This window comes from Pseudomonas sp. S3_A03 (assembly GCF_054668275.1).
In genome coordinates this window covers 3,784,195-3,839,020 of record NZ_CP162753.1, presented here as the reverse complement: position 1 = coordinate 3,839,020, position 54,826 = coordinate 3,784,195, and the positions used below count along the sequence as shown (strand labels likewise).

Annotated in this window: 56 protein-coding genes and 1 other RNA gene (2 of these 57 running past the window's edge); 31 read left to right on the top strand and 26 right to left on the bottom strand. The window is 61.1% G+C overall.

Going from position 1 to position 54,826, the window contains the following annotated elements; translation table 11 throughout:
- From AB4O25_RS17600 to AB4O25_RS17570, 7 genes are all read left to right on the top strand, one after another.
- On the top strand, positions 1–694 hold the 3' portion of the coding sequence (locus AB4O25_RS17600) for a LytR/AlgR family response regulator transcription factor (RefSeq protein ID WP_460149824.1). 53 nt of this gene lie to the left of the window's left edge; 694 of the gene's 747 nt are visible here — the last part of the coding sequence; its start codon lies off the left edge, out of view; the stop codon is at positions 692–694.
- A gap of 138 nt (positions 695–832) precedes the next feature.
- Positions 833–1,774 carry a hydroxymethylbilane synthase gene (hemC, locus tag AB4O25_RS17595; RefSeq protein WP_017526858.1) on the top strand — a complete coding sequence of 314 codons (942 nt, stop codon included), beginning with the start codon at positions 833–835 and terminating at the stop codon, positions 1,772–1,774.
- Positions 1,771–2,544 (top strand): uroporphyrinogen-III synthase, encoded by a 774-nt coding sequence (locus AB4O25_RS17590; RefSeq protein ID WP_460149823.1) that lies wholly within the window; start codon positions 1,771–1,773, stop codon positions 2,542–2,544. The genes hemC and AB4O25_RS17590 overlap by 4 nt, the downstream gene beginning before the upstream one ends.
- Positions 2,545–2,562: 18 nt before the next feature.
- Positions 2,563–3,690 carry a uroporphyrinogen-III C-methyltransferase gene (locus AB4O25_RS17585; RefSeq protein ID WP_065879271.1) on the top strand — a complete coding sequence of 376 codons (1,128 nt, stop codon included), beginning with the start codon at positions 2,563–2,565 and terminating at the stop codon, positions 3,688–3,690.
- A 5-nt stretch (positions 3,691–3,695) separates the two neighbouring features.
- The gene (locus AB4O25_RS17580; RefSeq protein ID WP_017526861.1) at positions 3,696–4,937 is read left to right on the top strand and encodes a heme biosynthesis protein HemY; all 1,242 of its coding nucleotides are present in this window, start codon (positions 3,696–3,698) and stop codon (positions 4,935–4,937) included.
- 234 nt (positions 4,938–5,171) lie between these two features.
- The gene (locus AB4O25_RS17575; protein WP_017526862.1) at positions 5,172–5,693 is read left to right on the top strand and encodes a disulfide bond formation protein B; all 522 of its coding nucleotides are present in this window, start codon (positions 5,172–5,174) and stop codon (positions 5,691–5,693) included.
- Positions 5,694–5,902: 209 nt separating this feature from the next.
- Positions 5,903–6,361: an Rsd/AlgQ family anti-sigma factor gene (locus tag AB4O25_RS17570; protein WP_068935498.1), complete on the top strand. Its 459-nt coding sequence runs from the start codon at positions 5,903–5,905 to the stop codon at positions 6,359–6,361.
- A 53-nt stretch (positions 6,362–6,414) separates the two neighbouring features.
- Here AB4O25_RS17570 and AB4O25_RS17565 read toward each other — a convergent pair whose 3' ends face one another.
- Positions 6,415–7,092, bottom strand: coding sequence for an FKBP-type peptidyl-prolyl cis-trans isomerase (locus tag AB4O25_RS17565; protein WP_017526864.1), 678 nt, complete (start codon positions 7,090–7,092; stop codon positions 6,415–6,417).
- Between the two features lie 192 nt (positions 7,093–7,284).
- Between AB4O25_RS17565 and AB4O25_RS17560 the strand changes: the two genes are divergently transcribed.
- Positions 7,285–8,322: an AlgP family protein gene (locus tag AB4O25_RS17560; RefSeq protein WP_460149822.1), complete on the top strand. Its 1,038-nt coding sequence runs from the start codon at positions 7,285–7,287 to the stop codon at positions 8,320–8,322.
- On the opposite strand, the gene AB4O25_RS17555 is transcribed toward AB4O25_RS17560, so the two are convergent.
- Positions 8,319–8,786 carry a TIGR02444 family protein gene (locus AB4O25_RS17555; protein ID WP_460150983.1) on the bottom strand — a complete coding sequence of 156 codons (468 nt, stop codon included), beginning with the start codon at positions 8,784–8,786 and terminating at the stop codon, positions 8,319–8,321. The genes AB4O25_RS17560 and AB4O25_RS17555 overlap by 4 nt on opposite strands.
- 50 nt (positions 8,787–8,836) lie before the next feature.
- Between AB4O25_RS17555 and AB4O25_RS17550 the strand changes: the two genes are divergently transcribed.
- The 3 genes from AB4O25_RS17550 (at position 8,837) to AB4O25_RS17540 (ending at position 12,042) form a co-directional block, all read left to right on the top strand.
- On the top strand, positions 8,837–10,747 hold the full coding sequence (locus tag AB4O25_RS17550) for an ATP-binding cassette domain-containing protein (protein ID WP_017530839.1): 1,911 nt from the start codon (positions 8,837–8,839) through the stop codon (positions 10,745–10,747).
- A complete protein-coding gene (locus tag AB4O25_RS17545; RefSeq protein WP_003176850.1) occupies positions 10,747–11,319 on the top strand; it encodes a mechanosensitive ion channel family protein in 573 nt (190 codons plus the stop codon). Before AB4O25_RS17550 ends, AB4O25_RS17545 begins: the two co-directional genes overlap by 1 nt.
- A gap of 90 nt (positions 11,320–11,409) precedes the next feature.
- Positions 11,410–12,042: a LysE family transporter gene (locus tag AB4O25_RS17540; protein WP_460149821.1), complete on the top strand. Its 633-nt coding sequence runs from the start codon at positions 11,410–11,412 to the stop codon at positions 12,040–12,042.
- A gap of 104 nt (positions 12,043–12,146) precedes the next feature.
- On the opposite strand, the gene AB4O25_RS17535 is transcribed toward AB4O25_RS17540, so the two are convergent.
- Genes AB4O25_RS17535 through AB4O25_RS17515 form a run of 5 tightly spaced genes read right to left on the bottom strand, consistent with a single transcriptional unit; the run spans position 12,147 to position 15,557 of the window.
- On the bottom strand, positions 12,147–12,887 hold the full coding sequence (locus AB4O25_RS17535) for a penicillin-binding protein activator LpoB (RefSeq protein ID WP_460149820.1): 741 nt from the start codon (positions 12,885–12,887) through the stop codon (positions 12,147–12,149).
- A gap of 3 nt (positions 12,888–12,890) precedes the next feature.
- Positions 12,891–13,478 (bottom strand): penicillin-binding protein activator LpoB, encoded by a 588-nt coding sequence (gene lpoB, locus AB4O25_RS17530; RefSeq protein WP_017530842.1) that lies wholly within the window; start codon positions 13,476–13,478, stop codon positions 12,891–12,893.
- A 35-nt stretch (positions 13,479–13,513) separates the two neighbouring features.
- Positions 13,514–13,885, bottom strand: a complete 372-nt coding sequence (locus AB4O25_RS17525) for a YcfL family protein (RefSeq protein WP_017530843.1) — start codon at positions 13,883–13,885, stop codon at positions 13,514–13,516.
- Between the two features lie 10 nt (positions 13,886–13,895).
- Positions 13,896–15,293, bottom strand: coding sequence for a COG3014 family protein (locus AB4O25_RS17520; protein WP_017530844.1), 1,398 nt, complete (start codon positions 15,291–15,293; stop codon positions 13,896–13,898).
- Between the two features lie 42 nt (positions 15,294–15,335).
- Complete coding sequence (locus AB4O25_RS17515; RefSeq protein ID WP_137220028.1) at positions 15,336–15,557, bottom strand: hypothetical protein; 222 nt, start codon at positions 15,555–15,557, stop codon at positions 15,336–15,338.
- A 2-nt stretch (positions 15,558–15,559) separates the two neighbouring features.
- Between AB4O25_RS17515 and AB4O25_RS17510 the strand changes: the two genes are divergently transcribed.
- Positions 15,560–17,455 carry an FTR1 family protein gene (locus tag AB4O25_RS17510; RefSeq protein ID WP_017530845.1) on the top strand — a complete coding sequence of 632 codons (1,896 nt, stop codon included), beginning with the start codon at positions 15,560–15,562 and terminating at the stop codon, positions 17,453–17,455.
- The gene (locus AB4O25_RS17505) at positions 17,456–17,911 is read left to right on the top strand and encodes a YaiI/YqxD family protein (protein ID WP_017530846.1); all 456 of its coding nucleotides are present in this window, start codon (positions 17,456–17,458) and stop codon (positions 17,909–17,911) included. It abuts the gene before it with no gap.
- 35 nt (positions 17,912–17,946) lie between these two features.
- On the opposite strand, the gene elbB is transcribed toward AB4O25_RS17505, so the two are convergent.
- On the bottom strand, positions 17,947–18,612 hold the full coding sequence (gene elbB, locus AB4O25_RS17500) for an isoprenoid biosynthesis glyoxalase ElbB (RefSeq protein WP_017530847.1): 666 nt from the start codon (positions 18,610–18,612) through the stop codon (positions 17,947–17,949).
- 116 nt (positions 18,613–18,728) lie between these two features.
- On the opposite strand from elbB, the gene AB4O25_RS17495 reads away from it, so the two are divergent.
- Positions 18,729–19,964, top strand: a complete 1,236-nt coding sequence (locus AB4O25_RS17495) for a sterol desaturase family protein (RefSeq protein WP_116078115.1) — start codon at positions 18,729–18,731, stop codon at positions 19,962–19,964.
- Here the strand turns inward: AB4O25_RS17495 and AB4O25_RS17490 are convergent.
- Positions 19,945–20,577, bottom strand: a complete 633-nt coding sequence (locus AB4O25_RS17490; RefSeq protein ID WP_017530849.1) for a DedA family protein — start codon at positions 20,575–20,577, stop codon at positions 19,945–19,947. The two genes, AB4O25_RS17495 and AB4O25_RS17490, sit on opposite strands and share 20 nt — an antisense overlap.
- 207 nt (positions 20,578–20,784) lie before the next feature.
- Here AB4O25_RS17490 and hemB point away from each other — a divergent pair, with 207 nt between their 5' ends.
- Entirely contained in the window at positions 20,785–21,798 is a 1,014-nt protein-coding gene (gene hemB, locus AB4O25_RS17485; protein ID WP_017530850.1) for a porphobilinogen synthase, read from the top strand.
- Positions 21,799–21,816: 18 nt separating this feature from the next.
- A complete protein-coding gene (gene ppk1, locus AB4O25_RS17480; RefSeq protein ID WP_017530851.1) occupies positions 21,817–24,039 on the top strand; it encodes a polyphosphate kinase 1 in 2,223 nt (740 codons plus the stop codon).
- Between the two features lie 77 nt (positions 24,040–24,116).
- On the opposite strand, the gene ppx is transcribed toward ppk1, so the two are convergent.
- On the bottom strand, positions 24,117–25,619 hold the full coding sequence (gene ppx / locus AB4O25_RS17475) for an exopolyphosphatase (RefSeq protein ID WP_017530852.1): 1,503 nt from the start codon (positions 25,617–25,619) through the stop codon (positions 24,117–24,119).
- Positions 25,620–26,097: 478 nt separating this feature from the next.
- Between ppx and AB4O25_RS17470 the strand changes: the two genes are divergently transcribed.
- The 4 genes from AB4O25_RS17470 (at position 26,098) to AB4O25_RS17455 (ending at position 30,642) form a co-directional block, all read left to right on the top strand.
- Positions 26,098–26,754, top strand: a complete 657-nt coding sequence (locus AB4O25_RS17470) for a DUF1120 domain-containing protein (protein ID WP_026067497.1) — start codon at positions 26,098–26,100, stop codon at positions 26,752–26,754.
- 172 nt (positions 26,755–26,926) lie between these two features.
- Positions 26,927–27,592 (top strand): fimbria/pilus chaperone family protein, encoded by a 666-nt coding sequence (locus AB4O25_RS17465; RefSeq protein ID WP_460149819.1) that lies wholly within the window; start codon positions 26,927–26,929, stop codon positions 27,590–27,592.
- Positions 27,582–30,074, top strand: a complete 2,493-nt coding sequence (locus AB4O25_RS17460) for a fimbria/pilus outer membrane usher protein (RefSeq protein WP_460149818.1) — start codon at positions 27,582–27,584, stop codon at positions 30,072–30,074. The genes AB4O25_RS17465 and AB4O25_RS17460 overlap by 11 nt, the downstream gene beginning before the upstream one ends.
- Before the next feature lie 136 nt (positions 30,075–30,210).
- Positions 30,211–30,642 (top strand): DUF1120 domain-containing protein, encoded by a 432-nt coding sequence (locus AB4O25_RS17455; RefSeq protein WP_343229182.1) that lies wholly within the window; start codon positions 30,211–30,213, stop codon positions 30,640–30,642.
- Positions 30,643–30,646: 4 nt separating this feature from the next.
- Here AB4O25_RS17455 and AB4O25_RS17450 read toward each other — a convergent pair whose 3' ends face one another.
- The 4 genes from AB4O25_RS17450 to AB4O25_RS17435 are packed head-to-tail and all read right to left on the bottom strand — an operon-like array spanning position 30,647 to position 33,489.
- On the bottom strand, positions 30,647–31,384 hold the full coding sequence (locus AB4O25_RS17450) for an amino acid ABC transporter ATP-binding protein (RefSeq protein WP_017530857.1): 738 nt from the start codon (positions 31,382–31,384) through the stop codon (positions 30,647–30,649).
- On the bottom strand, positions 31,371–32,021 hold the full coding sequence (locus tag AB4O25_RS17445; RefSeq protein WP_017530858.1) for an amino acid ABC transporter permease: 651 nt from the start codon (positions 32,019–32,021) through the stop codon (positions 31,371–31,373). Before AB4O25_RS17445 ends, AB4O25_RS17450 begins: the two co-directional genes overlap by 14 nt.
- On the bottom strand, positions 32,018–32,686 hold the full coding sequence (locus tag AB4O25_RS17440) for an amino acid ABC transporter permease (protein WP_010207407.1): 669 nt from the start codon (positions 32,684–32,686) through the stop codon (positions 32,018–32,020). Before AB4O25_RS17440 ends, AB4O25_RS17445 begins: the two co-directional genes overlap by 4 nt.
- A 17-nt stretch (positions 32,687–32,703) precedes the next feature.
- A complete protein-coding gene (locus AB4O25_RS17435; RefSeq protein ID WP_017530859.1) occupies positions 32,704–33,489 on the bottom strand; it encodes a transporter substrate-binding domain-containing protein in 786 nt (261 codons plus the stop codon).
- Positions 33,490–33,743: 254 nt separating this feature from the next.
- On the opposite strand from AB4O25_RS17435, the gene AB4O25_RS17430 reads away from it, so the two are divergent.
- The 5 genes from AB4O25_RS17430 (at position 33,744) to AB4O25_RS17410 (ending at position 38,974) form a co-directional block, all read left to right on the top strand.
- Positions 33,744–34,439, top strand: coding sequence for a FadR/GntR family transcriptional regulator (locus AB4O25_RS17430; RefSeq protein ID WP_017530860.1), 696 nt, complete (start codon positions 33,744–33,746; stop codon positions 34,437–34,439).
- A 120-nt stretch (positions 34,440–34,559) separates the two neighbouring features.
- Positions 34,560–34,889: a thioredoxin TrxA gene (gene trxA / locus AB4O25_RS17425; RefSeq protein ID WP_017530861.1), complete on the top strand. Its 330-nt coding sequence runs from the start codon at positions 34,560–34,562 to the stop codon at positions 34,887–34,889.
- A gap of 234 nt (positions 34,890–35,123) precedes the next feature.
- The gene (gene rho / locus AB4O25_RS17420; protein WP_003176825.1) at positions 35,124–36,383 is read left to right on the top strand and encodes a transcription termination factor Rho; all 1,260 of its coding nucleotides are present in this window, start codon (positions 35,124–35,126) and stop codon (positions 36,381–36,383) included.
- 156 nt (positions 36,384–36,539) lie between these two features.
- Positions 36,540–38,006: a 4-hydroxy-3-polyprenylbenzoate decarboxylase gene (gene ubiD, locus AB4O25_RS17415; protein WP_017530862.1), complete on the top strand. Its 1,467-nt coding sequence runs from the start codon at positions 36,540–36,542 to the stop codon at positions 38,004–38,006.
- Positions 38,006–38,974, top strand: a complete 969-nt coding sequence (locus AB4O25_RS17410; protein ID WP_460149817.1) for a CDP-6-deoxy-delta-3,4-glucoseen reductase — start codon at positions 38,006–38,008, stop codon at positions 38,972–38,974. The genes ubiD and AB4O25_RS17410 overlap by 1 nt, the downstream gene beginning before the upstream one ends.
- Here the strand turns inward: AB4O25_RS17410 and AB4O25_RS17405 are convergent.
- A complete protein-coding gene (locus tag AB4O25_RS17405; protein WP_460149816.1) occupies positions 38,971–39,450 on the bottom strand; it encodes a sn-glycerol-3-phosphate transporter in 480 nt (159 codons plus the stop codon). The two genes, AB4O25_RS17410 and AB4O25_RS17405, sit on opposite strands and share 4 nt — an antisense overlap.
- A gap of 270 nt (positions 39,451–39,720) precedes the next feature.
- Between AB4O25_RS17405 and AB4O25_RS17400 the strand changes: the two genes are divergently transcribed.
- Entirely contained in the window at positions 39,721–40,374 is a 654-nt protein-coding gene (locus AB4O25_RS17400; protein WP_017530865.1) for a gamma-glutamylcyclotransferase, read from the top strand.
- Here AB4O25_RS17400 and glpT read toward each other — a convergent pair.
- On the bottom strand, positions 40,371–41,708 hold the full coding sequence (glpT, locus tag AB4O25_RS17395; protein WP_017530866.1) for a glycerol-3-phosphate transporter: 1,338 nt from the start codon (positions 41,706–41,708) through the stop codon (positions 40,371–40,373). The two genes, AB4O25_RS17400 and glpT, sit on opposite strands and share 4 nt — an antisense overlap.
- 198 nt (positions 41,709–41,906) lie before the next feature.
- Positions 41,907–42,884: an NADPH:quinone oxidoreductase family protein gene (locus AB4O25_RS17390; RefSeq protein WP_017530867.1), complete on the bottom strand. Its 978-nt coding sequence runs from the start codon at positions 42,882–42,884 to the stop codon at positions 41,907–41,909.
- A 150-nt stretch (positions 42,885–43,034) separates the two neighbouring features.
- On the opposite strand from AB4O25_RS17390, the gene AB4O25_RS17385 reads away from it, so the two are divergent.
- The gene (locus AB4O25_RS17385; RefSeq protein WP_017530868.1) at positions 43,035–43,442 is read left to right on the top strand and encodes a flagellar basal body-associated protein FliL; all 408 of its coding nucleotides are present in this window, start codon (positions 43,035–43,037) and stop codon (positions 43,440–43,442) included.
- Here AB4O25_RS17385 and AB4O25_RS17380 read toward each other — a convergent pair.
- The 5 genes from AB4O25_RS17380 to AB4O25_RS17360 form a co-directional block, all read right to left on the bottom strand.
- Positions 43,432–45,435 carry an acyltransferase family protein gene (locus tag AB4O25_RS17380; RefSeq protein ID WP_460149815.1) on the bottom strand — a complete coding sequence of 668 codons (2,004 nt, stop codon included), beginning with the start codon at positions 45,433–45,435 and terminating at the stop codon, positions 43,432–43,434. The two genes, AB4O25_RS17385 and AB4O25_RS17380, sit on opposite strands and share 11 nt — an antisense overlap.
- Positions 45,436–45,535: 100 nt before the next feature.
- Positions 45,536–46,654, bottom strand: a complete 1,119-nt coding sequence (locus tag AB4O25_RS17375) for an ABC transporter permease (protein ID WP_017530870.1) — start codon at positions 46,652–46,654, stop codon at positions 45,536–45,538.
- Positions 46,654–49,377, bottom strand: a complete 2,724-nt coding sequence (gene rbbA, locus AB4O25_RS17370; RefSeq protein ID WP_065879282.1) for a ribosome-associated ATPase/putative transporter RbbA — start codon at positions 49,375–49,377, stop codon at positions 46,654–46,656. The genes AB4O25_RS17375 and rbbA overlap by 1 nt, the downstream gene beginning before the upstream one ends.
- Positions 49,374–50,339: an HlyD family secretion protein gene (locus tag AB4O25_RS17365; RefSeq protein ID WP_026067501.1), complete on the bottom strand. Its 966-nt coding sequence runs from the start codon at positions 50,337–50,339 to the stop codon at positions 49,374–49,376. The genes rbbA and AB4O25_RS17365 overlap by 4 nt, the downstream gene beginning before the upstream one ends.
- Positions 50,340–50,408: 69 nt before the next feature.
- On the bottom strand, positions 50,409–50,858 hold the full coding sequence (locus AB4O25_RS17360) for an EVE domain-containing protein (protein ID WP_017530873.1): 450 nt from the start codon (positions 50,856–50,858) through the stop codon (positions 50,409–50,411).
- 195 nt (positions 50,859–51,053) lie between these two features.
- Between AB4O25_RS17360 and AB4O25_RS17355 the strand changes: the two genes are divergently transcribed.
- Entirely contained in the window at positions 51,054–51,203 is a 150-nt protein-coding gene (locus AB4O25_RS17355) for a hypothetical protein (RefSeq protein ID WP_017253679.1), read from the top strand.
- Positions 51,204–51,210: 7 nt separating this feature from the next.
- On the opposite strand, the gene AB4O25_RS17350 is transcribed toward AB4O25_RS17355, so the two are convergent.
- The 4 genes from AB4O25_RS17350 to AB4O25_RS17335 all read right to left on the bottom strand — a co-directional run bounded on the left by AB4O25_RS17350 (position 51,211) and on the right by AB4O25_RS17335 (position 52,631).
- Entirely contained in the window at positions 51,211–51,840 is a 630-nt protein-coding gene (locus tag AB4O25_RS17350; protein WP_017530874.1) for a 5-formyltetrahydrofolate cyclo-ligase, read from the bottom strand.
- 58 nt (positions 51,841–51,898) lie between these two features.
- Positions 51,899–52,077, bottom strand: a non-coding RNA gene (gene ssrS, locus AB4O25_RS17345) — 6S RNA.
- Positions 52,078–52,107: 30 nt separating this feature from the next.
- Positions 52,108–52,425, bottom strand: a complete 318-nt coding sequence (locus AB4O25_RS17340; protein ID WP_017530875.1) for a cell division protein ZapA — start codon at positions 52,423–52,425, stop codon at positions 52,108–52,110.
- On the bottom strand, positions 52,422–52,631 hold the full coding sequence (locus tag AB4O25_RS17335) for a TIGR02449 family protein (RefSeq protein ID WP_007982902.1): 210 nt from the start codon (positions 52,629–52,631) through the stop codon (positions 52,422–52,424). Before AB4O25_RS17335 ends, AB4O25_RS17340 begins: the two co-directional genes overlap by 4 nt.
- A 139-nt stretch (positions 52,632–52,770) precedes the next feature.
- On the opposite strand from AB4O25_RS17335, the gene AB4O25_RS17330 reads away from it, so the two are divergent.
- The 3 genes in view from AB4O25_RS17330 to ubiH are tightly spaced (at most 20 nt apart) and all read left to right on the top strand, a layout consistent with a single transcriptional unit that may run on beyond the window.
- Entirely contained in the window at positions 52,771–53,328 is a 558-nt protein-coding gene (locus AB4O25_RS17330) for a YecA/YgfB family protein (RefSeq protein WP_015886444.1), read from the top strand.
- Positions 53,329–53,348: 20 nt separating this feature from the next.
- The gene (pepP, locus tag AB4O25_RS17325) at positions 53,349–54,671 is read left to right on the top strand and encodes a Xaa-Pro aminopeptidase (RefSeq protein WP_017530877.1); all 1,323 of its coding nucleotides are present in this window, start codon (positions 53,349–53,351) and stop codon (positions 54,669–54,671) included.
- On the top strand, positions 54,668–54,826 hold the 5' end (the start) of the coding sequence (gene ubiH, locus AB4O25_RS17320; RefSeq protein ID WP_017530878.1) for a 2-octaprenyl-6-methoxyphenyl hydroxylase. The gene runs 1,029 nt beyond the window's last position; 159 of the gene's 1,188 nt are visible here — the first part of the coding sequence; it begins with the start codon at positions 54,668–54,670; the stop codon falls past the right edge of the window. The genes pepP and ubiH overlap by 4 nt, the downstream gene beginning before the upstream one ends.

The window sequence follows — 54,826 nt, the reverse complement described above, 5'->3', positions numbered from 1 at the left end:
TTTGGTCAGTGAACTCGAGGGTTATACAGTCCTTGAACCGAGCGCCACCACCGGTGAGGAGGCGTTGACGTTGATCGACAGCCTGAAGCCGGATGTGGTGTTACTCGATATCCGCATGCCTGGCCTCGATGGCCTGCAAGTCGCTGCTCGCCTGAGTGAGCGCGAATCGTCCCCGGCGCTGGTGCTGTGCGCCGCTCACGAAGAGTTTGCCGAACAGTCGCTTGAAGCCAGCGGCGTGAGTTTTGTGAGCAAGCCAGTGACAACCGAGGCCTTGCTCAAGGCGTTGAAAAGAGCCGAGCGTCCCAATCGCGCCCAACTCGCTGCCCTGACGCAGCCCGCCGCCCAAAGCGGGAACGGGCCGCGCAGCCATATCAGCGCACGTACACGCAAAGGTATCGAACTGATCCCCCTTAACCAGGTGGTCTACTTCATTGCCGATCACAAATACGTGACCCTGCGCCATGAGGCTGGCGAAGTGCTGCTCGATGAGCCACTCAAGGCGCTTGAGGATGAGTTCGGCGATCGCTTCGTACGTATCCACCGCAACGCGCTGGTGGCTCGTGAGCGCATCGAACGCCTGCAACGCACCCCGCTTGGGCACTTTCAGCTGTTTCTCAAAGGCTTGAATGGTGACGCCTTGATCGTCAGCCGACGGCATGTCGCCGGCGTGCGCAAAATGATGCAGCAGCTTTAGCCTGAGGGCTGTGGCGATGGGTGCATTCCTTATCCCGGTGCGACGTGGCCAGGGAGGCCCCGCACTTGCTGATTCAAATCAAGGCGTATTTGCCTGAGCTGTTATTATCTGCCGTATCTATTCAGTACGGATTGATCCATGTCCTCTCGCGAAATCCGCATCGCCACCCGTAAAAGTGCGCTGGCCTTATGGCAGGCCGAATACGTCAAAGCACGCCTCGAGCAGGCGCACCCGGGCCTCAAAGTGTCTCTGGTGCCCATGGTCAGTCGCGGCGACAAGCTGCTCGACTCGCCGCTCTCGAAAATCGGCGGTAAGGGCCTGTTCGTCAAGGAACTGGAAACCGCGCTGCTGGAAAACGAAGCCGATATCGCCGTGCACTCGATGAAAGACGTGCCCATGGACTTCCCGCAAGGCCTGGGTTTGTTTTGCATCTGCGAGCGCGAAGACCCGCGTGATGCCTTTGTTTCCAACACTTACCAATCCCTGGATGAATTGCCTTTGGGCAGTATCGTCGGCACCTCCAGCCTGCGTCGCCAGGCTCAGTTGCTGACCCGTCGCCCGGACCTGCAGATTCGCTTTCTGCGCGGCAACGTCAACACCCGTCTGGCCAAGCTGGATGCCGGCGAGTACGACGCGATCATCCTCGCCGCCGCCGGCTTGATCCGTCTGGGCTTCGAAGACCGCATCACCTCGGCCATCAGCGTTGAAGACAGTTTGCCGGCGGGTGGGCAGGGTGCCGTGGGCATTGAATGCCGCACCGCCGATACTCAAATACATGCGCTGCTCAAACCGCTTGATCACCCCGACACCGACGTGCGCGTCACGGCCGAGCGCGCCCTGAACAAACACCTGAACGGTGGCTGCCAGGTGCCGATCGCCTGCTACGCCGTGCTCGAAGGTGAAAACCTGTGGTTGCGTGGCCTGGTGGGTGATCCGGACGGCGGCACGCTGTTGACCGCCGAGGTACGTGGTCCACAGTGCGATGCGACGGCCTTGGGTATTCAGGTGGCCGAAGCGCTGCTGGAAAAAGGCGCCGGCACCATTCTGCAAAAAGTCTACGGTGAGGCCGGTCCACAGTGAGCGGTTGGCGAGTGCTGCTGACGCGCCCGGCCGAGGAGTCGAAGGCCCTGGCGTCGTCGTTGTCCGAAGCTGGAATCTTCAGCAGCAGCTTGCCCTTGTTGGAGATCGAGCCGTTACCCGTTACCGCTCAACAGCAGGCAGTCTTCCATGACCTGGGTCGCTACTGCGCGGTGATTGTTGTCAGCAAGCCCGCCGCGCGCCTGGCCGTGCAACGGTTGGATCAAGCATGGCCGTCACTGCAATGGTTCAGCGTCGGCGCTGCCACCGCGCAAGTACTGGCCGACAAAGGCCTGGATGTTAAGTATCCCCCTACTGGCGACGACAGCGAGGCCTTGCTTCAATTGCCTGCGTTGCGCGAGGCTATTGCACGGCCTGGTGCGCGGGTGTTGATCCTGCGTGGCGAGGGCGGTCGAGAGCTGCTGGCGCAGCGTTTGGGCGAGAGAGGTGCTAGTGTCGACTATCTGGAGTTGTACCGCCGTTTCCTTCCGGCCTATGACGACGGTGTATTGATGCGACGCATCCAGTTGGAACGCTTGAACGGCCTGGTGGTCAGCAGTGGGCAGGGTTTTTCGCACCTGCACGCCCTGGCAGGCGCCGATTGGCCAGCGGTGGCGCAGTTGCCGTTGTTCGTGCCCAGCCCGCGCGTCGCCGAGATGGCACGGGCTGCTGGCGCAGAAAAAGTTGTGGATTGTCGCGGTGCGAGTGCCGCGGCTTTGTTAGTGGCGTTGCGCAGCGCTGCCCCCCTGAGGCCGGCCGCTCCCACTCTCTGATACGCAAAGGACGGATACGTGAGCGAAACAGCCTTGCCTAAAGATGAAGCCCAACCCGCACTTGATGCGCCGGTTGAGTCACCGGTCCCCGCGCCGCGCCGTGGCAATGGCCTGGCAATGGTTGCCCTGTTGCTGGGTGTCGCCGGCGTTGCCGCCGGCGGTTGGGGGATCTGGCAGGTCCGTGCCCTGCAAGCCAGCAGCCAGCAACAGCTGGGCCAGGTGCAGACCCTGGATGACCAGTCCCAATCCCTCAAGCAGGGCCAGCAGCAACTGGCCGCGCGCCTGGCCCAATTGCCGCCCGCCGATGAGCTGGAAGAACGTCGCCGCCTGGTGGCCCAACTGCAGGGTGACCAGCAGCGCCTCAGCCAGCGACTGGAAACCGTGCTGGGTGCCAGCCGCAAGGATTGGCGCCTGGCCGAAGCCGAGCATCTGATCCGCCTGGCGAGTTTGCGCTTGTCCGCCCTGCAAGATATCAACAGCGCCCAGGCACTGGTTCAGGGCGCCGATGAAATTTTGCGGGAGCAGAGCGATCCTGGCGCCTATGCGGCTCGTGAACAATTGGCCAAGAGCCTGGCCGCGCTGCGCAGCACCGAGCAGCCTGACCGCACCGGGCTTTATCTGCAATTGGCCGCCCTGCGTGACCAAGTGGTGCAGCTGGCGGCCATCGCGCCTGAATACCAACTCACCGAGCCTGCCTCCGAGGGACGCCCGAGCACCGACACAGATAACCGGTGGGGCCGGTGGTGGGAGCAGATTTCGCGCTACTTCCGCATCGACTTCAACCCTGACGACAACATCCGTCCGCTGCTGGCCGGTCAAGGCTTGAACCAGGTGCGCCTGGCCTTGAGCCTGGCCTTGGAGCAGGCGCAGTGGGCAGCGCTCAATGGTGAGGCGGCGGTGTATAGCCGCTCGCTGGGCGAGGCACGCAGCGTGTTGCAGGACAACTTCAACCAGGACAACCCGCAGAGCAAGGCGATGCTGGCGCGTATTGCCGAGCTTGAGCCCAAGGCTGTCTCGGTAGTGACGCCGGACCTGGCCGCCAGCCTGGCCGCGGTGCAGGCCTATCTTGAACGTCGTCATTTGTCTGCGGACGAAGCCAAGGCGGCGGCCGGCAAGCCGGCGGCCACGTCGGCGAAGCAGGAGTAGAGCCGATGAAGCGTTTCTATGTGATCCTGGTGCTGGCGATTGTGATCGCCCTGGCCCTGGCGGTGGGCGTTTCAAAACACACCGGCTACGTGCTGATTACTTATCCGCATGTGCTGCATTACGAGTCGAGCCTGTGGGCGACCTTGGTGGCGGTGTTTGTCATCGGCCTGGCGATCTACCTCATTCGCGTATTGCTGAGCCTGCTGGGCACCTCGGGTGGCGTGGTCAACCCGTGGTCGCGGCGTAACCGCAGCCGCCGCGTACAGATCGCCATCGAACAAGGTCAGATGGACCTCGCCGAAGGCCGCTGGGCCGCCGCCGAACGGCACCTGCACCGGGCCGCCGAGGCCGAGCGCCAGCCATTGCTGTACTACCTCGGTGCGGCACGGGCGGCGAATGAGCAGGGTCGTTATGAGGAGTCGGACGGTTTGCTTGAGCGTGCCCTGGAGCGCCAGCCCCAGGCTGAATTGGCGGTTGCGTTGAGCCATGCGCAGCTGCAATTGGACCGTGGCGATACGGACGGCGCACTCACCACCTTGCAGGCGATGCACGAGCGGCATCCCCATAACGCTCAAGTGTTGCGTCAATTGCAGCGTCTGCACCAACAGCGGGGCGACTGGTCATCGGTAATCCGCCTGCTGCCCCAGTTGCGCAAGGACAAGGTGTTGCCTGCCACTGAACTGGCTGAGCTGGAGCGTCGCGCCTGGGGTGAAAACCTGACCCTGGCGGCCCAACGCGAAGAGCAAGGCGAAGCGGGTTTGCAATCTCTTGAGCGAGCCTGGCAGCAACTCACCGCCGCCCAGCGCCAGGAGCCGCAATTGATCCTGGCCTATGCCGAACAGCTGCGCCAATTGGGCGCCGACGCCACGGCGGAGGAGGTGTTGCGCGGTGCGATCAAGCGCGGTTATGACAGCCACCTGATCCGGCTCTATGGGCTTTTGCGTGGCAGCGATCCGGCCCGCCAATTGAAGTTCGCCGAAAGTTGGCTCAAGGATCACCCAGCCGACGCCAGCCTGCTGCTGACGTTGGGCCGCTTGTGCCTGCAAAACAGCTTGTGGGGCAAGGCGCGGGACTATCTGGAAAACAGCCTGCACGTGCAGCGCAATCCGGAGGCGTGTGCCGAGCTGGCGCGCTTGTTGGCCCAGTTGGGCGACACCGAACGTAGCAACCAGCTGTTCCAGGAAGGCCTGGGGCTGTTGGATAACCGCTTGCTTGCATCTGCGCTGCCAGTCCCTTCCCGGGCTTGATGTAGGAAAGGAGCCGAGTTGAACTCAGATTCATCTGCGAACCAGCCCTGATAAATCGTGAAAACGCGATTTTAAGGGCTTTGCAGCAAACTCCTACGTTCTGTTGCTAGAAGTCCTCCGCCTTCTGGTGGGATGTCCTAACGCTTTAACGGAATAGTCTCCTCTGGCACGTATTGAAAGCGGTCAGGCCTTTCCTCTACCGTAACGACCTATCTTTTGCGGTGCGGATAAAGCATGTCTTTGGCCCCTTCACGCTCCTTGTTTTTCCTCGCGTTCATGGCGGGTGCGCTGACATTGGGCGCGTCCTTTTATCTAGAGTTCGGTGCATCGTTGCGCCCCTGCTTCCTATGCCAGATGCAGCGCGGGTTTCTGGCCGTCTTCACGCTGATCAATCTGGTCGCGGCCCTCCACAACCCCCGGCGCGTGGCCATCTACCTGTACGGGCTGGCGGGCATGACCTGTGCGTTACTGGGCGCTGTCACCGCAGTGCGGCAGATGCTGTTGCAAAATGCCGCACCGGGCCAGGCCGCCGATTGCTGGCCCAGCCTGAGCCACATGATCGAAAACCTGTCGCTGTGGCAGGCGTTGCAATCAACGGTCAAAGGCACGGTGGATTGTGTTGAAATCAACTGGACCCTGTTTGACTTGAGCCTCCCCGAATGGAGTTTGCTGTTCTTCCTCGGGATGTTCGCTCTGGGCGTCATGCACTTTTCACACTTGTTTTTCAGCCGGCATGTACGCCAGGTCGGGTACTGAATGCCGCGCGCAGATTGTAGGGCGGGATTAAACACTTGTATGAACTTTCTCTCCTGCGTACCTTGAAGCCATGGTCATGCGGGCATAATCTGGCCCGCACGCATTATCGAAACCGTTTGTCCGAGTCGGCTATGCCCCGCAGCTGTTTTATCTTTAAGCATTAGGGGGGCATCAGGCGGCAGCGCCCCTATTAGGGAAGAGAGATCATCATGTTGGAAAGTTGTCAGAATGCTCAGGAACGCTGGGGTGGGGTGCATAAGCTGATCGACACATGGTTGAAGGCACGTCACGAACTGATTCGGGCCTTTGATACTCTCGGCGCAAAGCCCGAGGCATTGGCTGAGAATCGCGAACCGCTACAAGATTTCTGTGGCGTGTTGGTGGACTATGTGTCGGCAGGGCATTTCGGCGTCTATGAACAACTGACCGAGGAGGCGCAAGCCTTCGATGATCAGCGTGGCCTGGAGCTGGCCGAAACTATCTACCCGCGTATCGATGTCATCACCGAGAAGCTGCTGGCGTTCACCGACCTGTGTGATGCCGGTGAGTGTGTCGCCGAAAAATTCAAAGAATTGGGTGCGCTGCTCCACGAGCGTTTCGAGCTGGAAGACTGTCTGATCGAAGTGCTGCACAACGCCCACAAAGAAGAACCCGCCACTCAGGCTTGAACCTTGAGGGCGAAGTAAAAAACGGTGCGCATGGCGCACCGTTTTTTATTGGGTCAATGGCGAGTACCGAGCAATTCGATCTCGAATACCAATGGCGTATAGGGCGGGATCAACTCGCCGGCACCGTCGGCGCCATATGCCTGTGCCGAAGGAATCACCAGGCGCCATTTCGCGCCCACCGGCATCTGCTGCAAGGCGCTGCTCCAGCCGCTGATCACACTGTCCAGGCGAAACCATTGGGGCTGGGTGCTCTGATCGAATACCGTGCCATCGGGCAACCGACCTACGTATTTCACCTGGACCTGGTCGCTGGCGGACGGCTTACTGCCGGAGCCAGGGGATAGCTCGGTGAGCAGGATGCCATCCGCCAATTCGCGCACCCCTTTTGATGACTTTTCCCTGGTCAAAAACTGCTGTTCGGCTGCCAACGCTTTTTCACTTTCAGGCACCGGCGCGTCGGCTTCATTTTGCGCTTCGTGCTGGGCAAGAATCTGTTCGATGCGTGCGTTATCCAGTGCCAGCGGCTTGCCTTGATAGGCTTGCTTGAGGCCGTCGATCAGAGCTTGAATCTGTAGGTCCGGGACTTCCTGGCGCAGGCGTTCACCGAGGCTGGCACCCAGGCTGTAGGCGAGGTCGTGCTGATTCTGTTCAGGGTTTTTTGCGGGCGCTTGCTCGTTCGCATTGGCGACAGAAATCGCCAAGCCAAGCATAAGAAAAAGGTAACGCGACATGGGCATTCTCCCGCCGAAAGTGCGACGGATTATGCCAGTGTGAAGGGATAAAAAGTGCCGCGTATTTTCGTTATATAAATAAGAATTTTCGTACGGTGCAACGCAAGGCAAACGATACTGTCAACATGCGCTAGCGGCGGTAAGAGCAGAGGGCTAGTATGAGCCGCACCCACGTCAGCCAGGAGGTAAACCATGTCGGCCAAACAGAAGCCTGTTAATACCCCGTTGCACTTACTCCAACAACTGTCGGGCAGCCTGCTCGAACATCTGGAAAGCGCTTGTTCCCAAGCCTTGGCCGATGCAGAAAAACTGCTCGCCAAGCTGGAAAAACAACGCGGTAAAGCGCAAGAAAAGCTGCACAAATCCCGTACCAAACTGCAAGACGCCGCCACTGCCGGCAAGGCCAAGGCACAAGCCAAAGCCAAAGATGCTGTCAAAGAACTTGAGGACCTGCTCGACGCCCTCAAGGATCGCCAAGCCGAAACCCGCGCCTATATTTCCCAACTCAAGAAAGATGCCCAGGAAAGTCTGAAACTGGCCCAGGGCGTTGGCCGTGTGAAAGAAGCTGTAGCGAAAGTGCTGGGCGCGCGTACACCGGCAAAAGCTGCCGCGGTGAGCACGGCAAAAAAGCCAGCCGCTAAACCCGCTGCTAAAACTGCTGCCGCCAAACCAGCCGCGAAGCCAGTTGCTAAACCCGCTGCCGCCAAACCCGCCGCGAAGCCAGCTGCTAAAACCGCTGCCGCCAAACCAGCCGCGAAGCCAGTTGCTAAACCCGCTGCCGCCAAACCCGCCGCGAAGCCAGTTGCTAAACCCCCTGCCGCCAAACCGGCTGCGAAGCCAGCTGCCAAAACCGCTGCCGCCAAACCCGCCGCGAAGCCGGCTGCCAAAACCGCCGCTGCCAAACCAGTCGCGAAGCCAGCTGCTAAAACCGCTGCCGCCAAACCGGCTGCGAAGCCAGCTGCCAAAACCGCCGCTGCCAAACCCGCCGCGAAGCCAGCTGCCAAAACCGCCGCTGCCAAACCGGCCGCAAAGCCAGCTGCTAAAACCGCCGCCGCCAAACCGGCCGCAAAGCCCGCTGCGAAGCCAGCCGCTAAACCTGCTGCCGTCAAACCAGCACCGGCCAAGCCAGCAGCTCCAGCGACCCCGGCAGCCACCACCGCTCCAACCGCATCGGCCAGCAGCACGCCTGCACCGGTAGCGCCAAGCACCACCCCAACCAGCGCTTCCTAAGTGCCGGTGGCCATGACGCGCAGCTGCTGCAGCGCGTCGTGGTCAAGGTTGGCGGCATCCTCAGCCGCCAGTCCTTCCAGCCATCTCTGTTGATCGGCACCCTCGTTTGATGGCCATTGCTGTGCCAGAACATCGAGGCGCATCAACAATTGCTGTTCCGCATCCAGTTCCAGGGCTTTGACCCTTTCACGTAACGCGGCCAGTCGTTCATCCTTCCCCGCCATGGCTCGCCATTGCACACGCACCTGTCGCAACGGTTCGATCACCTGCGCCTGCCAGGGCCTGGCGATCTGCTGGAGCGCCTCTATACGCTCGGCCGTCAGCGCCACCCCGCGTTGTTCCAGCCAGGCCCCACAAAGCAGCAGGCACACATCCGCCCCTTGTTCCTGCAGGCTCAGGCAGGCGGCTTCGACGCCCGGGCGGGCATAGGTCGAGAGGGCAAAGCTCCACAGGTCAGCGCACATATTCACACCCAAGCCAGCGGCCAACGAAGCTGGTAGACTCCGCCGCCATTATGATCCGACTTCAAAGCCTAACATTACAGCGTGGCCCGCAACGTCTTCTCGAAGACGCCGAGCTGACCCTGCACGCCGGTCACAAAGCCGGCCTGATCGGTGCCAATGGCGCCGGTAAATCCACGTTGTTTGCCCTGTTGCTGGGTGAACTGACCCCGGACTCCGGCGACTGCCTGCTGCCGGCCGACTGGCGCATCGCCCATATGCGCCAGGAGATCGACACCCTGGACCGCATCGCGATCGACTACGTGCTCGATGGCGACCTGCGTCTGCGCCAGGTGCAACACGACCTCGCCGAGGCCGAGAAAGCCCAGGACGGCGCCGCCCAGGCCCGGTTGCACTCGGAGCTGGACAGCGCCGACGGCTATACCGCCGATGCTCGCGCCCGCAAGATGCTCGCCGGCCTTGGCTTTACCAACGAACAAATGGATCGCCCGGTCGCGGACTTCTCCGGTGGCTGGCGCATGCGCCTGAACCTGGCGCAGGCACTGATGTGCCCTTCGGACCTGTTGCTGCTCGATGAACCGACCAACCACTTGGACCTCGATGCGATCCTGTGGCTGGAAGATTTCCTCAAGAACTACCAGGGCACTTTGTTGCTGATTTCCCACGACCGGGATTTCCTCGACGCCGTGGTCGACAACATCGCCCACGTCGAACAGAAGAAAATCACGCTCTACCGTGGCGGCTACTCCGCGTTCGAACGCGCGCGTGCCGAGCGCCTGGCCCAGCAGCAACAAGCCTACGAGAAACAGCAGGCGCAGCGCGCGCACATGGAAAGCTACATTGCCCGGTTCAAGGCCCAGGCCACCAAGGCCCGCCAGGCCCAGAGCCGGATCAAAGCGTTGGAACGCATGGAGGAGCTGTCGGCGGCCCACGTCGATTCGCCGTTCGATTTTGTGTTCCGCGAGTCGGTGAAAATCTCCAGCCCGCTGTTGGACCTGTCCGATGCTCGCCTGGGCTACGGCGACAAGACCATCCTGGAGAAGGTCAAACTACAGCTCACGCCAGGTGCGCGTATCGGCCTGCTGGGCCCGAACGGCGCAGGCAAGTCGACGTTGATCAAGAACCTGTCGGGCGAACTCGAACCGTTGGCCGGCCGCTTGACCCGTGGCGAGAACACGGTGGTGGGCTACTTTGCCCAGCACCAGTTGGACTCCCTGGACTCCAAGGCCAGCCCATTGCTGCACCTGCAACGCCTGGCGCCGACCGAGCGCGAGCAAACCCTGCGGGACTTCCTCGGTGGTTTCGATTTCCGTGGCGCGCGTATCGATGAGCCGGTGCTGAACTTCTCCGGCGGCGAAAAAGCGCGCCTGGCCCTGGCTCTCATCGCCTGGGATCGGCCGAACCTGCTGTTGCTCGACGAACCGACCAACCACCTGGACCTGGAAATGCGCCTGGCGCTGACCATGGCCTTGCAGGAGTTCAGCGGTGCGGTACTGGTGGTGTCTCACGATCGCCACTTGCTCAAGAGCACCACCGATAACTTCCTGTTGGTGGCCGACGGCAAAGTCGAGGAATTCGATGGCGACCTGGACGACTATGCACGCTGGCTGACGGATTACCGTCTGCGCAATGCGCCGGCGAGCAACACCCCGGTCAACCCGGACAAGACCGACAAGAAAGCCCAGCGTCAGGCCGCCGCCGCGTTGCGTCAGCAACTGGCGCCGCACAAGCGCGAAGCCGACAAGCTGGAAGCCGAGTTGGGCAAGGTGCATGAGCGCCTGGCCAAGATCGAAGCCAGCCTGGGCGACAGCGCCGTATACGAGGCGGCACGCAAGGACGAGTTGCGTGACCTGCTGGCCGAACAGGCCAGGCTCAAGGTGCGCGAAGGCCAATTGGAGGAAACCTGGATGGAAGCCCTCGAACTGCTCGAAACCCTGCAAGCGGAGCTGGAGGCGCTGTCCTGATGGAAGCGTTACAGCTGCCGCTACCGGCGCAATGGATAGAACCGGTATGGATCGGCGTGCAAATCCTGCTGATCCTGTTGGCCGGTTACCTCGCGCAGCGCTTCGTTGCCAAAGGCCTGACGCGCCTGGGCGAGCGTTACCCGTTCCCGCCGCAATTGCTGATGCCGCTGCGGGGTGGCTTGCGCTGGTTGATCATGGGCAGTGCGCTGATCTTCGTGCTGGGCCGCCTGGGCGTGTCCGCCACGGTGCTGTGGACGGCGCTGTCGGGGTTTGTAGCGGTCGCCGCCGTGGCGTTCTTTGCCATGTGGTCGGTGCTGTCCAACCTGTTGTGCGCCATCCTGATCTTTACCGTCGGGCCGTTTCGCCTCGGTGACATCGTCGAGCTGGTGGATACCGTCGACAAACCCGGCGTAAAAGGCCGGGTCGTGGCGATCAATCTGCTCTACACCACGCTGATCGAGGTGGAAGCGGCGGGCACCGACAGCGCCATTGTGCAGGTGCCTAACAGCCTGTTTTTCCAGCGCTCCGTGCGGCGTTGGCCTGGCACCCACGTGTTTCCGGGCGATCGCTAGTATTCACATCTTATAAAAAATCTATAGCCAGCCCTCGGTCGGCGGAGTTAGCTTAAGGCCACAACAGCAAACTCCCCTCCGAGGTGTGCAATGGCGCTCGATACGTGGCTGGCCTTCTTCCTGGCCAGTTGGATCATTTCCCTTTCTCCTGGCGCCGGTGCCATCGCTTCGATGTCCAGCGGCCTGCAATACGGTTTCGTGCGCGGCTACTGGAACGCCATTGGCCTGCAACTGGGCCTGGCGATGCAGATTGCCGTGGTGGCCTGTGGGTTGGGAGCCATTTTGGCGACGTCGTCCACGGCGTTCTATGCGATCAAATGGTTTGGCGTGGCCTATCTGGTGTACCTGGCCGTCAAGCAATGGCGTGCGCTGCCCATGGACATGAGCGATGACGCGACCCCGCGCCCCGTGGGCAAGCCGATGGCGATGATGTTCCGCGGCTTTCTGGTCAACGCCAGTAACCCCAAGGCCCTGGTGTTCATGCTGGCGGTGCTGCCGCAGTTTGTGAACCCGCAGGCGCCGCTGCTGATCCAGTACCTGATCCTGGGTGCGACCATGATCGCTGTCGATATGATCGTGATGGCGGGGTACACCGGGCTGGCGTCGAAGGTGTTGCGTCTGTTGCGCACGCCGAAGCAGCAAAAACGCGTGAATCGCACGTTTGCCGGGTTGTTTGTTGGCGCTGCGGGCTTCCTCGCCAGCTTGCATCGCGCAACGGCGTAAAGGACCAAACCGAATCAAACCGTGGCAGCTGGCGTGCCTGCGACGAGGCTGTCGCGGGCAAGCCAGCTCCCACATTGGTATTGCGTGAAGAATGAAATCGCGGCCTAGCGCAGAATCTTCGGCGCTTCATCCCGTGGCAGATTGTTGCGCAACATTGGCTGGCCGGGGTCCTGGTAGCCGCCGCCCAACTGCTCTGCCAGCTGCCGCGCCACATCCTCACCCAACGCTTTCGACACTTCTTTGACCACCCGCGGCCGGTTGAGGCTCACGCGCACGTCGCGGCTGTTCACCAGCTTGGTGTCCTGGCCTTCACCCATGGCGGTAAACGCCGAGGTGATTTCGAAGGTGCGTGTGTTGATCAAACTGAAGTCCGCCACCAGGGTCAGGCCCAGCACCGCCGAGTAGCTGTTGGTGTGGTCCAGGGCGTTGATGTCCTGGGTGAAGTCGATGTCCGACAGCGTGCCGAACAGCACGTAATCCGCGCCTTTGAAGTGACCGGCCTTGATGCGCTTGATCACGTCATAGACGTCACCCTTGGCATCGGCGGTGTAGGGCGTGCCTTGCACCAGTTGGAACTGGCGGGACTTGAGGATCTCGCCCTTGATGTCACCGCTGAACTTACGCAGCTCGGTCTGTTCGATGTAGCTGGTACGGCTTTCATACTCGCTGTAGTTCGAGGCGCCGCTGGCGTGGTAGCTGCTTGCCTGGAAGTTGTTGCTGGCCGAGACCTGGTGGATGTATTCCTCGACCCGCGCCTCGTAGGCCAGGTCGGTCACCGCGATCTTCGGCGCGGCCGAGGCGCCAAAGGCGCACAACAGGCCGATCATGCCGATCCATGCACGCATTGCTTAGCGCTCCGTAGTCTTGCGGATTTCTTTTTCGTCCATCCACTCGGCCAGGCCGCTCTCGACGTCGATCAACTGCAGGCTGAATTTGTAAAAGACGTCCTTGTAGTCCGAGCTGCGCTTGACGATGGAGCTGATGGAGCCTTCCAGGCGGTACTTGGCCGCGACCATGTTGCCGGTCTTGCTCACAGTGGTCTTCTTGTACAGGCCGCTCTGGTTCTGCAGCTTGAGCTGGTCAACCTGGCTCTGCATGTCGGTGTTGTCACTGGCAAAGCGTGCGGTGCCGGTCTTCATCAGCTGGGTTTTGATCGACGTGGTGATCTCACGGGTGTCGATGTACTCGCTGGTCTTGTTCTTCACGTCGTACACCTGGACTACCGGGCGGCCGTGCAGGATGCCGGATTGGGCCAGGGAGCGGGTCATGCTTTCGGCGATCATCTGCAGATCGGTGGAACCGAACTCGTTGGTCACCGTTTCCACGGCCTTGGTGTCGCCGTAGTTAATGTTCTTACTGCCCAGTACCGGCGAAGTATTGGCGCAGCCGCTGACCAGTACGGCAACCACGGCGAGAATCGAAAAGCGTGCAAACATGGGGAAATCTCTCTGGCGCTTAAGAAGGGGACGGCTCAAGGGGTTTTGACTTCAAGACGGAAATCCGCCGCCTGGGGCAAGTTGGCGATGGCCGGCAGGAACGTCGCCTGGTTGGCGTACAGGTTCAGCACTTTCCAGGTGTCTTCGTCGCCCACCGGGAAACCGTCGGCGCCCAGCCAGGCGAAGCGGTAATACATCGTCTGGTTGCTGCTGGTGATGTTGCTCAATTGCACCTTGGCGGTGAGGAAGCCGTTTTCGCGCGCAACGCGAATGGCGCCGACCGCGATGCCCTTGAACTTGCCCATCACCACGATTTTGCTCGCGGCGCTGCCGGGCTCCGGCGGCGGCGGGGTGGCGCAGCCGGCGAGCAGGACCAGCGCCAGGGCGCCGAGGATGAAGTGACGCATAGCGTGCTCCTTACGGTTGTTTGAGGGTGGCAATGGCCTGGGGCGGTGTGCTCGGTATGACATGGGCCGCGAGGCCGCCGGCGAATACTTGATTGCCGACCACGCGCAGGGTGATCACTTGGTAGCGCTGGTCGGCCTTGACCGTCACCAGCGTGCCACCCAAGGCATTGGGCAGGCTGACTTGATGCTCGCCGTGCTTGAGGCGCAGGCGGGTCACTTGGGTCATGTCCGGCAGGGTGCGCCAGGTGCGGGTGTCGGCGCCTTCGGTCACGGCCGAGGCGATGCCCAATACCAGGCCGGCCATGGGGTTGGTCTTGTTCAAGTTGTTTTGTGCCACGCCGCGGGTCACCGCGCGCACGGTGGTCCGCAGGATGATCCCCGGCATGTCATCACGCAGTGCGCGACGCGACATGGCGGTGGTGCTGTTGAGCGCAGTGAGGTTCTGTTGCTGTCCATCGACGCCGATCTGGGCAAAGGTGGCGGTGGATGTATCGGCCTTGATCACCGGGAACGACAGCGGGGTAATCACCAGGTTGCCGTTGATCGGGATCGGCAGCGGCAGGCGGATCGAGTCGCGGGCCGGGGCCAGGCCGCTCTGCACCACAATCAGCACCTCGGTTTCATTGGCGCCGACCTTGGATTTGTCCAGATCCAGCAAGGCCTTTTCCAGCAACGGCGTATTCGGGCGCAGCTCGGCGGCCTTGCGGTAGCCGGGGGCGGCCAAGTCTTTTTCGCCGAGGGCCTCATAGATGAAACCTGCCAGGTAATGGCTGAACGCACTCTGGTAGCTGTTTTTGAGGCCGACCACTTCCGGCGCGTTCAGGGCTTGCACCGGGTAACCGCTCAGGTCTTTCATCTGGGTGGTCACGCCTTCACGCTGGGCTTCGTCCTCGCGCTTGAGGTATTCCTTGTCGCGCAGGTCGGCGATCACGGCTTCGCGTTCGTGGGTCTTCTTGATCTCGGTACGCGCGCCGTCGAAGTCATTCACGGCCAGCAGGTTGAGTGCCATCTGCGTGGTCAGCATGACTTTTTCGTAGTCATAGCCTTCGTAGCGACGCACCTTGTCGTTGGCCAGGAAACTGCCGAACTGGGACAGGTACTTTGCGCTGTCGAACTTGACCGACTCTTCCCACTTATAGACTTGCAGGTCGGCGCTGCGCCAGGCGGTCTGGCTGCCGGTCAGGTCGCCCTTGGCCCGCAACAACTCGCCCTTTTCGAAGAAATAGAGCAAGTCCTTGTCTTGGCTGGTGTTGTTTTTTTCCAGCAGGGTCAGGGCGCCGTCGACATTGCCGGTGGCCAATTGCTGGTTAGTGGCTTGCAGCTCGGTGTCGTAGCTGCGAAACATCGAGCAGCCGCTGAGCAACGTCACCGCCGCGAGCGCGAGCGGAGTTAAGGCGCGAAATGCCATGCAGCTTCTTCCCTGAAAGTGATCAACCGATATGGTGATTCCTCATAAAGACGAGGAACGAAAATTCCCTTTCGCACTAACAGGGCGCGGCATTATAAGCGCCATTACTGGCAAAACAATGGCTTTTTGCTGTGTTGTTCGCGGTAAAAATGCCACTACTGCGCCTAAAATCTCAGCGCGCGCACGCGCCAAATCACATACGCCTTGAGTCAAAGCCCTTAAAGCTGAACAATATGTTACTTCTTGTTTCCCTTTGAGATTCATTCATGACTGCCCCCTTCCGTTTTCTCGTCTGGCTGTTGTTGCCGGCGTTGATGTCGTGCAGCGTCAACCTGTTGGCCGCAACTGCCGAGGGCGCCCCCCAGGCACTGCATTTGCTGGACTACATTGGTGCTGACTACCCGCCAACGGTGGAGGCGGGCAAGGTGGTGGATGATTCGGAATACCGCGAGCAGGTGGAGTTTCTCGGGGTATTACAGGGCCTGGTGGCGGACTTGCCGCAAAAACCCGAGCGTGCCGAGTTGGTAAAGGGCGTTGATGAATTGCTGGCGGCGGTCACCGCCCACCAGGACGGTGCGACCGTTGCCCGCCAGGCCCGTCAGTTGGGCGCCAAGCTGGCGGTGGCGTATGAGGTCAGCCAGGCCCCGGCCATCACGCCCGACCCCACGCGGGGTGCGCCGCTCTACGCCCAACAGTGTTCGGTATGCCACGGCACTACCGGTGCCGGTGATGGCCCGGCGGGCGTAGGCCTCACGCCGCCTCCCGCGAACCTGCACGATGCCGCACGCCTGGACCGCCTGAGCCTCTACGCGATCTACAACACGTTGGGCCTGGGTGTCGAAGGCACCGACATGCCGTCCTTCGCCGACCAGTTGGACGACCGCCAGCGCTGGGACCTGGCCACCTACATTGCCGGCTTCACGGCCGACCCCGCTGCGGCGAAAAGCGAGCAGCCCTTCAATCTCGCCGACTTGGCGCGCCAAACCCCCAACGAAGTGCTGGCCGCGCAGGGGCCCGATGCCGCTGCAACCTTCCGTGCCCAGCGTGCGCAACCGCCGCAGGTCAAGCGTGGCCCTGCGCAGTTGCTCGACTACACCGCGACGACGTTGGACAAGAGCCTCGCCGCGTTCCGTAACGGCGATCACGAGCAAGCCTACGACCTGTCCGTAGCGGCCTACCTGGAAGGCTTCGAGCTGGTGGAAAGCTCGCTGGACAACGTCGACGCCAACGTGCGCAAGGACACCGAGAAGGCCCTGATGGCCTACCGGCAGTCGTTGCAGGACGGCTTGCCGATCGAGCAGGTGCAGCAACGCCTGGACGTGGCCAAGGGCAAACTTACCGAGTCCGCCGGTTTGCTGGGCAGCGATGGCCTGAGCTGGTCGTTGAGTTATATCTCGGGCCTGCTGATCCTGCTGCGCGAAGGTCTGGAAGCGATTCTGGTGCTGGCGGCGATCCTGGCGTTCCTGCGTAACACCGGCCAGCAGTCGGCGGTGCGCAGCGTCAACGCGGGTTGGGGGTTGGCGCTGCTGGCCGGTTTGGCCACCTGGGCGTTGGCGGCCTATGTGATTGACGTGAGCGGCGCCCAGCGCGAACTGCTCGAAGGCTGCACCGCGCTGTTCGCCAGCGTCATGGTGCTGTGGCTCGGCGTATGGATGCACGACCGGCGTCACGCCGCCGCGTGGCAGGACTACATCAAAAGCAGCCTGGTCGGCGGCGGTGGGCGTTTTGGCTTTGCGCTGCTGGCGTTCTTCTCGGTGTATCGCGAGCTGTTCGAGGTGATCCTGTTCTACGAGACCCTGTGGCTGCAATCCGGCCCGGCCGGGCACAACGCGGTGCTGGCGGGTGGCGCCACCGCGCTGGTGCTGTTGGTGGGCCTGGCATGGATCATCCTGCGTGGTTCGGCGAAGCTGCCGCTGGCGTTGTTCTTCGGTATCAACGCTGCACTGCTGTGCGCGCTGTCGGTGGTGTTTGCCGGGCATGGCGTCAAGGCGCTGCAAGAAGCCGGCATCTTCGGCACACGGCCGGTGGCGTTCTTTGACTTCGATTGGCTGGGCATTCACGCCGATGCCTATTCGCTGAGTGCGCAGGCCGTGGCGATCCTGGCGATTGTGGTGTTGTATGGCCGCAGCCGCCTGGCGGAGAAACGCCGGGTGGTGGCGTAGGTGCGCGTATGGATCGATGCTGACGCCTGCCCTCGGGCAGCCAAGGACCAGGTGGTGAAATTCGCCCTCAAGCGCCAGTTCGAGGTGGTGCTGGTGGCCGGGCAGAGCCAGATCAAGCCGAGTTTTGCCTGCGTGAAGCTGATCGTGGTGCCCAGTGGCCCGGATGCAGCCGATGATTACTTGGTAGAACACGCCGTGCCGGGTGAGCTGGTGATCTGCAGCGATGTGCCGTTGGCCGACCGGCTGGTGAAGAAGGGCGTCACGGCCCTGGACCCTCGGGGCAAGGAGTTCAGCCCCGCGAACATGAGCGAGCGCCTGGCGGTGCGTAACCTGTTCACCGACCTGCGCGAGCAGGGCCGGATGGGCGGTGGCCCACCGCCCCATGGGGAGAAAGACAAACAGGCGTTCGCCAACTCGCTGGACCGCATCCTCACTCAATTGATGCGCCCGGCCTGAGCCCGCTCATTACCATTTAGTGCTCTGTCAGTTGATCAGTCGTTCTCGTGGGTCAGCTCCAGCACCCGATCCACCAGCTTGTTGATGCCCGACGCCACCTCACTGATGTTCTTGCCGAGCATATAAGCCGGCGTGCTCACCAGCTTGCGCGCCGTGTCTTCGACGATGTCTTCAACCGTGCATTCCTGGTGCGTGGCGCCCATCTTGTCCAAGGCGGCGGCGGTGTCGGGACAGTTGCCGATAGTGCAGGTCACGCCCGGGCCGTAGATTTTTGCGGCCAGGGCCGGCGCGATGCAGATCAGCCCCACGGGTTTGCCGGCTTCGGCAAAGGCTTCGGCCAGCGCCAATACCTGCGGATTAACGCTGCAACCGGCGCCTTCCCCGGCGAAATTCGACAGGTTCTTCGCCGCGCCAAACCCGCCGGGCACGATCAGTGCGTCGAACTGGGTGACGTCGGCCTCGCCGATGTTCTTCACGGCGCCGCGGGCGATGCGTGCCGACTCCACCAGTACATTGCGCGACTCGGGCATTTCTTCGCCGGTGAGGTGGTTGATGACGTGCAGTTGCGCAATATCCGGCGCAAAACATTCCACCTGAGCGCCGCGCTGGTCCAGGCGCAGCAGGGTGATTACGCTTTCATGGATCTCGGCACCGTCGTACACGCCGCAGCCGGAAAGGATCACTGCAATCTTTTTGCTCATGGGCATTTCTCCTGAGGTCTTGGCGTTAAATGTCTACTAATTTGTAACCTGTTGCCAATGGGATCTCGCGCGGCTGCACCTAATCTTGATGTAACAAAAATAGACCGGACCAGACCATGGACTTCGTGCCTTACGCGGTACCGTTTTTCATCGCCTTGATCGTGGTGGAGCTGCTCCTCGACCGCTGGCGCGGCCAGCGCAACTACCGGGTAGCGGACGCCATCAACAGTCTCAGTACCGGCGTGCTGTCCACCACCACCGGGTTGTTGACCAAGGGGGTAGGGCTGCTGACTTACGCATGTGCCCTTAAATACCTGGCTGTGGTTGAACTGCCTGCCCAACGTGCATGGACCTGGGTGTTTGCCTTTGTGTTCTATGACTTCTGCTACTACTGGCTGCACCGCATGGGCCACGAGCGCAATATTTTGTGGGCCGCGCATTCGGTGCATCACCAGAGCGAGGACTACAACCTCAGCACCGCCCTGCGCCAGACCAGTACCGGTTTCCTGCTGAGCTGGATTTTCTACCTGCCCCTGGCCGGACTGGGCGTGCCGTTGGTGGTATTTATCAGCGTGGCTTCGCTCAACCTGCTGTACCAATTCTGGGTACATACCCGCCACGTGCCCAAGCTCGGCTGGTTCGAGTGGTTCTTTGTCACACCGTCCAATCATCGGGCCCACCATGCACAGAACGCTCTCTACATGGATCGCAACTACGGCGGGGTGTTCATTCTTTGGGACCGGCTGTTCGGTACGTTCCAGGAAGAAGACGACAACGAACCGGTGATTTTCGGCGTGACCACGCCCTTGGCCAGTTGGAACCCGCTGTGGGCCAACCTGCAGTTTTACGCGCAGCTGTGGAGTGATGCGCGGCGCACCGAACGCTGGCGGGACAAGCTGCGCATCTGGTTTATGCCCACCGGCTGGCGCCCGGCCGATGTAAAGGCCAAATACCCGTTGGCCAAGCCGGACCTGAGCCAGTTCCGCAAATTCGACGTGCCGCTGGAGGCGCGCCAACAGGTGTATATCGCCCTGCAGTTTGCGGTGTATGTGGGGTTTGGCAGCTACTTGATGAATTTTGGCGAGGGGCTGCACAGCTCAGCGCTGGTCCTGGGCTGGAGTGTGATGGCACTGGGGCTCTTTACCCTGGGCGTGGCCCTGGAGAACCGGCCGTGGGCGTTGAAGGCCGAGTGGGCACGCCTGGCGCTGAATGTACCGCTGGTATGGCTGGCACCGCTGGTAGGGCTGTGGCCGGCCAGCCACTTGGGCTGGCTGGGTTTGTCGAGTTACAGCCTGCTCAGCGTGATCGGTCTTTACTGCTGCCGGGGCCGGGTTACTCGGCTGGCGTCTTAGGCGTTTGCACCGGGGCCGGTTCGGCGAGCTGGGCCTTGGCGTCGGCACAGGCCTGGCGGGCGATACGCGCGTTTTTGAAACGGCGGCGCAGCCACAGGCCGAAGCCCAGTAACAGCAAGGCTCCCAGTACCCACAGTTCGTATTTCTTGACGCTGCCGAGCATGCCTTCAAGGACCGCGCCAAAATGGTAGGCCGCAGCGCCCAGCGCGGCGGCCCAGATCGCGGCGCCGATGCCGTTGAGCACTAGATAGCGCAGCGGTGGGTAGCCGGAAAGGCCAATCGCCACCGGCATGACGGTGCGCAACCCGTACACAAAGCGGAAGCTCAGCACCCAGATATCCGGATGTTTGCGGATATGTTCCAGGGCCTTGTCGCCCATCAATTGCCAGCGCGGCTTGCGCGCCAACAGCTTGCGGCCATGCTTGCGGCCCATGTAGTACCAGAGCTGGTCGCCGGCGTAGCTGCCAAAGAAGGCAACGACCACCACCAGGTTGATATCCATGTAGCCACGGAATGCCAGGAAGCCTGCGAGAACCAAGATGGTTTCGCCTTCAAAGAAGGTGCCCAGGAAGAGGGCAAAGTAGCCGAAGTCATGCAGAAATTGTTGAAGCATGGTCTGGGTGCTGGCGAAATGAACGCGCAGCCTACGCCTTCGTGAACATTCATGAAAGTATCGAGATGTGTCACGAAGTGAACAATTCCTACATAAACGACGAATGCGACTACAGGTCGCATCGTTAAGCACAACTGTAATACCTTCGTCATAATGGCCGCTTATAACTGCAACGCTCGCCCGTAAAACCGGGCTCAGGAGTCTGTCGTGAGCTTTACCCCTGCCAATCGTCTGTTCCCTGCTACCCGGCTGCGTCGCAATCGTCGTGATGATTTTTCGCGCCGTCTGGTACGTGAAAACGTACTGACGACGAATGATCTGATCCTGCCGGTTTTCGTGCTCGATGGTGAGAATCGGCGCGAAGCCGTGGCGTCGATGCCGGGGGTGGAGCGTTTGACCATCGATTTGCTGCTTGAAGAAGCGGCGAACTGGGTCGAGCTGGGGATTCCGGCGTTGGCGCTGTTCCCGGTCACGCCTTCGGAACTCAAGTCCCTGGACGCTGCCGAAGCCTGGAACCCGCAGGGCATTGCGCAGCGCGCCACCCGTGCCTTGCGCGAGCGTTTCCCGCAACTGGGGGTGATCACCGACGTGGCGTTGGACCCGTTCACCACCCACGGCCAGGATGGCATTCTCGACGAAGACGGTTATGTGCAGAACGACATTACCGTCGATGCGCTGGTCAAACAGGCCCTGTCCCACGCTGCCGCGGGCGCCCAGGTGGTTGCACCGTCGGACATGATGGACGGCCGCGTCCAGGCGATTCGCGAAGCGCTGGAACTGGCCGGCCACGTCAATGTGCGAATCATGGCCTATTCAGCCAAGTACGCCAGCGCCTATTACGGCCCGTTCCGTGACGCGGTGGGCTCGGCCCTCAACCTGGGCAAGGCCAACAAAGCCTCCTACCAGATGGACCCGGCCAACAGCCATGAAGCCTTGCACGAAGTCGCGGCCGATCTGGCCGAAGGCGCCGACATGGTAATGGTCAAGCCGGGGATGCCCTACCTGGACATCCTTTGGCGGGTCAAAGACGAATTCAAGGTGCCGACCTTTGTCTATCAGGTCAGCGGCGAATACGCCATGCACATGGCTGCAATACAAAATGGATGGTTGAGTGAAGGGGTGATTCTTGAATCCCTGACGGCCTTTAAACGTGCCGGGGCCGATGGCATTCTGACTTACTTTGCCGCCCGCGCCGCCCAATTGCTTAGAGAGCAACAATAGCCCTCACAGGAACACTCGATGAATACCGAAGGACTCTCCGAAGTCGCAGTAAAAGACGCTCACCCGGTGATTGAACAAGTCGCCGAAACCCCACCGGAGCTGGAGCCTGCGCCGCCTGCCGCGGTGGCCGAGCCGCCCGTGCCGGCCCCGGTGGTCACGGTGACCAACCTGGATGACAGCAGCCTGTACATCCATCGCGAGCTGTCACAACTGCAATTCAACATCCGCGTGCTGGAGCAGGCGCTGGATGAGTCCTATCCGCTGCTGGAACGGCTGAAATTCCTGCTGATTTTCTCCAGCAACCTGGATGAGTTCTTCGAAATCCGCGTGGCCGGTCTCAAGAAGCAGATCACCTTTGCCCGTGAACAGGCCGGTGCCGATGGCTTGCAACCGCACCAGGCCCTGGCGCGCATCAGCGAGCTGGTGCACGGCCATGTAGACCGCCAATACGCAATTCTTAACGACATCCTGCTGCCGGAACTGGAAAAACATCAGGTTCGTTTTATCCGTCGCCGCCACTGGACCACCAAGATCAAGACCTGGGTGCGCCGTTATTTCCGCGACGAGATCGCGCCGATCATCACCCCCATCGGCCTCGACCCAACGCACCCGTTCCCGTTGCTGGTGAACAAGAGCCTCAACTTCATTGTGGAATTGGAAGGTATCGACGCCTTCGGTCGCGATTCCGGCCTGGCGATCATCCCGGCGCCGCGCTTGTTGCCACGGATCATCAAGGTACCGGAAGAGGTAGGGGGGGCTGGCGACAACTATGTATTCCTGTCGTCAATGATCCACGCCCATGCCGATGACCTGTTCCAAGGCATGAAGGTCAAGGGCTGCTACCAGTTCCGCCTGACCCGTAACGCCGACCTGGCGCTGGACTCCGAAGACGTCGAAGACTTGGCCCGCGCCCTGCGCGGCGAGCTGTTCTCGCGGCGCTACGGCGATGCGGTGCGCCTGGAAGTGGCTGACACCTGCCCTAAACACCTGTCGGACTACCTGCTCAAGCAGTTCAACCTGGGCGAGACCGAGCTGTACCAGGTCAATGGCCCGGTGAACCTGACGCGCCTGTTCAGCATCACCGGGCTGGACAGCCACCCGGAGCTGCAATACACGCCGTTCACCCCGCAGATCCCGAAACTGCTGCAAAACAGCGAGAACATTTTCAGCGTGGTGAGCAAGCAGGACATTCTGCTGCTGCACCCGTTCGAGTCCTTCACCCCAGTGGTCGACCTGCTGCGCCAGGCCGCCAAGGACCCGCACGTTCTGGCCGTGCGCCAAACCCTGTACCGCTCCGGCGCCAACTCGGAAATCGTCGATGCGCTGGTGGACGCCGCGCGTAACGGCAAGGAAGTCACTGCGGTGATCGAGCTGCGTGCGCGGTTCGACGAAGAGTCCAACCTGCAACTGGCCAGCCGCCTGCAAGCGGCCGGTGCGGTGGTGATCTACGGCGTGGTCGGCTTCAAGACCCACGCCAAGATGATGCTGATCCTACGCCGCGAAGCCGGTGAGATCGTGCGTTACGCGCACTTGGGCACCGGCAACTATCACGCCGGCAACGCCAAGCTCTACACCGACTACAGCCTGCTGACCTCCGACGACGCCTTGTGTGAAGACGTCGGCAAGCTGTTCAGCCAGTTGATCGGCATGGGCAAGACCTTGCGCATGAAGAAACTGCTGCACGCGCCGTTCACCCTCAAGAAGGGCATGCTCGACATGATTGCCCGCGAGACCCAGTTTGCCCTTGAGGGCAAGCCGGCGCACATCATCGCCAAGTTCAACTCGCTGACCGATCCGAAGATCATCCGCGCGCTGTACAAGGCCAGCCAATCCGGCGTGCGTATCGACCTGGTGGTGCGCGGCATGTGCTGCCTGCGTCCAGGCATCGTTGGCGTGTCGCACAATATTCACGTGCGTTCGATCATCGGCCGCTTCCTGGAGCACACCCGGGTGTTCTACTTCCTCAACGGCGGCGAAGAGCAGATGTTCCTCTCCAGTGCTGACTGGATGGAACGCAACCTCGATAAGCGCGTGGAGACGTGTTTCCCGGTAGAAGGCAAGAAGCTGATCATGCGGGTCAAGAAGGAGCTGGAAAGTTACCTCACCGATAACACCCACAGCTGGAGCCTGCAGTCGGACGGCCGCTACGTGCGCAACACGCCGACCGGCAACCAGAACCCCCGCAGCGCCCAGGCGACGTTGCTGGAGAAACTGGGTAGCCCGATTCTGGCGGTGAACTAAGCCCAGACACGGTCTGGAACATGTGGGAGGGAGCAACCCCCCTCTCACATTTGGTTTACGGTGTTGTTTGGATCGAGTCAGCGCACGTTCAGCGTGAACCCCACCCGCGTCAGCCATTCCGCTTCCTGGGCGAAGTCCGCCTGGGTCAGCTGGTTTTCATCCAGCCAGCCTTTGGGGAACATCACATCCAGGCTGTCGCCATCGGCGCGCAGTTTGACCTGGGGCATTTCCTGGGTGCCACGGATGTGGTGGAACAGGATCGCAAAGCGCAGCAGCGCGCACAGGCGAATCAGCTTGATGCCTTCATCACCGAACTCAGCGAATTTGTCCTTGGGGATATTGCGACGGTGGCCGCGCACCAGCAGCGCGAGCATCTGTTGGTCTTCCCGGGAGAAACCGGCCAGGTCGGAGTGCTCGATCAGGTAGGCGCCGTGCTTGTGGTAATGGTAGTGGGCGATATCCAGGCCCACTTCATGCACCTTGGCGGCCCAGCCCAGCAGTTCGCGCCATACGCCGTCTTCCAGGTCCCAGTCCGCGGCCACCTGATCGAAGGCGTGCAGGGCTTTGCGCTCCACGCGCATCGCTTGCTCCAGGTCGACGTGATAACGCTCCATCAGCGAGCTGAGGGTGCGCTCACGCACGTCTTCGTGGTGATGGCGGCCGAGCAGGTCGTAAAGCACCCCTTCACGCAGTGCGCCGTCACAGTGGTCCATGCGTTGCAATTCGAGGGCGTCGAAGATCGCCTCGAGAATCGCCAGGCCGGCCGGGAAAATGGTACGACGGTCGGGCTTTATACCGTCGAAGTCGATTTTCTCGGCATCGCCCAGCTTGAATAGCTTGCGTTTGAGCCAGGCCAAGCCTTCGGCGTTGACCTCGCCGGTGCCGTGGCCGCCGGCCTTGAGTGCCAGGCCAATGGCGCGAATGGTGCCGGACGAGCCGATGGCTTCATCCCAGGTCAGGCGGTGCAGGGCGTGCTCGATGCTCATGATCTCCAGCCGTGCCGCCGTGTAGGCCTGGGCATAGCGCGCCGGGGTGATCTTGCCGTCCTTGAAATAGCGTTGGGTGTAACTGACGCAACCCATCTGCAGGCTTTCGCGCAGCAGCGGTTCGAAGCGCTGGCCGATGATGAACTCGGTACTGCCGCCGCCGATGTCCGCCACCAGGCGCTTGCCGGGGGTATCGGCCAGGGTGTGGGATACGCCGAGGTAGATCAGGCGCGCTTCTTCGCGGCCGGAGATGACTTCTACCGGGTGCCCGAGGATTTCTTCGGCACGGCGGATGAATTCGCCACGGTTGCGCGCTTCACGCAGGGCGTTGGTACCGACAATGCGCACGGCGCCCAGGGGCATGCCGTTGATCAACTGGGCAAACCGCTTGAGGCAATCGAGCCCGCGCTGCATCGACTCTTCATTGAGCTGGCGTGCGTCGTCGATCCCGGCGGCCAACTGCACTTTTTCGCCGAGCCGCTCAAGGATGCGGATCTCACCGTTCTGGGCCTTGGCCACGACCATGTGAAAGCTGTTGGAGCCCAGGTCTATGGCGGCGATCAGGGACAGATTCTTGGCTTGGGATTGCGGCATGGTTTGGGGGTCTCGGTCGATAACCTGACCATCGTGCCACGATCGACCGCTGGAGCCAACGCGTTGTGCTGGGTGAATCATCTTATCGGTGTCTGTGCGTAGGATTTGCCAGGGGGGTAGGGCGAGTTACTTTGGAAGTGGTGAATGGTTTCCAGAGTAAGTAAGGGATAATGAAAGTGTAGTGCTTATAATGCGCTGTTCGACTTTCCCTACGCGTGCGCCGATTTTTTATTTGAAATATTTCATTCTGGGCTACGTGAGCGCTCATTGAGGCGTACAACGATTTTTCCCCGTTCTGACGATAATCAAGGGGCTTTCTTGTTTTTTGTGAATCACTAAAAGGTGAGACTGCGCCACGGCAATGATGCCGTGGTGTTATTTGTTTGTGGCTTTTTACGTCAGGGATCGTGTCTTGGGGAAGCGGAGCTTCCGGCCCTTAATAAATAGTGCCTGTTAATTTTCTAATAACGGGTAAAGCATGAAAAAAGTATTTGGTTTGGCAATGGGTCTTACGTGTCTGGTCGCCAGTGTGGGCGCTTATGCCACGACCACCCCGACCGGTAATCTGATCGTTAAAGGTACGATCTCGCCCGCTGCTTGCAATATCAGCATCGGCGCCGGCGGGATCATCGACTACGGCACTATCCGGGCCGCGGAATTGTCCTCGACGAACTTCAACCCGCGTGAAGAGCGCACCACTGCGCTGTCGGTCAATTGCGGCCATACCCCTGCAAGGTTCGGCCTGACCGTCACTGACCTGCGGGCCGGCACCAAGGTCGCGGGTATATTGGGCGCCGGTTACACCGAGGCCCAGAACTATGGCCTGGGCGCACCGGGCGGCAGGCGTACCGGCGGTTACTCGGTGACCCTCAGGAACCTGAGCTCCGGCGCTGTGGCGCTCGCCCCGATCGTGCGCTCGAGCACTGCCTCCGGCTGGTTCGCCGGCGACGGCAAGGTCTCCCAGGCGCCGAGCCAGCATTCCTGGCGCAGCGGCAGCGTTATCGCACCTGCTGCGATCTCCCAACTCAACGGTGTTATTGCGGTACGGGCGGTGATCAATCGCGCCAGCGCTTTGGACCTTACCGGCAATGTGGCGCTGGATGGTCACGCCACGCTGGTATTGAATTACATCTAAGCGCGTGAATAACAGTCGACAGTAACTTCGGTAGTCAATGAACTCCTGGTGTGCTGTCGGCTGTTTTTAATGTGTTCAAAAACTGAGTGCCTCATTGTTTGTTTATTAATGTTCCAGGGAGAACTCGGTGAGCAGTTTTTCAAGAGTAGTTTCTTGCCTGTCGTTTTCTGTGATGTTGCTGTTGCAGGGTTCAGTAAGTGCCGATGGCATGCTGCCTGAAACAACGGTCGTGATTCTTTATGAGGACGATGGCGAGGCCACTATCAATATCAAGAACACGGACTCCGGGCCGGCGTTGTTGCACTCCGTTATTGAAAATGTGCCCGAAGATCCTGAACCCCTATTGATTGTTACCCCGCCCATCGCTCGCGTAGAGGCTGGAGACACGCAACTGGTACGGTTTATCAGCACCTTGAAGACGCCGCTCAAGACCCAGCGTCTGAAACGTGTTTCGTTTGAGGGCATTCCCCAGGCGCGTGCCGCTGGCGGTGCGACCATTGGTATCACCTTGCGCCAGAATCTGCCGTTGATTTTGCACCCCGCAGGCTTGCCTCGGCATCAGGCGCCGTGGGAGCTGCTCCAGTGGAAGCGCCAGGATGATCGCTTGAGCGTGCATAACGAGAGTGCCTATGTGGTGCGGCTGGGGTTGGAGGTGCAACTGAACCCGTTGAACCAGACGGGTTTGCTGCCGCGCAGCTATATCCTGCCCGGTGAAGTGCTGGTGCTCCAGACCGAAGGCGCGCTGTCCAAGGTTTCCTCGGTGGTACTGCAGCCGGCCACGTTGTTCGGCTTTGCGGTCGATCACTACCAGGCGGATGTGCTGGGCCATGAAGGTTAAGGGGGCGCTGACCGGTGTGAAGGTGCGCCACCCAGGGTTGTTCATGGGGTTGGCGACGCTGTGGGCAGCCCCAGGTTTCGCTTCGGCGGTTGAGCTGGGAGAAGGGTTTGATCTTGCGGCCTTGGCCAGCTACGGCATCGACCCGAAGGTCTCGGACTACTTTCGCAGCGCGGCGCGTTTTCGCGAGGGTGCGCAGGTGGTGGGGCTGCGGGTCAACGGTAACCCTCTGGGGTTGGTCGAGGCGCGTTTCGACTATCAGGGGCAGCTGTGTTTCACGCCGGGCCTATTGGAAAAAGCCGGTTTGAAAGTGCCCTCGGCCATCGTGCAGTCGGGTATCTCGGCCGAGCAGGCGTGTCACGATTTTGTCGGTGAGTTCCCGACCACCCTCATCAGGTTGCAGCCGAGCAGTGAAGAGGTGGCTTTGATCGTGCCCACGCACTCCCTGCGTGAGCCTGAATGGCAGGCGGGGAGCTTTGCCGACGGCGGTGGGGCGGCCTTGCTCAACTACGATGTGCTGGGGTTTGATGCGCGCTCAGACAGTGGCCACAGCCGTTTTGTCTCGGCTTACACGGAGGCGGGGTTCAACCTGGGCAACTGGGTGGTGCGCAGCCGGCAATTCTCTATCTCCGATAACGGTAAAAGCCGCACCCACCATGTGCAGGCTTACGCCCAGCGTGATGTGGCCGCCTTGCGGTCGACGTTCCAGGTGGGGCAGATTTCCACCAGAAGCCCTGTGTTCGGTGGGGTTCAGTTGTCCGGCCTGCAGCTGTTTCCCGACGGTATCTCTCGCATGGGTGCCGATAAAGGGGTTGTCGTGGAGGGTTTGGCCCACAGCCAGGCCCGTGTAGAGGTGCGCCAGTCCGGAGCGCTTATCCATACCACCCTGGTACCTGAAGGCCCGTTTAGTCTGACAGGCCTGCCGTTGCTCAACGGCACCAGTGACCTTGAAGTCAGTGTGATCGGTACAAGCGGCGGCACGCGCAGTTTCGTGGTGCCGGCGGCGTCTTTTGGCGCGGCTGTCGCCATCACCCCGGGTTTTGACTTCGCCCTTGGCCGGGTGCGAGAACAACAGGTCGGTGGCAAGGAGCCGCCAGTCGTTGCCATGGGCAGCGGCACCTGGGGCCTGGGCAGGCAGTCATCCGTGGGTTTTGGCCTGTTGAGCACGGATGAATATCAGTCGGCCGGTGGCACCTTGAGCAGTGTGTTTTTCCAGCGGGTTACCGTCGCCGCCCGGCATACCTTGTCGCGCGATCGCGAGGGCGCTGTTGAGGGCAGTCGTAGTGCGCTGTCCTTGAGCAGCCCGCTGGCGGCCAAGGTTGACATGAGCCTGAGCGCGACGACCCAGACCCAGGGTTATCGCGATGTGATCGAGGCTGGCCGATCCCTGAAAAAAGACGATCTGCAGACGCGCTTCCAGCATCAATACACTGCGGGATTCAACTGGGCTGACCCGGTCATGGGCGCCTTTTCGGTCAGTTATTCGCGCAGTTCACAGTTTGACGGCCAGGTTGCCGAACATGTCTTCGCCTCATGGGCCAAGGGCTTCAGGCAGGTCGATGTGGCCCTGATCGCCGATTCTCAGGTGGGCGCCTCGCGTCGACGCAAGCCCGCAGGCCGGGCACGCAGCGCGAGTGATGAGGTGTCACCGCAGGGGCTGTCCTTGCGCCTGCAAGTCACGATTCCCCTTGGCGACGATCGCCGCCTCACGACCTACGCCAGCCGCCGCAATGGGCGGGCTGATAGCGGGGCGGCGTTGTCCGAACGGGTCAACGACTACGTGAACTATGAAGTGGGCGTGGAGCGAGACGTGCGGGATCGTCAGCAAGCGGTCCGCGCCAACCTGGACGTAATGCCGCGTTACACCCGGGTGGGACTGGGGATGAATCGCACCCCCACGAGCACCAGCTACAGTGGGCAACTGCAGGGCGCGGTGGTGGCTCACGAGCGCGGCCTGACCTTTTCTCCCTACGCGGTTCAGGACACCTTCGGTGTGCTTTCGGTGGGTGATGTGTCGGCGGCCAAGGTCTCAACGCCGCAAGGCCCGGTGTGGACCGACTACCGTGGGCACGCGGTGATTCCTGGCTTGCCGGCCTACACCACCAGCCATCTGGAAGTGCAGACCCAATCCCTGCCCAAGCGGGTCGACCTCAAGAACGGCACCAAAATCCTCGCGGTCGGGCGCGGTTCATTCAATACCGTTGATTTCCCGGTGGTGAATGTTCGCCGGGTATTGCTTGAGGTCCAGGATGAACACGGCCGGCCATTGCCTCAGGGCGCCTCGGTGTTGGGGCCGGACAACAGGTTCCTGACCAGTGTGGTGGGGGATGGCCTGATTTTTCTGAACGATATGGATGACGGGCAAACCCTCAGCGTTTCGCTGCCGAACGCCTCTCGCCCCTGTGTGCTGCAACTGAACCTAGCGTCGCAACCCCAAAAGGACACGCTTTATGAAACGGCTTCGGCGGTCTGTCGTGCGCAGTAACGCGGTTGAACGACCTGCGCGCAAGGTGCGCGCGGCACTTGGCTACGTGCTGTTGGCTTTGTTGGGGATGGCTGCCAGGGAGGGAGTGGCGCAGGAGTGTCGTCTTTCGCTCAGTCAACCGAAGGTGGATTACGGCGTGCTCAGGCGCACAGAGCTGCTGGATGAGCAAACCAGCGGCCGCAACATCGTCCTGGGCAAGCGAACCCTGCAACTGAGCGTCTTGTGCGCCGAGCCGGGCACGGTTGCCTTGCGTTTTACCGGCGCCCCGGCGGGTGCGCAGGGCTTTCGATTCGGCCGCCACGGCAGCTTTACCCTGGCGCTCAAGAACGCCCAGGTCGATGGTCGCGCGGTAGAGTTGAGCGCGGCGCAACCGACAGACGTATCGGCCGGCGGGCTGCTGTTGCCCGGCCAGGTGGTGATCGCCAAAGCGGGCGGAACACCACTGGCCGGAAGACGCTTTTCGGCTCAAGTGCACATCGACACCTATTTGCCGCCCGATGCCTTTTCCGTGCGCCAGGAAACCCAGTTCGAGGGGCAGGGGCACTTTGAGTTACTGCCAGGCGGCTGAGGGTTCAGGCAAGCAGATCGCCGGTGCCAATAAAATTGGCCAATTCGGCGGTTCTCGGGTTCGCGAACAAGGTCTTGGGATCGCCGACTTCATGCACCTTGCCCTGGTGCATGAACACCAGCTTGTCCCCCACTTCCCGGGCGAAGCGCATTTCATGGGTCACCATGATCAGCGTCATGCCGTCCTTGGCCAATTGGCGCACCACGCTGAGCACTTCATTGACCAACTCCGGGTCGAGGGCCGAGGTGATTTCATCGCACAGCAGCACCTTGGGTGACATCGCCAGTGCGCGAGCGATAGCGACGCGCTGCTGCTGGCCGCCGGACAGACGATCAGGGAAGGCGTCGAATTTCTCGCCCAGCCCAACGCGTTCCAACATCTGCTTGGCCAACTGGGCGGCCTTGGCCTTGGGCATTTTCTGCACCACCTGCGGCGCGAGCATCACGTTTTCGCCCACGGTCAGGTGCGGGAACAGGTTGAACTGCTGAAATACCATGCCGACTTTTTGCCGCAGGCTGCGCAGGTCGGCGCGCGCTGCGTCGAGGTATTCGCCGTCGACTTCGATAACCCCATCGTTGATCGATTCCAGGCCATTGAGGGTACGCAACAGGGTGGACTTACCCGATCCGCTGCGCCCGATGATCGCCACCACCTGGCCTTCTTCAACGGTCAGGTCAATGCCTTTGAGTACGTGATGGTCGCCGTAGTACTTATGCAGGGCGGTAATTCTAAGCAGAGGCATGCAGTCTCCTTTCCAGGTAGCGCGCACTGAGGGACAAGGGGTAGCAGAGCAGGAAGTAACCGAGGGCCACCAGGCCATAGACCATGAAGGGCTCGAAGGTCGCGTTGGCGAGCATGCCGCCGGTCTTGGTCAACTCGGTAAAACCGATGATAGAGGTCACAGCGGTGCCCTTGACGACCTGCACCGAGAACCCCACCGTCGGCGCGACTGCGATGCGCAGCGCCTGCGGCAGGATCACGTAGCGCAATTGCTCAAGCGGGTTCAGGGCCAGGCTGGCGGAGGCTTCCCACTGCCCATGGGCGATGGAGTCGACGCAGCCGCGCCAGATTTCGGCGAGATAGGCGCTGGTAAACAGCGTCAGGGCAATCGCCGCCGCCAACCAGGGCGAGATATCCACCCCCAGCAAGGCAACGCCGAAGAACACCAGGAACAGTTGCATCAATAGCGGCGTGCCCTGGAACAGCTCGATATAGGTGCGCGCAACATTGCGCGCGAAGGCTTTGCGGCTGATGCGCAAGGTCATCACCAGCAGGCCGATCACGCCGCCGCCGATAAACGCCACCAGTGACAGCAACAGCGTCCATTGCAGGCCGGTGAGCAGGTTGCGCACGATGTCCCAGAACGAAAAATCACTCATCGGCTGTTCCTCATCACAAAACGACGGCCGATCCAGTTGAGCAACTGGCGAATCATCAATGCCATGCACAGGTACACCAGGGTAGTCAGGGCATAGGTTTCAAACGCGCGAAAATTGCGCGATTGGATAAAGTTGGCGGCAAAGCTCAGCTCCTCGGTGGCGATCTGTGAACACACCGCCGAACCGAGCATGACGATGATGATCTGGCTGCTCAGTGCCGGCCACACCTTGCCCAGCGCGGGCAGCAGCACCACGTGGCGGAATGCTTCGAAGCGCGTCATCGCCAGGGCTGCGGCGGCTTCCAACTGGCCACGCGGGATGGCCTGGATACCGGCGCGGATGATTTCGGTGGAGTAGGCCCCCAGGTTGATCACCATCGCCAATACGGCGGCTTGCCACTCGGTGATCTTCAGCCCCAAAGACGGCAGGCCGAAGAAGATGAAAAACAGCTGCACCAGAAACGGCGTGTTCCGGATCAATTCGACATACACGCCGAAGCACCAGGCGAACGGCTGGATCTTCCACGCTCGCACCACTGCGCCGACGGTGCCCAGCGCCACCCCCAGGATCGCGCCGATAGCCGTCAGCTCAAGGGTGAACAGCGCGCCGCGCAACAGCAGGTCGGTGTTGGCCAGCACCGGTACAAAGTCAAATTGATACGCCATGGGTCAGCTCCGTCGTATCAAAGGTCGGCGGGCAGCGGCTCTTTCAGCCATTGCATCGCGTTCTTTTCCAGGCTGCCATCGGCCTTGGCCGCGACCAGGATCTGGTTGACCTTCTCCAGCAACGCCGGCTCGTTTTTGTTCACGCCCACGTATACCGGTGAATCCTTGAGCTTCACCTTCAGCGCCGGTACGCGTTTGGGGTTGCGCTCGCTGATCGCGACCATCACCACGTTGCCGCTGGCGATCAGGTCAACCTGGCCGGCCAGGTAGGCGGCGATGGTTGAGTTGTTGTCTTCGAAGCGCTTGATGGTGGCTTCCTTGGGCGCCACGGCGGTCAGCTCGATGTCTTCGATGGCGCCACGGGTCACGCTGATGGTCTTGCCCTTGAGGTCGTCAGTGCTGCTGATGGCCGCGTCAGGCGGGCCAAACACGGCCAGGTAGAACGGCGCGTAGGCCTTGGAGAAATCAATGACCTTTTCCCGCTCCGGGTTCTTGCCCAGGCTGGAAATCACCAGGTCGACCTTGCCGGTGGTGAGAAACGGGATGCGGTTGGTGCTGTTGACCGGGGTCAGCTCCAGCTTGACCTTGAGCTGGTCGGCCAGCAGCTTGGCGGTGTCGATGTCCAGGCCACGGGGTTTCATGTCGGGGCCGACCGAGCCGAACGGCGGGAAGTCCTGGGGCACGGCAACCTTGAGGGTGCCACGGGCGACGATGTCGTCCAGACCGTTGGCCTGGGCGGGAGCCTGGCTGAGCATCAGGCTGGCAAACAGGGCAGTGAGCAGGGCGCTGTAGCGCTTGGTCATGACAACTCTCCGAGAAGGGCGAAGGGATTTCTACAAATGCTCAGTGCACAGCCCATGCCAGCACCCTCGCAATCGTCTGCAAGGCCGGGATTTGTTGAGGTCGGGTGGTCTTACTGGTCTGAACAGTTCCTGGCCGTTTCGCACCCTTTTCGAGCGTTGGCAAAACCTTGCGAGCCCCTTTGGGGCGTGGCTTGCCGCCGGCCGCGAATAGCTTTACAACTAGCCGCTCAGTTGTCTGGAACCTTGAGTTTTTTATGAATTCCATCGCCCAAGCCGTACCGGAGGCGGCCCTGCAGGCCATCCGCAAACTGATCAAGGAGCAGGGCTTTGGGCCGGGCGATGCGCTGCCGTCCCAGCGCGAACTGGCACTGCAGTTGGGCGTGAGCCGGGCGTCGTTGCGTGAGGCGTTGTCATCCTTGAGTGCCTTGGGCGTGGTGAGCGTGCAGCCGGGCAAAGGCGTGTTCGTGCAGGCGGCGGACGAATCGCCGGGGTTTGCCTGGCCTTTCGCGGCCCAGGCTACGCCATTGGATATTTTCCAGTTGCGCTACGCCCTTGAAGGGTTTGCGGCGGGGCTGGCGGCAGTGACCTTGACGATTGATGAACTCGACAGCCTGGAGGATAACGTCGAGGCAATGCGCAAGGTGCTCAAGGCCGGTGACTTCGAAGCGGCCGCGCGGCTGGACTTCGAATTCCACCAGCGCATCCTGATGGCCAGCGGCAACCAGGCGATGGTGAGCATTCTGAGTGCCAGCGCGGAGGTGTTTTTGGAGAGCCAGAAACTACCGTTCATCCGGCCGGAGCGGGCCATGGAGACTTGGCAGGAACACCGCAAGATCCTGCGCGCCCTGGCCCGGCGCGCCAGCGCGGCGGCGCAGAAAACCATGCAGGAACATGTACGTAATGCGGCATTGCGTACAGGTATTGCCTTTGTGACGCCAGTGACGCCCTGATCGGCTCATACCCAAACTCATGCGCCTCTATAGCAAGACTCAATCAGAGGCGGCTTCCTGAACGGGGGAAGGGCGGCTATGATGGGCAACGTTTTTTTTGCTTACAATCCGGAGACATCCATGAGCAACGATCTTATCAAGCACGTCACCGACGCGACCTTTGAGGCCGAAGTACTCAAGGCTGCTGGCCCGGTGCTGGTTGACTACTGGGCTGAATGGTGCGGCCCTTGCAAAATGATCGCTCCGGTTCTGGACGACATTGCGACCACTTTCGAAGGCAAGCTGACCATCGCCAAGCTGAACATCGACGACAACCAGGAAACCCCGGCCAAGCACGGCGTGCGCGGTATTCCTACGCTGATGCTGTTCAAGAACGGCAACGTCGAAGCCACTAAAGTGGGCGCGCTGTCGAAGTCCCAGCTGCAAGCTTTCCTCGACGCCAACATCTAAGCGTCGTCAAAAAAGCCCCGCAAATCGCGGGGCTTTTTCGTAAAACAGGGCTAGACGCTCCGAAACTCAGGTGGTACATTCGGCCCCGCACTGGTTTCTCCACTGCCCCCTGCAAGCCGTCGCCGACGCACTCCTTTTCGATTAGTACGCGATCCTGTCGCCTTCTCCGCGGCGCGGCCTCATTAAGCCAAAAGCTTAATTTCCCCCCTCCATAAATGATTACGTCATTCCTATATGAATCTGACTGAACTCAAGCAAAAGCCGATTACCGACCTGCTCCAACTGGCCGAAGAAATGGGCATAGAAAATATGGCCCGTTCGCGCAAGCAGGACGTGATTTTCTCCCTGCTCAAGAAGCACGCGAAAAGCGGCGAGGAAATCTCCGGTGATGGCGTGCTGGAGATTCTCCAGGACGGCTTCGGCTTCCTCCGCTCCGCAGACGCTTCCTATCTCGCTGGCCCAGACGATATCTACGTCTCGCCGAGCCAGATCCGTCGTTTCAACTTGCGCACCGGTGACACCATCGTTGGCAAGATCCGACCTCCGAAGGAAGGCGAGCGCTATTTCGCCCTGCTCAAAGTCGACACGATCAACTTTGATCGTCCGGAGAACGCGAAAAACAAGATTCTCTTCGAGAACCTGACCCCGCTGTTCCCGACTGTGCGCATGAAGATGGAAGCCGGTAACGGTTCCACCGAAGACTTGACCGGCCGTGTGATCGACCTGTGTGCGCCCATCGGTAAAGGCCAGCGTGGTTTGATCGTCGCACCGCCGAAAGCCGGTAAGACCATCATGCTGCAGAACATTGCAGCGAACATCGCGCGTAACAACCCTGAAGTTCACCTGATCGTGCTGCTGATCGATGAGCGTCCGGAAGAAGTGACCGAAATGCAGCGTACCGTGCGCGGCGAAGTGGTTGCCTCGACGTTCGATGAGCCGCCAACCCGCCACGTGCAGGTTGCCGAAATGGTGATCGAGAAGGCCAAGCGCCTGGTCGAACACAAGAAGGATGTGGTGATCCTGCTCGACTCCATCACCCGTCTGGCCCGTGCCTACAACACCGTGATCCCGAGCTCCGGCAAGGTATTGACCGGTGGTGTCGATGCCCACGCCCTGGAGAAACCGAAACGTTTCTTCGGCGCCGCGCGGAACATCGAAGAAGGCGGCTCGCTGACCATTATCGCCACCGCGCTGGTTGAAACCGGCTCGAAGATGGACGAAGTGATCTACGAAGAGTTCAAGGGCACCGGCAACATGGAATTGCCTCTGGACCGTCGCATCGCCGAAAAACGCGTGTTCCCTGCGATCAACATCAACCGCTCCGGCACCCGCCGCGAAGAGTTGCTGACCGCCGACGACGAACTGCAGCGCATGTGGATCCTGCGCAAGCTGCTGCACCCGATGGACGAAGTAGCTGCCATCGAGTTCCTGATCGACAAGCTGAAAACCACCAAGACCAACGACGAGTTCTTCTTGTCGATGAAGCGCAAGTAATACGCCGCTGTTGGTCCGAAAAAATGGCGCCCCCTGGGGGCGCCATTTTTTTTGCGCGTTTTTTAAACGCATTCCGCGCTCAAATGCACGTCGATAAGCTGCCAGCTGCCCTCAGAGCAGGTAGGATGTACGCCTATTTTACGGGTGGCATGGTTAATGAAATTCAAGGATCTTCGGGATTTCGTGCAGCAACTTGAGCAGCGCGGAGAGTTGAAACGTATCCAGATGCCGATTTCCCCGGTGCTGGAAATGACTGAGATTTGCGACCGCACCCTGCGTAACAAGGGCCCGGCGCTGCTGTTCGAGAACCCGACCGGCTACGACATTCCGGTGCTCGGCAACCTGTTCGGCACCCCTGATCGCGTGGCTTTTGGCATGGGCGCCGAGTCGGTCAGCGAGCTGCGCGAGATCGGCAAGCTGTTGGCCTTCCTCAAGGAGCCCGAGCCACCCAAGGGCTTGAAGGACGCTTGGTCGAAGCTGCCGATCTTCCGCAAGATCATTGCCATGGCGCCCAAAGTGGTCAAGGACGCGGTGTGCCAGGAAGTGGTCATCGAGGGCGATGACGTCGACCTCGCCATGCTGCCGGTGCAGACCTGCTGGCCCGGCGATGTCGGGCCACTGATCACCTGGGGCCTGACTGTCACCAAAGGCCCGAACAAAGATCGCCAGAACCTCGGTATCTATCGCCAGCAAGTGATCGGCCGTAACAAGGTGATCATGCGCTGGCTGAGCCACCGTGGCGGTGCCCTGGATTACCGTGAATGGTGCGAGAAGCACCCGGGCAAGCCATTTCCGGTCTCCGTGGCCCTGGGCGCCGACCCGGCCACCATCCTCGGCGCCGTGACCCCGGTGCCGGACAGCCTGTCCGAGTACGCCTTCGCGGGCCTGTTGCGCGGTAACCGTACCGAGTTGGTGAAATGCCGTGGCAACGATCTGCAAGTGCCGGCCACTGCGGAAATCATCCTTGAAGGCGTGATTCATCCGGGCGAGATGGCCGATGAAGGCCCTTACGGCGACCACACCGGCTATTACAACGAAGTCGACAGCTTCCCGGTGTTCACCGTGGAGCGCATCACCCACCGCATCAAACCGATCTACCACAGCACCTACACCGGTCGTCCGCCGGATGAACCGGCCATTCTCGGCGTGGCGCTCAATGAAGTGTTCGTGCCGATCCTGCAAAAGCAATTCCCGGAAATCACCGATTTCTATCTGCCGCCCGAAGGCTGCTCTTACCGCATGGCCATCGTGACCATGAAGAAGTCGTACCCAGGGCATGCGAAGCGGGTAATGCTCGGTGTGTGGTCGTTTTTGCGACAGTTCATGTACACCAAGTTCGTTATTGTCACCGACGACGACATCAATGCCCGCGACTGGAATGATGTGATCTGGGCCATCACCACGCGCATGGACCCCAAGCGCGATACGGTGATGATCGACAACACCCCGATCGACTACCTCGACTTCGCGTCGCCGGTGTCTGGCCTGGGTTCGAAGATGGGCCTGGACGCCACCCACAAATGGCCGGGTGAAACCACTCGCGAGTGGGGCCGGGTGATCGTCAAGGATGAAGCCGTGACCGCGCGCGTCGATGCGATCTGGAAAGAATTGGGAATAGATTGATGCGTGTGACCCTGCAACCTTCCGGCGCTGTGCTGGAGCTGATCCCAGGCGAGCGAATCCTCGAAGGCGCGCGTCGCCTGGGCTACGAATGCCCCCAGGCGTGTCGCAATGGCGTATGCCATGTGTGCGCTGCGTTGCTGGTGGAGGGCAGGGTGCGGCAAGCCGATGAAGTGCGTGACCATGGCGAGTTCTACACGTGCATCGCCGAACCGCTGGAAGACTGCATTGTGTTGTGGGACGGCGTGTTGGCGCCGGGAGAATTGCCGTTGCGCAAGTTGTCATGCCAGTTGAGTGAGTGCGTTGAGGTAGGGGGCGATGTATGGCGCATGCGCCTGCTTGCGCCTGCCGGCAAGCTCGTGCGTTACCACGCGGGGCAATACCTGATGATCGAACGGGAAAATGGCGAGAAGTCCGCCTTTTCCCTGGCTTCGGCGCCCCATGCAGGCCGCGAGCTGGAACTGCATGTACTGGCCCGCGAAGACAGTGCCCGCAACCTGCTGGAGCAACTGCAACGTAACCGGATGGCCCGCATCGAGCTGCCATTTGGCGATACCCACCTGGCCGAGCTGCCGGACGGGCCGCTGGTGTTGATCGCCGCCGGCACTGGCATGGCGCAGATGCACAGCCTGATCGAACATTGCCGGGCTTCGGGCTTCAAGCACCCGGTGCATCTGTACTGGGGCGTGCGTCGCCCGGAAGATTTCTATCGGATCGAACATTGGGAACAATGGCAGCAACTGCCCAACCTGTTCCTGCACAAAGTAGTCAGCGATTTGTGCGGCTGGGAAGGGCGCTGCGGCTTATTGCATGAAGCGGTGTGTGAAGACATTACCGACCTCAAGGGCGTGCATGTGTATGCCAGCGGTTCACCGGCGATGATCTATGGCACCCTGGATGCGCTGGTCGACGCCGGCATGGATGCGCACCAGATGCGCGCCGACGTATTCGCCTACGCGCCGCGCCCTTAGAAACGCACGCCGGCGGTCAGCATCGCCGCATTCAAACCCAGCAGCACCAACTCACTGGAGACGGGGCCGAAGTTCACCCCCACGGCAGGGATGATCGCCGGCGCTACGCCAAAACGGTTGAGCGGGATTTTGTCGCGGTACTTGCCGCGATAGCCCTGCAGTGCGCCTGCGGTCACCTTCACGTAGAGCGGTGAATCGGCGATGTCATAGCGTTTGCCGGCGTAGACGTAATACGAGCGCTGGCTGAACGAGTTGCGAAACGTCGCCCCGCCATACACCAACCCCGATGCTTCGTTACGCTCCAGGTTGATCAAATCCTGATGATTGTTGTGCTTGGGATCCGGCGAAAAGTGCCGGGTGTAAAGGCTGGTTTGTGCGTACCAGAAGCCTTTGTCGTCTTGAGTGGTCGCGTCGGTAGCCAGGGCGGCAGTGGCCTGCAGCAATAGCAGCAAACCGGAAAAAGATGTTTCATGCATCGACCTCGGTAGTCGTTTGAATGGGCGGCTAGTGTGGGTCGCTAAACCCGTGCAGTTTGGCGGGTAATGGCCGGAGGGGCCTGAACCTGCGCTGAAAATATTGCCGCCTATGCTTATGCATTTAAGGTATTACTTCTGTAGGAAAAATCTCATTAGGCTATAAGTAGACGGAAGGCGGTTTTTTTACGCCATACGGTTACAGCGCTTCGGTTCGATTACGGTAAAGTTGCTTACAACTGGTAACACTCAGGAGGCGCACCGCTTTTCGCCATGACCGCCATAGAAACCGATCTTCTGCAATTGGCTTACCCTCCGCGGCTCGATCTGGGGCCGCAACTCACTCACGAACAGTTGATGAGCTCGATGCAGGCCACCATGGGCCGGCATAAAGGTGGGCCGGTCTGGCTATTTGCGTACGGTTCGCTGATCTGGCGCCCTGAATGTTCATCGAGCGAGCGTGTGCGTGCGCGGGTCCATGGCTATCATCGCGGCTTGTACCTGTGGTCTCACGAGCATCGGGGGACGCCGGAATTGCCGGGGTTGGTGTTCGGTCTGGACCGCGGCGGCTCGTGCAGCGGGTTTGCCTACCGCTTGCCGGAAGACCAGTTGGAGGCCTCGCTTTACGCCTTATGGCAGCGCGAGATGCCTTACCCTTCCTACCGGCCGCACTGGCTCAGCTGCCGCCTCGAAGATGGCAGCCAGGTGCAGGCTTTAGGGTTTGTATTGGAGCGGCACTTGCCCAGCTACGCCGGTAACTTGCCGGATATCGTGCTCAACCATGTGCTGCAAAGCGCTTGCGGGCGTTACGGCACCACTCGCGATTATGTCGAGCAGACCGTGAACGCCCTGCGCAGCCACGCCATGCCAGATAAGAATCTGGAGGCGCGGCTCAAGCGTTGTGCCAAGGGTTGCCCTGGCGATTAACGCGCCGAGCTGACGCTATTGGTGTGCCACAGCGTCGGGACCAGGAAGGCGATCGCCAGCAGGCATGCGCCGATCAACAGGACGAAACCGCCGTCCCAGCCGAAATGGTCCACGGTGTAGCCCATAGCTGCGCTCGCGGCCACCGAGCCGCCCAGGTAACCGAACAGCCCGGTGAAGCCCGCAGCCGTGCCGGCGGCCTTCTTCGGTGCCAGCTCCAACGCCTGCAGGCCGATCAGCATGACCGGGCCGTAGATCAGGAAACCGATGGATACCAACGCGATCATGTCGACCATTGGGTTGCCCGGCGGGTTGAGCCAGTACACCAGGGTCGCCACGGTCACCAGCGCCATGAACACAATGCCGGTCAGGCCGCGGTTGCCACGGAAGATTTTGTCCGACATCCAGCCGCATAGCAGCGTGCCCGGTATGCCCGCCCACTCATAGAAAAAGTAGGCCCACGACGACTTGTCGACCGTGAAATGCTTGGCTTCCTTGAGGTAGGTAGGGGCCCAGTCCAGCACGCCGTAGCGCAGCAGGTAGACGAAGACGTTGGCGAAGGCGATGTACCACAGCATTTTGTTGCGCAGCACGTATTTGACGAAGATTTCCTTGGCGCTGAATTCTTCTTCATGGCTGGCATCGTAGCCTTCCGGGTAATCGTTCTTGTACTGTTCGATAGGCGGCAGGCCCACCGATTGTGGGGTGTCGCGCATGGTGATGAAGGCAAACGCCGCCACCAGCAGGGCCACGGTGGCCGGGACATAGAATGCTGCATGCCAGTCGTTGAACCAGGCCATGCCCAGCAGGAACAGTGGGCCGATCAAGCCGCCGCCGACGTTATGCGCCACGTTCCATACCGACACCACGCCGCCGCGTTCTTTCTGCGACCACCAGTGCACCATGGTCCGCCCGCTTGGCGGCCAGCCCATGCCCTGGGCCCAACCGTTGATGAACAGCAAGATGAACATCATGGTCACGCTGGAGGTGGCCCAAGGCGCGAAACCGAAAATGAACATCACACCCGCCGATACCAGCAGGCCGAAGGGCAGGAAGTAGCGCGGGTTGGAACGGTCCGACACCAGGCCCATGAGGAACTTGGACAGGCCGTAGGCAATCGCGATGGCCGACATCGCCAGGCCCAACTGACCCCGGGTGTAACCCTCGTCGATCAGGTAAGGCATGGCCAGGGAGAAGTTCTTGCGCAGCAGGTAGTAGCCGGCATATCCGAAGAAAATACCGGCGAAGATCTGCCAGCGCAGGCGTCGGTAGGTGCTGTCTATTTTTTCTTCAGGCAGGGGCGCCTGGTGTGCGGCAGGGCGAAAGAAAGCAAACATTCAAGAGCTCCAAATTTCTTGTTTTGACTGCGGATGCGAATGTTACAGTTTCGTTACCGAAAATAGCATCGCCTCTTGGCGGCAAACACAGGAAATGAGAGCAATTGCATGTTCTCTTACGAACATGTCGCGAATAGGTAAGACGTGGTCGGTATCGAGTTCTGCAGGGCCCTGGAGATCCAAATGTGGGAGGGGCGCTCAGCGGGTCTGGACGACCACCTTGCCCACCGCCTTACGCTGCCCCAGATCATTGATAGCCTGCGCAGCCTGTTCCAGCGGATACACCTGCGACACCAGTGGCTTGAGCTTGCCCTCGCCATACCAAGTGAACAGTTGCTGGAAGTTCGCCGCATTATCCTGCGGCTGGCGCTGGGCGAACGAGCCCCAGAACACCCCCACCACCGCCGCACCCTTGAGCAGCGCCAGGTTCACCGGCAGCTCGGGAATGCGTCCGCTGGCAAAACCCACCACCAGCAAACGGCCATTCCAGGCAATGGCGCGGATGGCCTGGTCGAACAGGTCGCCGCCGACCGGGTCGTAGATCACATCGGCACCGTTGCCGTCGGTGAGGCGCTTGATCTCGTCCTTCAGGCTGGTTTCGCTGTAATTGATCAGTTCATCGGCACCGGCGGCCTTGGCCACGGCGAGTTTGTCGGCGCTGCTGGCGGCGGCGATCACGCGAGCGCCCATGGCTTTGCCGATTTCCACGGCGGCCAGGCCCACGCCGCCGGAGGCGCCGAGTACCAGCAGCGTCTCGCCGGGTTGCAGGTTGGCCCGCTGCTTGAGCGCGTGCATCGAGGTGCCGTAGGTCATGCTGAAGGCGGCAGCGGTATTGAAGTCCATGCTCGGCGGGATCGGCAGCACGTTGTAGCCCGGCACCGCGACCTGTTCGGCAAAGCTGCCCCAGCCGGTGAGCGCCATGACCCGGTCACCCACTTTCAGATGGCTGACCTTTTCCCCCACCTCGCTGACCACGCCCGATGCTTCGCCGCCCGGTGAAAACGGAAAGGGTGGCTTGAACTGGTATTTGCCTTCGATGATCAGCGTGTCCGGGAAATTCACCCCTGCTGCGTGCACATCCAGCAGAATTTCATTCTTCTTGATCGCCGGGCTGGCTGTCTCTTCCAGCACCAGGGTTTCGGCGGGGCCGAAGGCTTTGCACAGCACAGCTTTCATCGGGCTATTCCTTTTGGTGTCGTGGCCGATAAGTGTAGAAGGGTGCGCCCCCGGGTCAACGAGCATGCCCCGGCCTGATAAGTCGCCATAAGCTTGTACTCAGCCTTGCTAGCGTTATGCTACCCGGCAACCGAATTCGAGGAATGAACTGTGAAAGCGTGGATCCTGTTGATGCTGGCCCTGACCCTGCCGATGGCAGCCCAGGCCGAAGAAGCCAAAGAAGGCGAGGCGCCGAAGGTCAGCTATATCAGCCTGAGCCCGCCTTTCGTGGGTAACTACGGCCTGGACGGCACGGCGAAACTCAAGGTGTTCAAGGCCGATATCGCCTTGCGCGTGACCGGTACCGAAGCCGCCGCCGCCGTCAAAGCCAACGACGCGTTGATTCGTAACCAATTGGTGGCGCTGTTCACCCAGCAGACCAACGACGCTATGAGCACTGTCGAAGGCAAAGAGAAACTGCGTCAGGAAGCCCTCAAGCAAACCCAGCAAGTAATGAACGACGAAACCGGCAAGCCGGTAGTGGAAGACCTGTTGTTCAACAACCTGATCATTCAGTAGCCGGCGGCGTCACACCCCAGATCTTCAGCAACGCTGCGCTGAAGGATGGCTCGAGTACGCGGTTGCCGTGGCCGCTGAGGTGGTTTGAGTCAAAAAACAATGGCTTGGCGTTTGCGTCATAGGCCGAGCAGATCGGGCCGGGGCACAGCAGCGGTAGCGGATCCCAGGCGTGCAACGCCGGATAGCTTGCCTGCAGCTGTTGCAACAACGCCATTTGCGGCGCGCGGAGCCGTTCAAGTTGGTCCCGCGCCATCGTCAGGCCAGGCGCGCAGACGGGGTTCATGCGGTTGAACGCATCCGAGCAGCGGTTGGGCGCGGCCTTGAACAGCGGCTTGGGCGCATCGATCAGCACAGTCAGCTGCGCGTTCTGCAAACGGCTTAACAGCGCGTCGGCGGCCAATCGCGCCGCTTCAATGTTATCGGCCGTCAGTTCGCCCAAAGCGTCATCGACCATGGCGGCCTCACCTTCGCGCCACGCCCGTCCGGCCAGCTCCGGCATGCGCAGCGAGGCGAGGAATACCACGTCGCCCGGCTTGGCGCGGGCCAAGATCTCCTGGAGTTGGGCTTCTCGCAACGCCGCGCAATGTGCAGGGTCCGGGCCGATCAGGCTGACGACGCCGCAACCGCCTTGTTCGTACTCCGTCACGGTTACCCCCAGTTTGAGCGAGACGAGCTTGAGCAAGGTGCGGTAGGCCGCGGTATGCGAATCCCCCATGACGAACAATTGCCGTCCCTTCAGGCGTGGGTCGTCGAGGCGGGCAAAATCTTCCTGGGGATAATGTTTATAGGCGTACCAGGTATAGGTATCGCGGGTCTGGCTGAGTGACAGCGTCGATGGGTTGACCGACACCCACAGCGCACCCAGCCACATCAGGCCGGTGACACTCAAACCGGCCGCAAACGTGAACCCCGCCTTGCGTTGCACCGCCGAGTGGCCGCTACGGATCGGTGTTTCTATCCAGTGATAGGACGCTGCCGCAAGCAGCGCCACCAGCACCGGGTAGAGCCACTGCACGATCAGCAGCTCCATCCCGACGGTCCAGCGCAGGAACACCGCGACCGGCCAGTGCCACAGGTACAGCGAATAGGACAGCCGGCCGATATACGTCGCCAATGGAGTTTGCAGCACGCGCTGCAACGCACCGGGCGAGCTGTCGGCGCGCAATACGATCCCCGCGATCATTAACAGCGAGCCGGCCACGGTGACCATGGCCCAGGGGTAGGGAAACTGCCGGGGTTGGGCGAACAGGAAACCGACCATCACCAAGCCCAGGCCACCGATCAACAGGGCAGGGGCCAGCCGATTGAGGCGGGGCGTGACATCGCGGGTGCCGATGGCTTGAAACAGGATGGCGCCGGCGGCCAGCTCCCAGAAGCGCCCAGGCAACAGGTAAAACGCCGACAGCGGCGCGACCTTTACCTGATACGCGCCGATGATCATCGAGGCAATCGCCAGCAGCGGCAGCACTGCCCAGGCAAACCCGACCCGTTGCCGATAACGCAGCCATATAAAGAACAGCGCGGGGAATATCACATAGAACTGTTCCTCAACTCCCAGTGACCAGGTATGCAGGTAGGGGTTGAGTTCGGCGCTGGGCGAGAAGTAGGTGTCGGTGTTCCAGGCCAGCACCAGATTGCTCAGGCCAAAAAAGGCCGCCAGGCCCGTGCGATTGATCAGCTCGCTGAGCCAGTATTGCGGCATGAACATCGCGCTAAGCACAACACTCACACACAGCACGGTCAGCAATGCGGGCATGATGCGTAGCAATCGGCGCCGGTAGAAGTCCGCCAGGTAGCGGCCCAAGCTCAGGTCGCGGCGCTCCCATAGCGACTGGCTGATCACATACCCGGAAATCACGAAGAACATATCTACGCCGGTAAAACCGCCGGGCAACAGGCTGAACACGTCCAAGTGGAAGACGATAACGCTGAGAACCGCAATGGCCCGCAGGCCATCGATGGCCGGTTTGTAGGTGCTGGCGAACTGGGACACGCGAAGGTCCCTGGGCATGAGCGAGCCCCGGATTCTGCCAAAGCCTGCGCCGGGTGACGACTAGCCGTTCGGACAGGTATGCGACCAGGTGTTTACCCGATCAGGACGCCAGGCTTTTGCGGAACCTGGCCAGTGCCACGGCAAAAAACAGCAAGCCAATCGCGGCCAGCGCCAGCAAATCCGGCCACACCACGCTGACGCCCGCATCCCGGAACAGAATCGCCGCGCTCAGGCTCACAAAATGCGTCGACGGCGAGCCCTGCATCACCCACTGCAACCATTCGGGCATGCTGTCCAGCGGCGTACTGCCGCCGGAGAGCAGCAGCATGGGGATGATCACCGGGATCGCCAGCAAGCCGAATTGCGGCGTCGAGCGGGCGAGGGTGGCGAGGAAGATCCCCAAGGCGGTGCTGGCAAACAGATACAGCGCGGTCACCAGCAAAAACAGGCTCAGCGACCCGGCCAGCGGCACGCCAAGCAAACCTTTGACCACCACCTCCAGCGACACCCAGGTGCACAGCACCACCACCAGCATGTTGCTCCAGATTTTTGCCAGCATGATTTCCAGCGCGGTCAGCGGTAGCACCAGCAGGTGATCGAGAGTGCCGTGTTCGCGCTCACGCAACAGTGCGGTGCCGGTGAGTACGATGGCGAGGATGGTGATGTTGTTGACGATCTGGATCACCGCCAGGAACCAGCCGCCTTCCAGGTTGGTATTGAATAACGCGCGGGTGGTCAGCCGTGCCGGGGACTGCCTGGCGGCGTCGGCCTGGCCGCTGTAGTCAAGCCACTCGCGCTGGAAGATGCGCCCGATGTAGCCGGCGCCCATGAAGGCCTGGCTCATGGCCGTGGCATCCACGTTCACCTGCACGCCCGGCTCGCGGCCTGCCAGTAGGTCGGCCTGGAAGTTGGCCGGCACATTGACCACAAAGGTGTACTGGCCACTGTCCATCACCTTGTCCAATTGGTCATAGGCCAGGGGCACCGGTGGGTGGAATTCCGGCGGTTGCAGGGCCTCGGCCATCTGTCGTGAGAGCGCGCTGTGATCCTCATCGACAAACGCCACGCTGGCGTTGTGCACGCCAATCACTGAGCCGGCGGCGGGCATGTAGATGGCGACGGTGAAGGCGTAGAACAGAAACAGCAGCAGCACGCTGTCGTGGCGCAGGCTGGTGAGTTCCTTGATCCCCAGGCGCAGGATGTGCGTGAACTTATGCATCACACCTCCTGCTTCTTGAGCATGACCAGACTCAGCCCGGTGAACCCGACGAAAAACCCGAACAGCGCCAGGCACTGCGGCCACAGTTGGCGCAGGTCCAGGGCCTTGGTAAAGGTACCCACCGCGATATCCAGGAAGTGCCCGGCCGGAAACAGCGTGCCCATCAGCGCGGCCGCGCCCTCCAGCGAGGAGCGCGGCACGATCAGCCCGGAAAACTGGATGGTCGGCAGGCTGGTGATGATCATGGTGCCGAGGATGGCCGCGATCTGCGTGCGGGTGAACGCGGAAATCAGCAGGCCCATGCTGGTGGTGGCCAACACATAGAGCAGGCCGCCAAACGCAAGCGTCAGGCCGCTGCCCTTGAATGGCACACCCAATAGCCACCGGTTCATCGCCACCAGCAGCGCCAGGTTGACCAGGCTCACGGCCAGGTACGGCGCTTGTTTGCCCAGCAGGAATTCCAGGCGCGTCAGCGGCGTGGCGTAAAAGTTGGTGATCGAGCCCAGTTCTTTCTCGCGCACGATGCCCAAGGCGGTGAGCATCGCCGGGATAAACGCCAGGATCAGCGCCATCACGCCGGGGCCGATGGCGTTCACACTGACCACGTCCTGGTTATAGCGAAAGCGGGTCTGCAGCTTGGCGCCGGTTTGGGTGCTGCGCGGCAGGCTGCTCAGTTCGGCCAGTTGCTGCAGGTTGCTCTGATGCACGGCTTCTACATAGTTGCGGCTGGTTTCTGCGCGAAACGGCATGCCACCGTCGAGCCAGGCGGCGACCGTGGGTTGGCGCCCGGCATAAAGGTCGCGGCCAAACCCCGGCGGGATCTCCAGGGCCAGTTTGATTTCCGAGCGCTGCAGGCGCCGGTGTAATTCTTTGGCGTCTTGGATGGGCGCTTGCTCGGCGAAGTAGCGCGAGCTGCGAAAGGCCTCCAGGTAGGCGCGGCTCTGCGGAGTCTGGTCTTGGTCGTAGACGGCGAAGGCGAGGTTTTCCACGTCCAGGGAAATGCCGTAGCCGAAGATCACCATCATGAACATCGCCCCGAGCAGGGCGAAGGCCATGCGCACTTTGTCGCGCAGCAACTCTTTGCCTTCGCGGCTGGCCACAGCCAGTAGTCGAGACAGGCGCAAGCCGTGTTTGCTGATGGGCGGTGGGCCTGTTTCGCTGACGGTGTCGGCTGGCGCCGTGGGTTTGGGGCCGGGTTCGCCTTGAGCCTGTTCCAGGCACGTCACGAACGCGGCTTCCAAGGTGTCGCCATGGAACTGCCGCTGCAAGGCATCAGGGGTATCGCAGGCCAGTACCTTGCCCGCATGCATCAACGAGATGCGGTCGCAGCGCTGGGCTTCGTTCATGAAATGGGTGGACAGGAAAATGGTCACCCCTTGCTCGCGCGACAATTGGACCAGCAGCCGCCAGAAATCATCCCGCGCCGCTGGGTCGACACCCGATGTGGGCTCATCAAGGATCAGCACTTCCGGGCGATGCAGCACGGCGACCGCCAGGGACAGGCGTTGGCGCAAGCCCAGGGGCAATTCGCTGGAGGGTTGCTCGGCCACCGCGCCAAGGTCAAAACGCTGGATCAATTCATCAATGCGCGGGCCGCTGTCGGCCTTGGGCAGGTCGAACAGTTGCGCGTGCAATATCAGGTTCTGGCGCACGCTGAGTTCGCCATACAGCGAGAAACTCTGTGACATGAAGCCCACGCGTTTACGGGTGGCCAGGTCCTTGGCGTTCACTGGGTTGCCCAGCAGCGTCGCACGGCCTTCGGTGGCGGGCATCAGCCCGGTGAGGACTTTCATGGTGGTGGTCTTGCCGCAGCCGTTGGAACCGAGGAAACCGAAAATCTCACCCCGGCCAATGGCAAAGCTGACCTTGTTCACCGCCGTAAAATCACCGAAACGCAGCGTCAAGTCATGCGCTTGGATAGCGATATCGCTGCTGGCGCCTACGCGCGGCGGTATCACCAATGGCTGGTTGCCATGCGCGCTGTCGCCCTGAAAGTGGGTGAAGGCTTCGTCCAGTTTGCCGCTGGGCGTCACTGCCGCCAGTTCGTGGCTGAGGCCGTCGGCGATCAGTTTGCCGCGGTCGAGCATCAGGCAATGTTCGAACTGCTCGGCTTCCTCCATGTAGGCCGTGGCCACCAGCAGTGTCAGTTGCGGGCGCCCACTGCGTACGGTGTCGACCAACTCCCAGAAGCGACGACGCGACAGCGGGTCGACGCCGGTGGTGGGTTCGTCGAGGATCAGCAAGTCCGGGTCGTGGATCAGCGCGCAGCACAGGCCGAGTTTTTGCTTCATGCCGCCCGAGAGTTTGCCCGCCGGGCGCTCGGCAAAGCGCGCCAGGTCGGTGGCCAGCAGCAGGTTGTGCATGCGCTGGTTGCAGTCGGCTGTAGACAAGCCGAACAGGGTGGCGAAGAAGCGGATGTTCTCGCTGATCGACAATTCGGGATACAGGTTGCCGCCCAGGCCCTGAGGCATAAAAGCAATGCGCGGGTAAAGGTTGTTGCGGTGTCGTCGGTCGTCAATGGCGCCGCCGAGCACCTCCAGTTGCCCTGTCTGAAGCTTTTTGACCCCGGCGATCAGCCCCAGCAGGGTTGATTTGCCCGCCCCGTCCGGGCCGATCAGCCCGCAGCGTGTGCCGGCGGGCAGGCTGAACGCGATGTCGAGCAGCGCCTGTTGTTGGCCGTAACGGTGCTGGATGCCCGTGGCGTGCAGCGCCAGGCCGGTCATTGCAGGTTGGCCGGCCAATCGATGTCGGCGGTGCGCACGTAGCCGGCACCCGGCATGCCGGGCTTGGCCTGGGGTACGGCGCTGGGTTGGGTCAGGCGCAGTTTGACGCGAAATACCAGTTTTTGGCGTTCATCGCGGGTTTCCACTTCCTTGGGGGTGAATTGCGATTTGGCGGCGACAAAACTGATTTTCGCCGGCAGCGGCTGGTCGGGCAGGGCATCGAGCAGAATCCGCGCGTCACTGCCGACGGTCAGGCGGCCCGTGACGGAGGCGGGCAGGTAAAGGTTCATGTACTGATCATTTGGGTCGATGAGCAGCAACACGCGTCCACCCGCGCCGAGCACTTCGCCGGGTTCGGCCAGGCGCAGCTGGATAACGCCGTCGATGGGCGCGCGCAGGCTGCTGTCGTCGATTTCACTGGTGAGCTGGGCGACCTGGGCCTGGGCGGCACCGATGGCGGCCTTGACCGAATTGACCTGGGCTTGGGCAGCAATCACGGCGGCGTTGCCGGTGTTTTGGCGCGCTTGCTGCTGGTCGATCAATTGGCTGCTGGCGAAGCCGCGCTTGTACAGCTCTTGGGTGCGCTTGAGTTCCTGGCTGGCCAGCAGTTGTTCGCTTTGGCGCAGTTGCACATTGGCTTGGGCGGCGGAGAAGTTTTCCTTGGCGCGCAGCACTTCGGCTTCGGCCTGGGCGCGTTGGGCCTCCAGGGTGCGGGTGTCCATGCGCGCAAGCAGTTGGCCCTTGAGTACCTTGTCGCCTTCATCCACCCGCACGTCGGCCAGACGCCCGGGGATCTTGGCGGCGATCTGCACTTCGGTCGACTCCAGACGGCCATTGCCCATGCTCAGGCCAGGGGGCAGGCGGTCCTGGATGGAACGCCAATAACCAAAGCCGCCGGCGCCCAGCAACAGGGCGATCAAGGCGATGGCGAAAACGCGGGAGGTGTGATGGTTCGTCGACATGGCGGCTTCCTGCGGCATTAGCGTCCTAGTTTGAGCGGTTTGCCCCGAGCAGGGCTTGATGCCGGTCAGCTAAAGCAGGTTGATCACGGCGGCCCATTGCTCGGGCGTCACGGCCATCACCGACAGCCGGCTGCCTTTTTGCACCAGGGGCAACTCGGCGAGGGCGGTTTGCTGTTTCAGGTAACCCAGGCCCAGCACTCGGGGAAACGTCTGGACATGCGCGACGGTGATCGCGCTCCAGGGGTTTTTCTGCGCGGTGGCCTTGGCGTCGAAATAATGGCTGTCCGGCTCCAGCGCGGTTGGGTCCGGGTAGGCTGCCTTGACGATTTTGCCGATGCCGGCAATACCCGGCTCAGGGCAGCTGGAATGGTAGAAGAAGAACTCGTCACCCACGGCCATGGCCCGTAGAAAGTTGCGCGCCTGGTAATTGCGCACCCCATCCCAGCGGGCTTCGCCGAGGGTTTCCAAGCCGTTGATAGAGAGTTCCTCGGGCTCGGATTTCATCAGCCAGTAGGCCATTTTTGGGCTCCTGAAAAAGGCAGTGGGCAAGTTGTCTGGCAATTTGATGACAAACCGACAGTCGGTTGGCGTCAAGGTTTGCGTGTTGGTTCACGTTATCGCAGAATGCCGGGATTTTAAGCTTGACGCAGCTGCAACGGACTACTTTGGAACGTTGTTGTCATCGTGTACGAGGTGCCTGAAGGGGGGCAATCGATGCAACGTAAACCGGATTTACTATGGATTTTGGTGATTTTGTTTGGTCTGGGCGTCGTGACCACCGGGTATGCGCAAAGCTTGTGGTCGAACAAGACCGATGCACCGGTGGAGCTGACTCAACAGCAGTCGCAACCGTTCAAGCGTTAACCCTTACTCAAGACGCCGCTGCTTCCAGCGGCGTTTGTGCCACATACCACCGCTTATCGGTGACGGTGCCCGCCAGCGGCACATCCCAACTGGCCTGTGCCAATCGATTGACCTTCTGACATTCATGGGCCAGGCCCAATAGCGTCGGCTTGCGCCAGCGTTGACGGCGCGCCAGGTAGGCCAGGCTGCGGTCATAGAAACCGCCGCCCATGCCCAGGCGCCCACCGCTTTCATCGAACCCCACCAATGGCAGCAATACCAAGTCGAGCGCCCATACCTGGCGTTGGCATTTGGCATTGCCCCGTGGTTCCAGAATGCGAAAGCGATTGGGCAGCAGCTTTTCCCCAGGCCGCACGCGCTGGAACACCATCTTGGTTCGCGGCCAGGCGCTCAGTACCGGCAGATAGGTAGCCTTGCCTCGGCGCTGGGCGGCACGCAGCAACAGGCGCGGATCGATTTCACCGTCCGTCGGCAGATACAGGGAAATATGCTTGGCCCGGCGAAACAGCGGGTGCTGTGCCAGTTGCCGATACAGGCCATGGGCGGCCTTGCGCTGCTCGCTCGGCGTGAGGGCGCGGCGGGCCTTGCGCAACATGCGTCGAAGGTGCGGACGTGAAAGCGGCGCAGGTTCGGTCATGGGGTTTGGGCTCATAAAACAATGCCAGTCCGGAGACTGGCATTGAGTTTGGGAATTCAGGCTCCCCGACAGAGCCGCTGTCGACTTAGCCCTTGAACCCGAAAGTTCAAGGTGGAAGATGCAGTAGGCTTTAAGGCTTTCCGTCTAGCGGACATGCACACCAGCCCAACGTGCAACTTCCAGGGTAGTGCGAATCGGCTCAGGGACATCGCCGACTGGCAAACACGCCAGGGAGTGGGGCGAGTATACCTTAAACACCGGCAGCAATCAGCCCTTGGGTGCGTCCGAATCGCTGGACAGCACCAGATCCACGCGTTCAAGCAGGTCACGCACTTGCTCGCGGGTCGAACCGTTGGCCTGTACATCCGGGCGTTCCTGCTTATGCAGCAGGTCGTGGGTAATGTTCAGCGCGGCCATCACGGCAATACGGTCGGCGCCGATCACTTTGCCGCTGCTGCGGATCTCACGCATCTTGCCATCCAGGTAGCGGGCGGCGCTCACCAGGTTGTTACGCTCTTCCTGGGGGCAGATGATCGAATATTCTTTGTCGAGAATCTGCACGGTGACGCTATTGCTTGAACTCATGAGTCTTGCTCCAGGGCCTTCAGGCGCGAAATCATCGATTCGACCTTACGCCGGGCGATTTCGTTTTTTTCAATGAGGTGAGCGCGTTCCTCGCGCCAGGTCTTTTCCTGAGCTAATAGGAGTCCGTTTTGACTCTTAAGTTGCTCGACCCGAGTAATTAGCAATTCGAGTCTGGCCATCAGCGCTTGCAGGTCGGTGTCTTCCATTGGGTTCCACTGGATTTTGTCTGATGAATGGCAACTGCAGGATAAACGATCTGACGCCCTCGATAGTCTTGGTACGTCTGCCGGTGCTAGGATACAGCGCTCCATTCTAGACATTGCGCCGTCTGGCGCCTAGCTCACCATGCCCATTCAGAACTCCCCGTACGATGCTTTTTCCAAACTGCTGAGCACCAGCGGCCATCCATGCTCGCCTGCCGAACTGCACGGCGTGTTGTTGGGCCGCAGTTGCACCGGTGTCGGCTTCGATGCCGACAACTGGCTGGCCGATGTGGCCGAGCTGCTGGAAACCGAACCGACCGACAACGTGCGTAACGCGCTGATCGGCCTGCAAGAGATGGTCAAGGGCGAGCTGACCGGTGATGACGTCACCGTGGTCTTGCTGCTGCCGACCGACGACGCGCCGCTCACCGAACGCGCCGCCGCACTGGGCCAATGGTGCCAGGGCTTCCTCCATGGTTTCGGCGTGAACGCCGGCGGCCTGGAGCTGAGCACCGACGCCAAGGAAGTGCTGCAGGACCTGGCCGCTATCTCCCAAGTGCAAGATGCCCTGGAAGAGTCCGAAGACGGTGAAGGTGACTACATGGAAGTCATGGAATACCTGCGCGTCGCACCCTTGCTGCTGTTCACCGAGACCAAGAAGTCCGCTGAGCCTGCCGCACCCAAGCCTTCGCTGCACTGAGAAAGGAAGCCCATCTGCCCATGATCCATATCCCCAAAGCGGAATACACCCGGCGCCGCAAGGCGCTCATGGCGCAGATGGAACCCAACAGCATCGCGATCCTGCCGGCCGCCGCCGTGGCGATCCGCAACCGCGATGTCGAGCATGTGTACCGCCAGGACAGCGACTTCCAGTACCTGAGCGGCTTCCCCGAACCGGAAGCGGTGATCGTGCTGATGCCCGGGCGCCAGCATGGCGAGTACGTGCTTTTCTGCCGTGAACGCAACGCCGAACGCGAACTGTGGGATGGCCTGCGCGCCGGTACCGAAGGCGCTATCCGCGATTTTGGCGCTGACGATGCCTTCCCCATCACCGATATCGACGACATCCTGCCCGGCCTGATCGAAGGCCGCGACCGGGTGTACTCGGCCATGGGTAGCAACGCCGAATTCGATCGCCACCTCATGGAGTGGATCAACGTGATCCGCTCCAAGGCCCACCTGGGGGCGCAACCGCCGAACGAATTCGTTGCCCTGGATCATCTGCTGCACGACATGCGCCTGTATAAATCGGCGGCGGAAGTGAAAGTGATGCGCGAGGCCGCGCGGATTTCCTGTGCGGCCCACGTCAAGGCGATGCAGGCCAGCCGAGCCGGTTTGCATGAGTTCAGCCTGGAAGCCGAGCTGGATTACGAATTCCGCAAGGGCGGCGCGAAAATGCCCGCCTATGGCTCCATCGTCGCCGCCGGGCGCAACAGCTGCATCCTGCACTACCAACAGAATGACGCACCGCTCAAGGACGGCGACCTGGTGCTGATCGACGCCGGTTGCGAGATCGACTGCTACGCCAGCGACATCACCCGCACCTGGCCGGTCAATGGCAAGTTTTCACCTGAACAGAAAGCGATCTACGAGATTGTGCTGGCCTCGCAAGAGGCCGCCTTCATGCAGATCGCACCGAACAAACACTGGAACCAGGCCCATGAGGCGACGGTGCAGGTCATCACCGCCGGGTTGGTGAAGCTGGGGTTGCTGCAGGGGGACGTCGACCAACTGATCGCCGACGAAGCCTACAAACCCTTCTACATGCACCGCGCCGGCCACTGGCTGGGCATGGATGTACACGATGTGGGCGAATACAAAGTGGGCGGCGAATGGCGCGTGTTGGAAGCCGGTATGGCACTCACCGTGGAGCCGGGCATCTATATTTCTGCGGACAACCAGAACGTGGCAAAGAAATGGCGGGGCATTGGCGTGCGCATCGAGGATGACGTGGTAGTGACCAAGCAAGGCTGTGAAATCCTGACCGGCGGCGTGCCCAAGACCGTCGCCGAGATCGAAGCCCTGATGGCGGCTGCACGATGAGCCGGGTCAACCTGGCGATCATCGGCGGCGGCCTGGTGGGCGCCAGCCTGGCGCTGGCGTTGCAGGCCGGGGCCAAGGCCCGGGGCTGGAAGATTGTGCTGATCGAACCGTTCGCACCGGGTGACAGCTACCAACCCAGCTACGACGCACGCTCG

Excerpts from the sequence above, each read along its gene's own strand:
- AB4O25_RS17390 (WP_017530867.1), bottom strand. The coding sequence starts at position 42,884 with ATGAAAGCTGTGCTGTGCAAAGCCTTCGGCCCCGCCGAAACCCTGGTG.
- AB4O25_RS17440 (WP_010207407.1), bottom strand. The coding sequence starts at position 32,686 with ATGGCGTATCAATTTGACTTTGTACCGGTGCTGGCCAACACCGACCTG.
- ppx (WP_017530852.1), bottom strand. The coding sequence starts at position 25,619 with ATGCCGCAATCCCAAGCCAAGAATCTGTCCCTGATCGCCGCCATAGAC.
- AB4O25_RS17405 (WP_460149816.1), bottom strand. The coding sequence starts at position 39,450 with ATGCATGAAACATCTTTTTCCGGTTTGCTGCTATTGCTGCAGGCCACT.
- AB4O25_RS17435 (WP_017530859.1), bottom strand. The coding sequence starts at position 33,489 with ATGACCAAGCGCTACAGCGCCCTGCTCACTGCCCTGTTTGCCAGCCTG.
- glpT (WP_017530866.1), bottom strand. The coding sequence starts at position 41,708 with ATGTTTGCTTTCTTTCGCCCTGCCGCACACCAGGCGCCCCTGCCTGAA.
- AB4O25_RS17450 (WP_017530857.1), bottom strand. The coding sequence starts at position 31,384 with ATGCCTCTGCTTAGAATTACCGCCCTGCATAAGTACTACGGCGACCAT.
- AB4O25_RS17555 (WP_460150983.1), bottom strand. The coding sequence starts at position 8,786 with ATGTGCGCTGACCTGTGGAGCTTTGCCCTCTCGACCTATGCCCGCCCG.
- ppk1 (WP_017530851.1), top strand. The coding sequence starts at position 21,817 with ATGAATACCGAAGGACTCTCCGAAGTCGCAGTAAAAGACGCTCACCCG.
- AB4O25_RS17545 (WP_003176850.1), top strand. The coding sequence starts at position 10,747 with ATGGAAGCGTTACAGCTGCCGCTACCGGCGCAATGGATAGAACCGGTA.
- AB4O25_RS17535 (WP_460149820.1), bottom strand. The coding sequence starts at position 12,887 with ATGCGTGCATGGATCGGCATGATCGGCCTGTTGTGCGCCTTTGGCGCC.
- AB4O25_RS17410 (WP_460149817.1), top strand. The coding sequence starts at position 38,006 with ATGCGTGTGACCCTGCAACCTTCCGGCGCTGTGCTGGAGCTGATCCCA.
- AB4O25_RS17375 (WP_017530870.1), bottom strand. The coding sequence starts at position 46,654 with ATGCATAAGTTCACGCACATCCTGCGCCTGGGGATCAAGGAACTCACC.
- AB4O25_RS17430 (WP_017530860.1), top strand. The coding sequence starts at position 33,744 with ATGAATTCCATCGCCCAAGCCGTACCGGAGGCGGCCCTGCAGGCCATC.
- AB4O25_RS17470 (WP_026067497.1), top strand. The coding sequence starts at position 26,098 with ATGAAAAAAGTATTTGGTTTGGCAATGGGTCTTACGTGTCTGGTCGCC.
- AB4O25_RS17510 (WP_017530845.1), top strand. The coding sequence starts at position 15,560 with ATGACTGCCCCCTTCCGTTTTCTCGTCTGGCTGTTGTTGCCGGCGTTG.
- AB4O25_RS17350 (WP_017530874.1), bottom strand. The coding sequence starts at position 51,840 with ATGACCGAACCTGCGCCGCTTTCACGTCCGCACCTTCGACGCATGTTG.
- hemC (WP_017526858.1), top strand. The coding sequence starts at position 833 with ATGTCCTCTCGCGAAATCCGCATCGCCACCCGTAAAAGTGCGCTGGCC.
- elbB (WP_017530847.1), bottom strand. The coding sequence starts at position 18,612 with ATGAGCAAAAAGATTGCAGTGATCCTTTCCGGCTGCGGCGTGTACGAC.
- ubiD (WP_017530862.1), top strand. The coding sequence starts at position 36,540 with ATGAAATTCAAGGATCTTCGGGATTTCGTGCAGCAACTTGAGCAGCGC.
- AB4O25_RS17400 (WP_017530865.1), top strand. The coding sequence starts at position 39,721 with ATGACCGCCATAGAAACCGATCTTCTGCAATTGGCTTACCCTCCGCGG.
- AB4O25_RS17445 (WP_017530858.1), bottom strand. The coding sequence starts at position 32,021 with ATGAGTGATTTTTCGTTCTGGGACATCGTGCGCAACCTGCTCACCGGC.
- AB4O25_RS17495 (WP_116078115.1), top strand. The coding sequence starts at position 18,729 with ATGGACTTCGTGCCTTACGCGGTACCGTTTTTCATCGCCTTGATCGTG.
- lpoB (WP_017530842.1), bottom strand. The coding sequence starts at position 13,478 with ATGTTTGCACGCTTTTCGATTCTCGCCGTGGTTGCCGTACTGGTCAGC.
- AB4O25_RS17355 (WP_017253679.1), top strand. The coding sequence starts at position 51,054 with ATGCAACGTAAACCGGATTTACTATGGATTTTGGTGATTTTGTTTGGT.
- pepP (WP_017530877.1), top strand. The coding sequence starts at position 53,349 with ATGATCCATATCCCCAAAGCGGAATACACCCGGCGCCGCAAGGCGCTC.
- AB4O25_RS17465 (WP_460149819.1), top strand. The coding sequence starts at position 26,927 with ATGTTGCTGTTGCAGGGTTCAGTAAGTGCCGATGGCATGCTGCCTGAA.
- AB4O25_RS17570 (WP_068935498.1), top strand. The coding sequence starts at position 5,903 with ATGTTGGAAAGTTGTCAGAATGCTCAGGAACGCTGGGGTGGGGTGCAT.
- AB4O25_RS17360 (WP_017530873.1), bottom strand. The coding sequence starts at position 50,858 with ATGGCCTACTGGCTGATGAAATCCGAGCCCGAGGAACTCTCTATCAAC.
- AB4O25_RS17550 (WP_017530839.1), top strand. The coding sequence starts at position 8,837 with ATGATCCGACTTCAAAGCCTAACATTACAGCGTGGCCCGCAACGTCTT.
- AB4O25_RS17540 (WP_460149821.1), top strand. The coding sequence starts at position 11,410 with ATGGCGCTCGATACGTGGCTGGCCTTCTTCCTGGCCAGTTGGATCATT.
- AB4O25_RS17575 (WP_017526862.1), top strand. The coding sequence starts at position 5,172 with ATGTCTTTGGCCCCTTCACGCTCCTTGTTTTTCCTCGCGTTCATGGCG.
- AB4O25_RS17460 (WP_460149818.1), top strand. The coding sequence starts at position 27,582 with ATGAAGGTTAAGGGGGCGCTGACCGGTGTGAAGGTGCGCCACCCAGGG.
- AB4O25_RS17515 (WP_137220028.1), bottom strand. The coding sequence starts at position 15,557 with ATGAATCTCAAAGGGAAACAAGAAGTAACATATTGTTCAGCTTTAAGG.
- AB4O25_RS17580 (WP_017526861.1), top strand. The coding sequence starts at position 3,696 with ATGAAGCGTTTCTATGTGATCCTGGTGCTGGCGATTGTGATCGCCCTG.
- trxA (WP_017530861.1), top strand. The coding sequence starts at position 34,560 with ATGAGCAACGATCTTATCAAGCACGTCACCGACGCGACCTTTGAGGCC.
- AB4O25_RS17490 (WP_017530849.1), bottom strand. The coding sequence starts at position 20,577 with ATGCTTCAACAATTTCTGCATGACTTCGGCTACTTTGCCCTCTTCCTG.
- AB4O25_RS17520 (WP_017530844.1), bottom strand. The coding sequence starts at position 15,293 with ATGGCATTTCGCGCCTTAACTCCGCTCGCGCTCGCGGCGGTGACGTTG.
- AB4O25_RS17340 (WP_017530875.1), bottom strand. The coding sequence starts at position 52,425 with ATGAGTTCAAGCAATAGCGTCACCGTGCAGATTCTCGACAAAGAATAT.
- AB4O25_RS17565 (WP_017526864.1), bottom strand. The coding sequence starts at position 7,092 with ATGTCGCGTTACCTTTTTCTTATGCTTGGCTTGGCGATTTCTGTCGCC.
- AB4O25_RS17525 (WP_017530843.1), bottom strand. The coding sequence starts at position 13,885 with ATGCGTCACTTCATCCTCGGCGCCCTGGCGCTGGTCCTGCTCGCCGGC.
- rho (WP_003176825.1), top strand. The coding sequence starts at position 35,124 with ATGAATCTGACTGAACTCAAGCAAAAGCCGATTACCGACCTGCTCCAA.
- AB4O25_RS17330 (WP_015886444.1), top strand. The coding sequence starts at position 52,771 with ATGCCCATTCAGAACTCCCCGTACGATGCTTTTTCCAAACTGCTGAGC.
- AB4O25_RS17335 (WP_007982902.1), bottom strand. The coding sequence starts at position 52,631 with ATGGAAGACACCGACCTGCAAGCGCTGATGGCCAGACTCGAATTGCTA.
- AB4O25_RS17365 (WP_026067501.1), bottom strand. The coding sequence starts at position 50,339 with ATGTCGACGAACCATCACACCTCCCGCGTTTTCGCCATCGCCTTGATC.
- rbbA (WP_065879282.1), bottom strand. The coding sequence starts at position 49,377 with ATGACCGGCCTGGCGCTGCACGCCACGGGCATCCAGCACCGTTACGGC.
- AB4O25_RS17560 (WP_460149822.1), top strand. The coding sequence starts at position 7,285 with ATGTCGGCCAAACAGAAGCCTGTTAATACCCCGTTGCACTTACTCCAA.